At 61.1% G+C, this 57,671-nt stretch carries 41 protein-coding genes, 1 tRNA gene and 7 pseudogenes (2 of these 49 only partly in view); 23 read left to right on the forward strand and 26 right to left on the reverse strand.

The window, feature by feature from the left end; all coding sequences use genetic code 11:
• A protein-coding gene (locus NWI_RS10760) for a TrmH family RNA methyltransferase (protein WP_011315299.1) crosses the window boundary here: on the forward strand, positions 1 to 816 show its 3' portion. 36 nt of this gene lie to the left of the window's left edge; only the last 816 of its 852 coding nucleotides appear in the window; its start codon lies off the left edge, out of view; it ends in the stop codon at positions 814 to 816.
• Between the two features lie 58 nt (positions 817 to 874).
• On the opposite strand, the gene NWI_RS10765 is transcribed toward NWI_RS10760, so the two are convergent.
• Both NWI_RS10765 and NWI_RS10770 read right to left on the reverse strand, forming a co-directional pair.
• Positions 875 to 1,435 (reverse strand): hypothetical protein, encoded by a 561-nt coding sequence (locus NWI_RS10765; protein ID WP_011315300.1) that lies wholly within the window; start codon positions 1,433 to 1,435, stop codon positions 875 to 877.
• A gap of 43 nt (positions 1,436 to 1,478) precedes the next feature.
• Positions 1,479 to 1,925, reverse strand: a complete 447-nt coding sequence (locus tag NWI_RS10770; protein ID WP_011315301.1) for a hypothetical protein — start codon at positions 1,923 to 1,925, stop codon at positions 1,479 to 1,481.
• A gap of 535 nt (positions 1,926 to 2,460) precedes the next feature.
• Between NWI_RS10770 and NWI_RS10780 the strand changes: the two genes are divergently transcribed.
• A tRNA-Thr gene (locus NWI_RS10780) sits at positions 2,461 to 2,535 on the forward strand.
• Between the two features lie 533 nt (positions 2,536 to 3,068).
• Here NWI_RS10780 and NWI_RS10785 read toward each other — a convergent pair.
• The 3 genes and pseudogenes from NWI_RS10785 to NWI_RS17660 all read right to left on the reverse strand — a co-directional run bounded on the left by NWI_RS10785 (position 3,069) and on the right by NWI_RS17660 (position 5,164).
• Positions 3,069 to 4,814 carry a SulP family inorganic anion transporter gene (locus tag NWI_RS10785; protein WP_049750579.1) on the reverse strand — a complete coding sequence of 582 codons (1,746 nt, stop codon included), beginning with the start codon at positions 4,812 to 4,814 and terminating at the stop codon, positions 3,069 to 3,071.
• A gap of 78 nt (positions 4,815 to 4,892) precedes the next feature.
• Positions 4,893 to 4,961 (reverse strand): annotated as a pseudogene (locus tag NWI_RS18265) (helix-turn-helix domain-containing protein); the annotation flags it as partial.
• 23 nt (positions 4,962 to 4,984) lie between these two features.
• On the reverse strand, positions 4,985 to 5,164 hold the full coding sequence (locus NWI_RS17660) for a hypothetical protein (RefSeq protein WP_148203835.1): 180 nt from the start codon (positions 5,162 to 5,164) through the stop codon (positions 4,985 to 4,987).
• 604 nt (positions 5,165 to 5,768) lie between these two features.
• On the opposite strand from NWI_RS17660, the gene NWI_RS10795 reads away from it, so the two are divergent.
• Positions 5,769 to 7,139 carry a PQQ-dependent sugar dehydrogenase gene (locus NWI_RS10795; RefSeq protein WP_011315304.1) on the forward strand — a complete coding sequence of 457 codons (1,371 nt, stop codon included), beginning with the start codon at positions 5,769 to 5,771 and terminating at the stop codon, positions 7,137 to 7,139.
• Between the two features lie 481 nt (positions 7,140 to 7,620).
• On the opposite strand, the gene NWI_RS10800 is transcribed toward NWI_RS10795, so the two are convergent.
• Positions 7,621 to 11,265 (reverse strand): nitrate reductase subunit alpha, encoded by a 3,645-nt coding sequence (locus NWI_RS10800; RefSeq protein WP_011315305.1) that lies wholly within the window; start codon positions 11,263 to 11,265, stop codon positions 7,621 to 7,623.
• A gap of 1,055 nt (positions 11,266 to 12,320) precedes the next feature.
• Here NWI_RS10800 and NWI_RS10805 point away from each other — a divergent pair.
• From NWI_RS10805 to NWI_RS10820, 4 genes are all read left to right on the forward strand, one after another.
• Positions 12,321 to 15,434, forward strand: coding sequence for a DUF2309 domain-containing protein (locus NWI_RS10805; protein ID WP_011315306.1), 3,114 nt, complete (start codon positions 12,321 to 12,323; stop codon positions 15,432 to 15,434).
• Between the two features lie 384 nt (positions 15,435 to 15,818).
• On the forward strand, positions 15,819 to 16,064 hold the full coding sequence (locus tag NWI_RS10810) for a hypothetical protein (protein ID WP_041345589.1): 246 nt from the start codon (positions 15,819 to 15,821) through the stop codon (positions 16,062 to 16,064).
• Between the two features lie 65 nt (positions 16,065 to 16,129).
• Positions 16,130 to 16,372 carry a hypothetical protein gene (locus tag NWI_RS10815; RefSeq protein ID WP_041345019.1) on the forward strand — a complete coding sequence of 81 codons (243 nt, stop codon included), beginning with the start codon at positions 16,130 to 16,132 and terminating at the stop codon, positions 16,370 to 16,372.
• A 397-nt stretch (positions 16,373 to 16,769) separates the two neighbouring features.
• Positions 16,770 to 17,852: an LLM class flavin-dependent oxidoreductase gene (locus NWI_RS10820; RefSeq protein WP_011315308.1), complete on the forward strand. Its 1,083-nt coding sequence runs from the start codon at positions 16,770 to 16,772 to the stop codon at positions 17,850 to 17,852.
• 62 nt (positions 17,853 to 17,914) lie between these two features.
• Here the strand turns inward: NWI_RS10820 and NWI_RS10825 are convergent, their stop codons facing one another.
• Positions 17,915 to 20,275, reverse strand: coding sequence for a TonB-dependent receptor (locus tag NWI_RS10825; protein WP_011315309.1), 2,361 nt, complete (start codon positions 20,273 to 20,275; stop codon positions 17,915 to 17,917).
• A 383-nt stretch (positions 20,276 to 20,658) separates the two neighbouring features.
• Between NWI_RS10825 and NWI_RS10830 the strand changes: the two genes are divergently transcribed.
• A complete protein-coding gene (locus tag NWI_RS10830; RefSeq protein ID WP_244374900.1) occupies positions 20,659 to 21,636 on the forward strand; it encodes an ABC transporter substrate-binding protein in 978 nt (325 codons plus the stop codon).
• Positions 21,637 to 21,642: 6 nt separating this feature from the next.
• Here NWI_RS10830 and NWI_RS10835 read toward each other — a convergent pair whose 3' ends face one another.
• From NWI_RS10835 to NWI_RS10845, 3 genes are all read right to left on the reverse strand, one after another.
• Entirely contained in the window at positions 21,643 to 22,473 is an 831-nt protein-coding gene (locus NWI_RS10835; RefSeq protein ID WP_011315311.1) for an ABC transporter ATP-binding protein, read from the reverse strand.
• A complete protein-coding gene (locus NWI_RS10840; RefSeq protein ID WP_011315312.1) occupies positions 22,470 to 23,471 on the reverse strand; it encodes a FecCD family ABC transporter permease in 1,002 nt (333 codons plus the stop codon). Before NWI_RS10840 ends, NWI_RS10835 begins: the two co-directional genes overlap by 4 nt.
• A 391-nt stretch (positions 23,472 to 23,862) precedes the next feature.
• Positions 23,863 to 25,464 (reverse strand): TonB-dependent siderophore receptor, encoded by a 1,602-nt coding sequence (locus tag NWI_RS10845; RefSeq protein ID WP_011315313.1) that lies wholly within the window; start codon positions 25,462 to 25,464, stop codon positions 23,863 to 23,865.
• Positions 25,465 to 25,572: 108 nt separating this feature from the next.
• Between NWI_RS10845 and istA the strand changes: the two are divergent.
• The 4 genes and pseudogenes from istA to NWI_RS10860 form a co-directional block, all read left to right on the forward strand.
• Positions 25,573 to 26,208 (forward strand): annotated as a pseudogene (gene istA, locus NWI_RS17975) (IS21 family transposase); the annotation flags it as partial.
• A pseudogene (locus NWI_RS17980) lies at positions 26,203 to 26,643 on the forward strand (ATP-binding protein); the annotation flags it as partial. The pseudogenes istA and NWI_RS17980, both read left to right, overlap by 6 nt.
• Positions 26,644 to 27,273: 630 nt before the next feature.
• Positions 27,274 to 27,654, forward strand: a complete 381-nt coding sequence (locus NWI_RS10855; protein WP_011315315.1) for a helix-turn-helix domain-containing protein — start codon at positions 27,274 to 27,276, stop codon at positions 27,652 to 27,654.
• A complete protein-coding gene (locus NWI_RS10860; RefSeq protein ID WP_011315316.1) occupies positions 27,654 to 28,886 on the forward strand; it encodes a type II toxin-antitoxin system HipA family toxin in 1,233 nt (410 codons plus the stop codon). Before NWI_RS10855 ends, NWI_RS10860 begins: the two co-directional genes overlap by 1 nt.
• A gap of 173 nt (positions 28,887 to 29,059) precedes the next feature.
• Here NWI_RS10860 and NWI_RS10865 read toward each other — a convergent pair whose 3' ends face one another.
• Positions 29,060 to 29,545 carry an IS630 family transposase gene (locus tag NWI_RS10865; protein WP_041345020.1) on the reverse strand — a complete coding sequence of 162 codons (486 nt, stop codon included), beginning with the start codon at positions 29,543 to 29,545 and terminating at the stop codon, positions 29,060 to 29,062.
• A gap of 149 nt (positions 29,546 to 29,694) precedes the next feature.
• Here NWI_RS10865 and NWI_RS10875 point away from each other — a divergent pair.
• The 6 genes from NWI_RS10875 to NWI_RS10900 all read left to right on the forward strand — a co-directional run bounded on the left by NWI_RS10875 (position 29,695) and on the right by NWI_RS10900 (position 34,152).
• Positions 29,695 to 31,046 (forward strand): IS3 family transposase gene (locus tag NWI_RS10875; RefSeq protein ID WP_148203836.1). Its coding sequence is split into 2 segments (ribosomal slippage): positions 29,695 to 30,031 and positions 30,031 to 31,046, totalling 1,353 coding nucleotides; the frame shifts between segments, so codons are not numbered across the junction.
• Positions 31,047 to 31,161: 115 nt separating this feature from the next.
• Positions 31,162 to 31,812: a DUF5677 domain-containing protein gene (locus NWI_RS10880; protein WP_347335905.1), complete on the forward strand. Its 651-nt coding sequence runs from the start codon at positions 31,162 to 31,164 to the stop codon at positions 31,810 to 31,812.
• A 103-nt stretch (positions 31,813 to 31,915) separates the two neighbouring features.
• Positions 31,916 to 32,323, forward strand: a complete 408-nt coding sequence (locus NWI_RS10885) for an AlbA family DNA-binding domain-containing protein (protein ID WP_011315319.1) — start codon at positions 31,916 to 31,918, stop codon at positions 32,321 to 32,323.
• A 132-nt stretch (positions 32,324 to 32,455) separates the two neighbouring features.
• On the forward strand, positions 32,456 to 33,334 hold the full coding sequence (locus tag NWI_RS10890; protein WP_148203837.1) for a hypothetical protein: 879 nt from the start codon (positions 32,456 to 32,458) through the stop codon (positions 33,332 to 33,334).
• Entirely contained in the window at positions 33,327 to 33,581 is a 255-nt protein-coding gene (locus NWI_RS10895; RefSeq protein ID WP_011315321.1) for a hypothetical protein, read from the forward strand. Before NWI_RS10890 ends, NWI_RS10895 begins: the two co-directional genes overlap by 8 nt.
• A gap of 79 nt (positions 33,582 to 33,660) precedes the next feature.
• A complete protein-coding gene (locus NWI_RS10900) occupies positions 33,661 to 34,152 on the forward strand; it encodes a hypothetical protein (RefSeq protein WP_041345022.1) in 492 nt (163 codons plus the stop codon).
• On the opposite strand, the gene NWI_RS10905 is transcribed toward NWI_RS10900, so the two are convergent.
• Positions 34,145 to 35,803, reverse strand: a complete 1,659-nt coding sequence (locus NWI_RS10905) for a S8 family peptidase (protein ID WP_244374902.1) — start codon at positions 35,801 to 35,803, stop codon at positions 34,145 to 34,147. The two genes, NWI_RS10900 and NWI_RS10905, sit on opposite strands and share 8 nt — an antisense overlap.
• Here NWI_RS10905 and NWI_RS18270 point away from each other — a divergent pair.
• A complete protein-coding gene (locus tag NWI_RS18270) occupies positions 35,789 to 36,124 on the forward strand; it encodes a hypothetical protein (protein WP_244374903.1) in 336 nt (111 codons plus the stop codon). The two genes, NWI_RS10905 and NWI_RS18270, sit on opposite strands and share 15 nt — an antisense overlap.
• 616 nt (positions 36,125 to 36,740) lie before the next feature.
• Here NWI_RS18270 and NWI_RS10910 read toward each other — a convergent pair.
• The 11 genes and pseudogenes from NWI_RS10910 to NWI_RS10965 form a co-directional block, all read right to left on the reverse strand.
• The gene (locus tag NWI_RS10910) at positions 36,741 to 37,751 is read right to left on the reverse strand and encodes an AAA family ATPase (RefSeq protein ID WP_011315324.1); all 1,011 of its coding nucleotides are present in this window, start codon (positions 37,749 to 37,751) and stop codon (positions 36,741 to 36,743) included.
• A gap of 205 nt (positions 37,752 to 37,956) precedes the next feature.
• Positions 37,957 to 38,193: a DUF2274 domain-containing protein gene (locus NWI_RS10915; protein WP_011315325.1), complete on the reverse strand. Its 237-nt coding sequence runs from the start codon at positions 38,191 to 38,193 to the stop codon at positions 37,957 to 37,959.
• Positions 38,190 to 39,398 carry a TrbI/VirB10 family protein gene (locus tag NWI_RS10920; RefSeq protein WP_011315326.1) on the reverse strand — a complete coding sequence of 403 codons (1,209 nt, stop codon included), beginning with the start codon at positions 39,396 to 39,398 and terminating at the stop codon, positions 38,190 to 38,192. The genes NWI_RS10915 and NWI_RS10920 overlap by 4 nt, the downstream gene beginning before the upstream one ends.
• On the reverse strand, positions 39,398 to 40,417 hold the full coding sequence (gene trbG / locus NWI_RS10925) for a P-type conjugative transfer protein TrbG (RefSeq protein ID WP_011315327.1): 1,020 nt from the start codon (positions 40,415 to 40,417) through the stop codon (positions 39,398 to 39,400). The genes NWI_RS10920 and trbG overlap by 1 nt, the downstream gene beginning before the upstream one ends.
• A complete protein-coding gene (trbF, locus tag NWI_RS10930; protein WP_011315328.1) occupies positions 40,417 to 41,103 on the reverse strand; it encodes a conjugal transfer protein TrbF in 687 nt (228 codons plus the stop codon). The genes trbG and trbF overlap by 1 nt, the downstream gene beginning before the upstream one ends.
• Positions 41,100 to 42,416 (reverse strand): annotated as a pseudogene (gene trbL / locus NWI_RS10935) (P-type conjugative transfer protein TrbL). The gene trbF and the pseudogene trbL overlap by 4 nt, the downstream one beginning before the upstream one ends.
• Positions 42,413 to 42,679: a putative entry exclusion protein TrbK-alt gene (gene trbK-alt, locus NWI_RS10940; RefSeq protein WP_011315330.1), complete on the reverse strand. Its 267-nt coding sequence runs from the start codon at positions 42,677 to 42,679 to the stop codon at positions 42,413 to 42,415. Before trbK-alt ends, trbL begins: the two are co-directional and overlap by 4 nt.
• A gap of 10 nt (positions 42,680 to 42,689) precedes the next feature.
• Entirely contained in the window at positions 42,690 to 43,439 is a 750-nt protein-coding gene (gene trbJ / locus NWI_RS10945) for a P-type conjugative transfer protein TrbJ (RefSeq protein WP_011315331.1), read from the reverse strand.
• Positions 43,436 to 45,225, reverse strand: a pseudogene (gene trbE, locus NWI_RS10950) (conjugal transfer protein TrbE); the annotation flags it as partial. The pseudogene trbE and the gene trbJ, both read right to left, overlap by 4 nt.
• 68 nt (positions 45,226 to 45,293) lie before the next feature.
• A protein-coding gene (locus NWI_RS10955) for an IS3 family transposase (RefSeq protein WP_148203836.1) occupies positions 45,294 to 46,645 on the reverse strand; the annotation gives its coding sequence in 2 pieces (ribosomal slippage) (positions 45,294 to 46,309 and positions 46,309 to 46,645; 1,353 coding nt in all).
• On the reverse strand, positions 46,557 to 48,608 hold the full coding sequence (locus tag NWI_RS10965; protein WP_081431732.1) for a ParB/RepB/Spo0J family partition protein: 2,052 nt from the start codon (positions 48,606 to 48,608) through the stop codon (positions 46,557 to 46,559). The genes NWI_RS10955 and NWI_RS10965 overlap by 89 nt, the downstream gene beginning before the upstream one ends.
• Before the next feature lie 553 nt (positions 48,609 to 49,161).
• On the opposite strand from NWI_RS10965, the pseudogene NWI_RS10970 reads away from it, so the two are divergent.
• Positions 49,162 to 49,275, forward strand: a pseudogene (locus NWI_RS10970) (helix-turn-helix transcriptional regulator); the annotation flags it as partial.
• A 92-nt stretch (positions 49,276 to 49,367) separates the two neighbouring features.
• Positions 49,368 to 50,311, forward strand: a protein-coding gene (locus NWI_RS17020; protein ID WP_187147962.1) for an IS630 family transposase whose coding sequence is annotated in 2 segments (ribosomal slippage) — positions 49,368 to 49,703 and positions 49,706 to 50,311 — 942 coding nt in all. Because the reading frame shifts where the segments join, the coding sequence is not laid out codon by codon here.
• Positions 50,312 to 50,460: 149 nt separating this feature from the next.
• On the opposite strand, the pseudogene NWI_RS10990 reads toward NWI_RS17020, so the two are convergent.
• A pseudogene (locus tag NWI_RS10990) lies at positions 50,461 to 51,721 on the reverse strand (tyrosine-type recombinase/integrase).
• 110 nt (positions 51,722 to 51,831) lie between these two features.
• On the opposite strand from NWI_RS10990, the gene NWI_RS11000 reads away from it, so the two are divergent.
• A protein-coding gene (locus NWI_RS11000) for an IS630 family transposase (RefSeq protein ID WP_187147967.1) occupies positions 51,832 to 52,817 on the forward strand; the annotation gives its coding sequence in 2 pieces (ribosomal slippage) (positions 51,832 to 52,167 and positions 52,170 to 52,817; 984 coding nt in all).
• A gap of 641 nt (positions 52,818 to 53,458) precedes the next feature.
• Positions 53,459 to 54,601, forward strand: a complete 1,143-nt coding sequence (locus tag NWI_RS11005) for a Fic family protein (protein WP_244374904.1) — start codon at positions 53,459 to 53,461, stop codon at positions 54,599 to 54,601.
• A 501-nt stretch (positions 54,602 to 55,102) separates the two neighbouring features.
• On the opposite strand, the gene NWI_RS11015 is transcribed toward NWI_RS11005, so the two are convergent.
• Entirely contained in the window at positions 55,103 to 57,328 is a 2,226-nt protein-coding gene (locus NWI_RS11015) for an amylo-alpha-1,6-glucosidase (protein WP_011315339.1), read from the reverse strand.
• An 11-nt stretch (positions 57,329 to 57,339) separates the two neighbouring features.
• A protein-coding gene (locus NWI_RS11020; RefSeq protein WP_011315340.1) for a glycosyltransferase family 4 protein crosses the window boundary here: on the reverse strand, positions 57,340 to 57,671 show its 3' portion. Its footprint extends 766 nt past the window's final position; 332 of the gene's 1,098 nt are visible here — the last part of the coding sequence; the start codon falls outside the window, past its right edge — the gene reads right to left on this strand; the stop codon is at positions 57,340 to 57,342.

The following is a 57,671-nucleotide window of genomic DNA, read 5'->3' on the forward strand; positions in this document are numbered from 1 at the left end:
GCTTCACGCCCGCGGAGCGACATTCACACCAAGGAGGCCGGAGGCCGGAACCATCAGCCAAAGCGTGGCTCGGCGCGGAAGGCTCGCGAGACCAGCCCCGATGGTCCGGCGGTGCTCTACGGCTGGCATACGGTGACAGCCGCGCTGGCCAATCCTCGCCGCCGCATCCGAAAACTGCTCGTCACGGAAAACGCCGCGCGACGGCTCACGCATGAGAATATCGACACCCCGATCACGCCCGAGATCGTCCGGCCGAGTGCGATCGACCAGCGCCTCGGCCCCGACGCGGTGCATCAGGGACTGCTCGCCGAAGCTGATCCCCTGCCCTCGCCCGATATCGAGACGCTGACGCAGGAAGGCATCGTGCTGGTGCTCGACCAGATTACGGATCCGCACAATGTCGGCGCGATCATGCGATCGGCCGCGGCTTTTTCGGTGAAGGCGATCGTCACCACAGCACGCCACAGTCCCGAGGCCACCGGCGTGCTCGCGAAGTCCGCCTCCGGCGCGCTGGAGATCGTGCCGCTGGTGCTGGTGCAGAATCTGGCGCGAGCGCTGGCCGGGCTGAACGACCGCGGCTTCATGACGGTCGGCCTCGACAGCGCCGGCAGCGAAAATCTCGCCGCCGTCCCGTTGCGGGAGCCATTGGCTCTGGTGCTGGGCGCCGAAGGCAAAGGTCTACGGCAATTGACGCGCGACACATGCAGCGCGGTTGCGCGCCTCGACATGCCCGGCCACATCAAGAGCCTGAACGTCTCGAACGCCGCGGTGCTGGCGCTTTATATCGGCGCCAGCCGTCTCGGCCTCATGCACTGACGGCGCGACGCCAGATCACATCGGACATCGCAAGCGTTTCATTCATCGGGCGCGCCGGTCAGTCGTGGCGATACTGCACGGCATGACGGTAGCCATGATGATGATCCGATCCGTAGATCACACGCGGAAGGGCGGCGCGATGGCCATCGCGTGAAGCATGGCCGTAACGCAGATGACGGCGACTATGCGGGTGGACGCCCTGCCGGTTCCGATTCCAGCGATAGCTATATATGACCGGTCCGGCCGCCGGCGCGCCATCATAATAGTGGTGCATGGCGTGGGCGTAACGGCCGCCGTCATAGGGATAGTAATAGGGACGGCTGTAGGCGTTCCATCCGGCGACGGCGCTTTCCTGATAGGTCGGCACCGGCGCGAAGTTGCCGGGACCACTGAAGGCCGGCCCCTGATTGACATAGTAGTATTGCGTCGGAGAAGGCAGGTGCTCATAGCTGGCGAAGCCGGCGCCGTAATAGCCGGGACCATAACCCCATGCGCAGGAGCCATACGAGAGACATGAAGCGCATCCGCCCGTGTACCACCCTCCGCATGCCATCGCGGGCGCGACGCTTGCGGCCACCATGGCCGCAGCCGCGACCAGTCCGGAAACCATCTGACGCATGACTCTCTCCTGCTGTTTTTCTGTTCTGTTTTTGCCGTGGATCTCAACGAACGCCGGGAGGTAAACCCGACGGCCCGATCCGGGGCGCGAGGATCACCGGAGGCGGCATCTGCGGGATGTCGGATTGCGCAGGCGTCGGGTTGGAACGGGCCGACCACGACTGATGAAAACTTTCGGCGCGCCGCGGCGGTTTGCGATTGGGCGGCGGCTCGATTTCGAGGCGGCCATAGCCGGGCGAGCGGCCAAGGCTCGGATAGTAATGACCGACATACGGGTCGTCATCGACGTAGCGTCCGCCATACACCGTGGGCCGCGGTTGCATCCTCCTGCCAAGCCCCCAGTCGCCCTCGACCACGGCATAGGATGCGTCGACACCGTTGATGATGACGGGAACGCCGGGACGTCCGGGAATTACAATCACCGGACCGCTGCCGGCCACCGCCGTCAACGAGGTTCCGATCAGAACAGCCAGCACTAATCCGATGCGCATCACTGGATTCCCGGGTTACGGCAAATCCTAATCGAACCGACGCCGGCAAGAGTTAAGGCTGCCACCGAAACTTGCAGTAAGCCTAACGTGACGTGATGCGCGGGGGTTCAAATGCGAACGAACCTGCTGTCGAACCGTTAACGCGGGGTCCCGCGAGCCCCAGGCATTGACGATACCGACATGCCGCCATAAGCAGGCTTCGTGTACCCAGAGGCGCCAGTGATCCCGGGGCCCGCGCCGCTGTTGTCCACCCGTGTTTTGGTTTATCGTCTTGTCGCGGAGCGTTTCGAGCGAAGCATGTCCTCGGGCTTGAACCCTAAGGATAGATACCGGTTCGCCACAAGAAAATGCGGTCCGAAAACAATTTCGGGAGCATGGTTCGATTCAACATGATCGGATCATGTTCAAGAGCGGAGTGGAATGAGGAAAAGTGTGGCGCGGTCTTCCGCCCGCACCCCAGTTCTCTCAGAATATTGATATGATCACGTTCATGATCGATTTTGGATCGATTCGATCCAAAATCATCATGATCCAGGCCGGCGTAGCACAGCGGTAGTGCAGCGGTTTTGTAAACCGAAGGTCGGGAGTTCGATCCTCTCCGCCGGCACCATTTCCCCTCTCGCCGCGCCTCGCATGAGCGCGATCAGAGAACAGCATGTCTTCCACGGGGTCTCCGCCACCGGGCCGCAAGTCCAGAGCTTCCCTCTCCCGATACACCCGACCAGGATGAGGGGTGATGGCGTGAGCGAGGCGCTAGGTCGTTGCCGCCGCCGATATCAGGGTCGCCCAATGTCCCGTATGGATGGCAGCCTCGGCCGAAGCAGCGAATGTCATGCGGCTGGTCGATTATCGGGACCGGCTGTTGCCTGGAGCATGTTCGCTTCTGATTGAATCAGAAGCGAAGCTCTCAATTGTTTTGACGCGTTTCCTTCACGCGAACCGGTACCCACGTCGCTCGAAAACGCTATAGAAGCGAGCCACACAATGATTCCGCCGGATGCAACGCCTTCCAGCGAGAAGGATAATGACGACGCATGAGGCTAGAGCCGCCCGCCCTCTCGCAACCGGGGCAGCGCGGCCGTCCTGCTCTTTACCATGTCCGAACGAACATGCGCCGCTCCAGCGGTTGTGGCCGGAGGCGGCTCACGCCGCCGCCACCTCCTCTTCCTCGGCGCCGCGCCGCCTGCCATGCGCCGTCCTGTTATGCGCGGCTCCCACGGCTTCAGTCAGATCGTTGCGGAATCTCACGTAAGGCGGCTTTACGCCGTGAACCAACAACGTACGCCGGATCGCGGGGCGTGCTCCGACAATATAGACGGGCGCTTTCCGGCGATGGGCCTTGTGCATGACACCCTCGATCGTCGCGGCTCCGGAAGAGTCGATCATCGACACCTCCGAGAAATCGATGACATAGGCTTTGGCGTGCTCATCAAGACGGTCGAGTTCCTCGCCGACATTCGCCGCTGCCCCGAAAAAGAACGCCCCGGAAATCCGGTGAACGGCCACGGCGGGATCAGCGTCAAGATCAACATCATATGACTTGCGGCCGTTACCATCGACGGTGTCCGACTTGTCATCGTCGATCGGTGAACGTGCATTCTCGACTTTCACCGACTGCGCCATGCGATGCAGGAACAAGAGCGCGCCGATACCGAATCCGACGAGAATGCCCTCGATGAGATCGCGGAAGATCACCAGCAGGAACGTCGTCATCAGTATCACCGCGTCGCTGCGCGAAGCGCGCAGCAGCATCGCGAATGCGTGCCTTTCAGCCATGTTCCACGCCACCACGGCCAGCACCGCTCCAAGCGCGGCCAGCGGGATGAACGAAGCCAATGGCGCGGCGATCAGCATGAACAGCAGCAAAAACACCGCATGCAGCATGCCCGCGATCGGACCGTGTGCACCAGAGCGTATATTCGTCGCCGTGCGGGCGATGGTACCGGTTACGCAGAAGCCGCCAAACAGCGGAGCGGCAATGTTGGCGAAACCCTGCGCCATAAGCTCGCAGTTGGAACGGTGGCGGTGCCCGCTCATGGAGTCGGCGACCACCGCCGATAACAGGCTTTCGATCGATCCCAGCAACGCGAAGGACAGAGCCGCGGGCAGCACCTCCGTGATTTTCTCCAGCGAGATTACGGGGAGCGCGGGTGTCGGCAACGTTTGAGGAATGCCACCGAAACGAGTGCCGATCGTCTCGACCGGCAGGCCGAGCGCCCAGACCGCAACCGAGGCAATACCGACCGCAATCAGCATCGCGGGGTAGCGGGGACGGAAACGGCGTATCGCGACGATTACCGCGATAGACAGCAGGGAGACCCCCACCGCAGCGGTGCTGATGGTCGGCAGCGCCTCACCAATCGCCATCAGCTTGGGAATCAATTCCCCCGGCTCTTTTTGCGCAAGAGTGAGACCCAGCAATTCGGTGAGTTGGCTGGCAAAGATGATCACGGAAATGCCCGCCGTGAATCCAATCGTCACGGGAAACGGAATATACTTAATGTAGGTCCCGAACCTGAGCAGCCCGATCGCGAGTTGGATGAAACCCGAAAGCAGGGTGGCAAGAATCAGCCCTTCCACCCCGTGAAGCGCGACGGTCACGGACACAAGGACGATAAACGCGCCCGCGGGGCCTCCGATCTGATATCGGCTGCCGCTAAGAAGCGAGACGACGAACCCGCCGACGACCGCGGTGTACAAGCCGCGGTCCGGGCTCACTCCGGAAGCGATGGCGATCGCCATCGAGAGCGGTATCGCCACGATGGCGACGGTCAGCCCGGCCAGAACATCCGCACGGAAATTCTTGAACCCATAACCTTCTCGAAGTACCGTAATGAGTTTTGGGGTGAATTGTTCAACAAAGGTCGGTTCAACCGGAGCCATACGCATCCCTTCTTATGCCGTTGAACGGCGGGATCATCGGCCGGGGCCGGTAGGTCGCCGTCGCGCTGCGAAACCCCGGACATCCTCGGCCAATTGCTTCTGGTCGATGCCGAACAAGGCGCGTGCAGCACGCATTTGCGCGGAGGTGATCAAGGCTCGCCGTCACCTAATGTATCCTACTTTACATTCGCGATATCAAGTAGGGCAAATAACCGCAGCTTGCCCATGAAGGGTCGTGCTCCCTCGCCGGCCTTTGTCCACGCGCGCCAACTGCGGCGTTCTTCATCGGTCTTCCTCCTGAAAACCAAAGGGAAAATAATGGAACGCGGCACCGGCACGAAGCCGTCGACCGTCACGGATAAATGGCCGTCATGACGCCGGCATTACCGGTTCATGGCCCGACAAGACCAAAGCGCGCGCCCCGGTCGTCCCCGGCGACCCGCGCGAAGCGGTGACAGAGGATCCCATCTGGTCTTTGAATGGTACGGACGCCCGCCTGACCGAGCCGATCCAAGACTCGTCGATGTCTTCGAAGGAGAAATAGACCCGCCAGCCGAGCCGCCCATTCGGCACCTCGCCCGTGATTGCTCCACGCAGGTTGGGCCGGCATCCCGCCCTCCCCGCGCAGACGAGAAGCGCGCCGCGCCAGGTGATGAACTTCGTGCCCGATTGGAATGCCCCGTTGCTGGCGATCGTCAGGCATCCGCCTCGTTGATAACCTTGAAGCCACCGAAGATCATGGGCCGGTTGTCCCTGGAGCGACTCCCGTCCACGACCGGCAGGAAATAAAGTTGATATCAACACAGCCGCGTTGATAAACATAGCTGCGCTATGCCCAGCGGAGCGCCGGAAACCACGAAGTGGCTTTCAACGGTTTTCCGCCGATGCCTTTCGGTGACAGAGCGGCAACGGAACGGCTGACGATGGCGGGCGTTGAGCCTCGAAAGAGGACACCCTGACGTGAAGAAATTGCTTATCTCTTTGCTTGCCATCGCATTCGTTGCCGCCATCGCGGGAGTGGGCGTGATCCTGTTCTCGAAGGAACAGGCGACCGTTGCGCTCGAGGAGCAGTACGGTTCTGATCCGAAACTTCCTCCGCCGGACCCGCGCATTCTGCCGACCGTGAACCAGGCCAGGGCCGAGCCGTGGAAGCGAGGCGAAACGCCGACCGCCGCTCAAGGCTATGCGGTGTCCCAGTTCGCCGATGGACTTGATCATCCGCGCTGGCTGCATGTGCTGCCGAACGGTGACGTGCTTGTCGCGGAAAGCAACAAGCCGCCCCAGGATGAAAGCAGCATGGGCATCCGCCGCTGGGTGGCGAAGCTCGTGATGAGCAGCGCAGGCGCCAGCACGCCCAGCGCGAATCGCATCTCCATCCTGCGCGACGCGGACGGCGACGGCGTAGCGGAGTTAAGGCAGCCCTTCATCACCGGACTGTTCTCACCTTTCGGCATGGCGCTGCTCGATGGCAAGCTCTATGTCGCCAACGCCAACTGCATCGTGGCCTTTCCTTATCAGGAAGGCGCAACGGAAATCACCGCGAAGCCGGAAACAATTACCGAGCTGCCCGCCGGGCTGAATCACCATTGGACAAAGGACGTCATCGCATCCCCAGACGGAACGAAGCTCTATGTCACCGTCGGCTCCAACAGCAATGTCGGCGAGAACGGCATGGAGGCGGAGGAAGGCCGCGCGGCCGTCCATGAAATCGACCTGGCCACAAAGCAGAAGCGCCTGTTTGCCACGGGGCTGCGCAATCCTAACGGGCTCTCCTGGCAACCCGACAGCGGCGAACTGTGGGTGGTGGTCAACGAGCGCGACGAGATCGGCAGCGATCTCGTGCCGGACTACATGACCTCAGTGAAGGAGGGTGCATTCTATGGCTGGCCATACAGCTATTTCGGACAGCACGTCGACGATCGCATAGAACCGCGTCGACCTGACCTGGTCGCGAAGGCCATCAAGCCGGACTATGCACTCGGCTCCCATACGGCCGCGCTTGGCCTCACCTTCAATAGCGGAAGCCTGTTCGGGCCTGAAATGAAGAACGGCGCGTTCATCGGCCAGCATGGATCATGGAATCGTATGCCGCGCAGCGGTTACAAGGTGATCTTCGTGCCGTTCAGCGACGGCAAGCCCGCCGGACCTCCGCGGGATATCCTGACCGGATTCCTGCGTCTTGATGAGAGCGCGGCAGGCCGCCCCGTTGGCGTTGCTGTCGCCCGCGATGGGGCGCTGCTGGTGGCGGACGATGTCGGCAACAGTATCTGGCGGGTGACGCCGAGCCAATCCGGCCAGACAAACCCCGGAAGCGTCGGGTCGGAACCATAGTGATCGCTTCGCGCAATAACTGCTGCGAGCCCGGTCACGCGTCAACTCACGATGAGAACATTATGATGTCTGAGATGTTGAGGATCAGCCGACCCGCGACGCGAACCGGAGCGCGACAATTTCAGGAATTGCAGAACCTGAAAAACGGGAAGCTGCGGAGCTTCACTGGTCAGCTCCCACTTTAACTGAAGCGCCCGTCCTCGCGGACGGGCGCTTACCTTATCTAACCTTCGAATCTGACCCATGACAAGAGCAAGCAAACCCTGCTTGCTCAACGATCTCCTGACCACGGGATATATAGCTCGGCGTTGGCAACGAGCGCCTTGACCAGAGCTATATCAACTCCGACGGATGGAGGCCGGCAGCAGATTACTCCGCTGAGCAGATGCTTGCGCTTGCGCTTGCGCTTGCGCTTGCGCTTGCCCGGCCCCATGTGACTACACGTCAAGTCCTTCCGTCAATCAAGACATCGTAGCATCACCTACCATTCCACCTTCTCCATCTTGCGCACGACGACATGGGTGTCGCGTGTGAAGATGCCGGTCGGTCCCCAGTAATTCCATCCATAGGTGAACTGGGCATAGCCGCCTGCCAGGAACAACGGATTGATACGAATACGCGTCAGACTGTTGTGCCCTCCGCCACGCCACTTCCGTTCCTGGGACTTCGGAATGTACACCGTGCGCTCGACCGCGTGGTAATACATGCAGGTGCCAGGCTGGATTCGACGGCTGACGTTGGCTCGGGTCACGACCACGCCGTTGTCGTTGTAGACTTCGACCCAGTCGTTATCCTCGATACCGACCTTTTCCGCATCCCGGTCATTGATCCACACCGGATCCATGCCGCGAGACAGCATCAGCAGCCGATGGTTGTCTTTATAGGTGGAGTGAATGTTCCACTTGCCATGCGGCGTGATGTAGTTCAGCACCAGCGAGCGGTCATCCACCCGGCTCTTCACGATGTCGCCGGTCTTGCGCGGGTTGAGGCGCGGCTTGTAGGTCGGGATGTGCTCGCCGAAGTCCAGATACCACTGATGATCAAGATACAGCGACTGCCGGCCCGTCAGCGTACGCCACGGCACCAGGCGTTCAATATTCATACACCAGGCGGAATATGCACGACCGTCGTTGACCAGGCCCGTCCAGCAGGGGCTCGTCAGGATCCGGCGCGGTTGACGCGTCAGATCGTAGAATGTCGACGAGACGCCTCGCGTCGGTTCGGCAATATCGGCAAGCGGAAGTCCGACATGCTGCTCCTCGTTGACGAAGCCCTGATAGCTGACCTCACCATTCGCCACAGGCGCACACAACAGAACAACGTTGCACGCGTCGAGAACATCCTCGAGGCTCGGGTAACGCTTGCCGCCCCACTCCACACACCGCATATGCCTCGAATCCGGCATCGGCATGATCGGATTTTCCAGCATCTGGTCGTACTGCTTCTTGATCGGAATGTTCACGCCGACCGCTGAGATGCCGTCTTCACGCGCCTTTGGTCCGAACGAAATGAACTTGTTATACAAGTTCGCATAGTCGCGTTCGACCACCCGCACATGCGGGAAGGACTTGCCCGGCACCAGCTTGCACTCGCCTTCGGCCCAGTCAAGAATCTCGGGCTGAGCGAGTTCGTCAGGGGTGTCGTGCATCAGCGGCTGAAGCACTATGTCACGCACCGGCTTGGAGAACGCCAGCGGAGACAGCTCGCTGACCTTCTTCGCGATCAGCTTGAAGATCTCCCAGTCCGTCTTGGACTCCCAAACCGGCGGAACCGCCTGCCCCAGCACGTGCAGGAACGAGTGCAGATCCGTCGTGTTGAGATCGTTCTTCTCGTACCAGAACGCGGTCGGCAGGATGATGTCGGAGTACAGCCCTGTCGTGTTCATGCGGAAGTTGATGTCCACAACGAGGTCATACTTCCCCTGAGGAGCCGTGTCTCGATACTTGACCGTCGTCGTCTTGCCTTTGGCACGCTCCTCAGCGATGACATTGTCATGTGCGCCGAGGTAATGGCGCAGGAAGAACTCATGACCCTTGGCGCTCGACTGGATCGCGTTTGCGCGCCAGATAAACCACACACGCGGCCAGTTCTCCTCGGCATCGGGATCATTGATCGCCAGATCCAGTTTTTTGCTTGCGACCTGATCCGCGACGTAGGTCGCAATATCGGCGGTCGACTTCGCGCCGGCACGTTCGGCCTCAGCCACGACCTCGATCGGGTTACGATGGAAGTTTGGCGTAAACGGCATCCAGCCACAACGAACCGACTTCGCCTCGAGATCGATCGCATGACCCTTGGCCCACCGCGGGTTCGGAGCCGTCAGGCCATACTCGGTGAACTCCTGCTCGTAGCGCCACTGACAGCTATGGGCATAGTGCCAGGTCGACGACTGCACGACGCGCGGCGGCTTGTTCCAGTCCAGAGCCATTGCAACCGTGGACCATGGCGCAACCGGCGCCAGCTTTTCCTGGCCGACATAGTGGTTGATGCCGCCGCCGTTGACGCCACAGCAGCCGCACAGGATCAGGGCGACCGTCGCCGACCGGTAGCAGAGGTTGTTGTAGTACCAGTGGTTGGCGCTGGCGCCCACGATCACCATCGACTTGCCGTTGGTGAGCTCGGCGTTGGTCGCGAATTCACGCGCGAACCTGATCGCGGTCTCACGGCCGATGCCGGTGTGACGCTCCTGCCATGCCGGCGTGTAGGGCGCGTCCTCATCGTCATAGCTGGTCGCGAACGAGCCTTCCAGGCCGCGGCTGTGACCGAACTGGGACATCATGATGTCGAAGCCGGTCGTGACCAGAACCTCGCCCTTGTCGGTCGCGATGCGCTTCACCGGAACGCCGCGCGAAACGACGCTGCCGTTCACGAAGTCGTCGAACCCGACCTGCACCACGCCGTCCGACTGATCGATGAAGCTCAGCACCGGATCGATCGGGCTGTTGTCGAGCGTGTCTTCCGCCGACAGATTCCACTTGCCGTGCGTGGAGCCCCAGCGATCGCCGACCTGGCCCTTGAACGCGCGCGGCTCGCCGGTGGCGGTGTCGAGCACCAACATCTTCCACTCACCGTTCTCGACGTCCTTGTAACGCGCGACGCGATTGGACCGCAGCAGCCGGCCGGTCTTGTAGGTGTTGCCGTTGGGCTCGAGCTCGACAAGGAACGGAAGGTCGGTATAGCGCTTCACATAGTCGATGAAGTACGGCACCTGACGATCGATGTAGTACTCCTTGAGAATGACGTGGTTGGCCGCCATCCACAGAGCCGTGTCCTGACCCGCCTGGATCGGAATCCACTCGTCGCAGTACTTCGCGATCTGGCTGAAGTCCGGCGAGAGAACCACGAACTTGGTGCCCTCGGTGCGCGCTTCCGAGATGAAGTGCACGTCGGGCGTGCGCGTCATGTTCATGTTCGACGCCATCGAGACGATGAACTTCGAATTGTACCAGTCGGCGCTTTCGCACACGTCGGTCTGGTCGCCCCAGATCTCCGGGAACGACGTCGGCAGGTCGGCGTACCAGTCGTAGAAGCTCATCAAGCCGCCGCCGAAGAGCGACAGAAAGCGTGTACCAGCCGCGAATGACAGCATCGACATCGCCGGAATGGGAGAGAAGCCCATCACCCGGTCCGGTCCGTGCTTGCGCGCAGTATATAAACAGGACGCCGCGATCAGTTCGATCAGCTCTTCCCACTTGGCACGGCGGAAGCCACCTTTGCCGCGCGCCTTCTGGATACGATTCCGCTTCTCTTCATCTTCGACCAGCGACGCCCAGGCCTGCACGGGATCGGGATACGACGCCTTGGCTTCATGCCAGAGGTCGGCGAGAGGACCACGAATGTACGGATACTTCACGCGGATCGGGCTGTAGACGTACCACGAAGCGGAGATGCCTCGCTGGCAGCCACGCGGCTCATAGGGCGGCAGGCTGCGCTCAAGCAGCGGATAGTCGGTCTGCTGCATCTCCCATGTGATGATGCCGTCCTTGACGTAGATCGCCCAGGAGCAACCGCCGGTGCAGTTCACGCCGTGCGTACTGCGGAAGACGTTATCGTGGGACCAGCGATTACGGTAGAACTCTTCCCACTTGCGCTCCCGGGGATTAACGAGGTCAAGTATCCAGCTCATCAGTGTCTCCTCAGTGCCTTCGACCGGCCGCGAGGCCTGTCGTCACTCACATCACCTTCTTCAATCTTCTTCTTCGAACCGCTCCGCGGAGTCAGCCGCCGGTTCTGTCAATGAATTCGATCGCAGGTTTTCGTGTAACCATATCGATACCGCTCATCATGCCTTTCCTTTTGCAAAGAGCTCCCCTTCGCCGGAGGGTGCTATTCCCTCCGTCGTTTGTTATGCGCAGGATTAATCGCGTCGAGAGTCCGCCCGCTCGTTCGCAGGCAAACAGAAATCCGCCAACCTGATTGGTTCGGGGTACGTGCTCCCACCGCGATCTATACCGCAGTGAGAGTCATTGCCTTAACGGCAGCTTGGAGGACTCAATCCTAGATGACGTTCCAACATAGGCTTGAGCTTTTCGTTTTTGCAATAATCCAATCCATGCGCGATGCGACGACCTCCTCTGTTGTAATCGCGATGGTCGACGAACTACACGACGTTGAGTAAGCATCCCTGATGCCGATTTTGATTGCGTCAGCAAGACATTCCGACATCTTCTCAATCGCTGGTCATTCTTTTTGAAGGCAAGTGATCGCTGTCGGCAGATCCGCAATGCAGGAATGCAGAACAGGAAATGCAGAATCCTCTTAACTGACGCAGGCTTTATGAATTCCGCAACTTAAAGCGCGACCGTCGTTCCGACGCATGAATGACGGAGTTGCTATGTCAACAGCCGTACATTGCGAGAGGCGCCTGGCTCCGCCTCATACGCTCTCTCATAGGACTCGTGGTCTTCGCGATCGCCTCGACGATCGACGATGTTTCATCAGCTTGCCTTAGGCATGGAATAAACAGATCGAATTTCTACTTTGTCGGCACGTCACCTAAGATGTGCATGTGGGGCTAGTCGCCTCAACTAAACACCACCAACCTCCTGGCCGCTGTTGCGTCGTACCGATCCCTGTGTATCTGGCGACGCGCGTATGTCGGCCGTCGGACTTTTACCGTTTGGCGGTGTTCATCGACGTTAGCGTCACTGTCGCAATACCGGCTTCGATCGGAGGATGGTCATGGTGGATGCATTGAACCTCGGCCGGCGTCTGCGGGTGCGCTCGACCGCCTATGTGGCAAGTGAGTTGGTGCCGTTCTTCTGGCCGATGCGCAACTTCATCAGCCGCAATCCGCTGCGTAGACTGGAGAGCATGCCGTTCGAGCAGGCGGTGCGGCGCGGCGCGGCGCTGTTTCACGCCCGCATGTTCCTGCCGCGCGGCGACTATCAGCGCTGGCGGCGCGAGGGCAAGGTGCGGCCGGAGACCCTCGACGAGGAGATCGGGCGACGCTCGCAGGACCTGCCTCCGGTGCCGGGCGTCGACTGGCCGCGCTGGCTGCATGCGCTGATGCAGACGCCGCACGACCGCGATGCGGTGGTGCGCGGCGTGCGGGCGAAGGACGTCCACGCCGCGCTGCGCGGCCATCCGCCTTCCGCGCAGGCCGTCGACGTCGCCGCGCTGCTGCCGGAGCTTGAACAGCGCCTGCACGCGCGCACGCTGCCCGAGGCGGTCGATGCCCTGTGGGGCACGGGACTCGCCGACGAGCTCGATGACCTGGTGATCAAAAGCTACCTTGATTTCTTCGACGAAGACCAGTCCGCCTGGCGGATGCCGGGGCGCGAGCGCGGCCTGTTCTCCGCCTGGAGCGAGGTCACGCGGCGCAACGCGCGCATGGTCCTGCGCCGGCTGCATGTGCGGCACATCCTCGACCACGTGCAGGACGCCGAGAGCGCGGTGGTGTACGTCATGGAGGAGATGGGCATCGGCGCCGAGGCCTGGCCGACCTACTTCACCCGCGTGCTCACCCGGCTGCACGGCTGGACCGGCTTCGTGCGCTGGCGGGCGTCGGCCAAACATTACTATTGGGCGCAGCAGTACCCGGCCGATATCGTCGATCTGCTGGCGATCCGGCTGGTCATGGGGCTGGCGCTGCTGCAGGAAAGCGCGCGCCATCGCGGCACGCCGATGCGGCGTGACGATCTTGGCGCCGTGGTGCGCGAACGCGGCGCGGAATGCGTGCTGCGGTACGCGCTGCACAGCGGCGAGGTGCTGCCCGACTGGGCGCAGCGGATCGACGACACGCTGTCGCGCGGCAACGGCGCCCGCTGCCATGATCTCCTGCAACGCTACTGGCCGCTGTGGCAGGCCCGACTCGGGCAGCAACAGGCCGCCGCGCTGCGCGAGCTGGCCGCCGCGGCGAACGCCACCGCCGCGCTCGATGCGCTGGCGCCGGAGGACGTCGAGGGCCTGTTGCAGGGGCTGCGGGACTTCGCGCCGCAGGAAGGCATGGTGTGGACGCTGGCGATGGAGGGGCAGGCCATCGACAAGCTGCTCACCCAGGTGCAGGCGCCGCAGGATCCGCCGCCCGACAAGCGGCCCTTCGCGCAAGCTCTGTTCTGCATCGACGTGCGCGCCGAACCCATCCGCCGCCACCTGGAGCGCGTGGGCAATTACCAGACCTTCGGCATCGCCGGCTTCTTCGGCGTGCCGGTGGGCTTCCTCGGCTACGGCAAGGGCAGCGAAAGCCACTACTGCCCGGCGGTGATCACGCCCAAGAACCTGGTGCTGGAGCTGCCCGCCGCGCTGGACCCCCACAACGAGGATTTCGTCAGCACGCTCGGCCACGTGCTGCACGATCTCAAGAAGTCGGTGCTCTCGCCCTATGTCACGGTGGAGGCGGTGGGCATGCTGTTCGGGCTGGACCTGTTCGGCAAAACCCTGGCGCCCCTGGGCTACAGCCGCTGGCGCCGCCGCATCGACACCGAAAAACCGGTGACCCGCCTGCTGGTCGACAAGCTCAGCCGCGAGCAGGCCGACTCCATCATCCGCACCCTGCAGCGGGCGATGATCGTCAAGGCGCTGCACACCGAACTGAAGATCGAGCGCGAGCGGGTGGATTCCGGGATAATCCGCGAGCTGCGCGAGATCGCGCTGCGCCGCCGCGACGGGCCGACGCGGCTGCGCACGACGTTCGGCGTGCCCCAGACGCAGGAGACCGAGTTCATCGACAAGCTGCGCCAGGTCTACGGCGTCGATGCCGACTACACCAATCATCAGCTCGAGCGGCTGGGGCGCATCGGCTACTCGCTCGACGAGCAGGTCAACTACGTGCACACGGCCCTGACCATGATCGGGCTGACCCAGACCTTCTCGCGCTTCGTGCTGGTGGTCGGCCACGGCGGCAAGACCGAGAACAATCCTTACGAGTCAGCTCTGGACTGCGGCGCCTGCGGCGGCGCCAGCGGCATCGTGAACGCCCGGGTGTTCGCGCAGATGGCCAACAAGGCCGCTGTACGCGAGCGGCTGGCGGCCATGGGCATCACCATCCCGGAAGACACCTGGTTCATGCCCGCGCTGCACGTCACCACCACCGACGCCATCGAACTGTTCGACCTCGACCTGCTGCCGCCGCGCCACCTGGTGTACCTGGAACGCCTACGTAACAGCCTGCGAGCAGCCTCGCGCCTGACCGCGGCCGAGCGCATGCCGAAGCTGTTGCCGGAGGCCAAGGCGCTCGAGCCGGCGGAAGCCTTGCGCCTGGCGAACCGCCTGGCGGTGGACTGGGCGCAGGTCCGCCCCGAATGGGGACTGTCGGGGAACGTCTACGGCATCGTCGGCCGCCGCGCGCTCACCGAGAACTCGGATCTGCAGGGCTCCGCCTTCCTGCTGTCCTACGACTGGCGCTGCGATCCCAGGGGCCGCCTGCTGGAGAATCTGTTGACGGGACCGGTGGTGGTGGGCCAGTGGATCAACCTCGAATACTTCTTCTCCACCGTGGACAACTCCCGTCTTGGCAGCGGCAGCAAGGTCTACCACAACGTGTCCGGGCGCTTCGGGGTGATGACCGGCAGCCTGAGCGATCTGCGCACCGGCCTGCCGATGCAGACGGTGATGCGCGAGGGACGCCCTTACCACGAGCCGATGCGCCTGATCGCGCTGATCGAGGCGCCGCTGGACTTCGCCGGCCGCGTGCTGGAGCGCGTGGTCAAGGTCAAAAGCCTGGTGCTCGGCGGCTGGATACGCGCCATCGTCATCGACCCCACCCAGGGCTACAAGCCCTTCGTCTTCAACAACGGCCAGTGGGAGGAGCGGACCCCTCTGATCGCTCCTGCCGAGAAGGAATACTCCGCATGAACGAGATCAAGCTGCATCCGGCCGTCGATCGAGGCAGGTCCTCGCCTTCTGACGCGCTTGCTCCCACGGTTGACTGAAGGCTCGCGCGCGAACGCATCATCTCCCTGCCTGCCAACGCAGATTCGCGCCGCCATTCGGCCCTCACGTCGCTGCTTTCGACTTTGTCGATCGTGTGATCGCAGATATCCATTCTGGCCAACCCATAATCCGGATACCGATTTACTTGACAGCACTTCGCTATATTCAGTACACTATATCGCACTCCACCTCATGGAGTACTCTCTGTCAGACGCGCCGTTTCTGCTTGTCGGCTTCCTGAGCCTTAGAGAACGGTGTTGATCTCAACAGGTATCGTCACTCGAGTATCCTGGGATGGATGTGCAAATGAAAGATTCAGGGCTCCTCCATGTTACGCTTACGAAGATGTGCGAGCTTCACGCCATCGACATGCCGCGCAATGGAGAATTGGCGGAGCATTTTCAACTGGCCTTTCCCTCGGCCAACTATGACGAAGAAGCTGACGAATGGCGTATGCTTTGGAAGAAGGGAACCTACGCGGAATCCAACGCACGGCTGGAAGCCTTTTTCTCGGAGAGAGGCGTAGCCTTTTCTCACGTCGACAAGTGCTGATGATTCACCGCCGCAGCCGGCAAGCTGTAGAAGTGATTCTGTAATTCAGAGGGTGGGAGACTGAAATGCATCACGCTAAGGAGGCGCACAAGTTCGCAAGGCCGCCAAGTCATGCGTTTGCTTTGCCACGAGACGGAGAGATCGCCGAGTTGCTTCAACAAGCATTTCCCGAAGCCTACTTTGATGAGAAAAATATCGAATGGCGGATTGATTGGGACGAGCGACAGTTCCCTACTCAAGGTCGCGCCTTGACGAGTTTTCAACCAGGCACAACCTTGAAATCTTCCATCGCTATTGACGTACATTAAACCCGGTCCCTCGCCTGTCGCCGGTCCTTCGTGAGTACCGGACAAGACGTTTGATGGAGCCTGATAGTTGGAATGCCGGGAGAAAGCTCGATCCTGCGTTCCGACTTGGCGCGATCATTGAAAGATTGAGACGCCGCCGGATCGCAACCGGCACGGCGATCTGATGCTTCACTTTACGTTCTGGATCCCGACCTGCCATCTACCATTGATCTTACCGCGGTAGTTTGAATGTTCTGTCGAGCGCGTCGCTCCCAGAACAATCGGACTGGGCATTTATCATGCCGCACCGCTGCCGGACATGCCGAGTTCTGCTCACGATTATCGCTATATCTGAACACAGATATCGATCGCGTCGGAACTTATTTCCTACAGTTCTTCACATACGAGACAGTTCCCGATGACCAATACCGTATACGCGCCGACCGCGAGCTCTGACGTTGAACGCTCAGGGCCTAACACCAACGACGCACCACAATCCTTCAAGCTCGGACTATCCGGTTGTGGAGGTGGCCTTGAATCGATTTCGACCTCCCACATCCTCGATCTGGCCGAGAAGATCGAGGCTTTAGGCTTCACCGGGATTTGGCTCAACGAAGAACACTTCCAGGGCAGCATCGTGGAGGTCGAGGGGCGACGATGCCATTCGCCTCTGATACTGGCCTCGGCCATACTGGCGCGCACCACGCGCCTGCGTGTTGGATTCTCCGTATTGCTGGCGGCGCTGCACAACCCGATCCGTCTTGCCGAGGAGATCGCGACGCTGGACGTTCTCTCTAATGGACGCGTCGATGTCGGCATTTCCCGCGGCAACAACCCCCGTTATCTCAATGCCTATGGCGTCAATCCCGAAGGCACCGCCGATCATTTCAAGGATATGCTGACATTCCTGCCGCGCGCCTGGTCGGTGGGCAGGCTTCCATTCGGCGATGCCGCTCACTCGATCGAGCCGAAACCGATTCAGTCGCCGCACCCGCCGATCTATGTCGGCACCAACACCAACGAAACTGCCGCCTGGGCAACGAAAAGCGGTCACAAGATCATCTGCCACGGCATTATCAGCATGCCTAACCAGCGCCGTTTGATGCGCGCATATGTCGACGCCGGCGGGAATCCAGCGGAAGTGCCGTTCGGCCGCTTCGTCTATGTCAGCGAGACCGATGCTTCGGCGCGCAAGGAGTTATGGCCGACCATCGAGAAACTGACCACACGGTTGAAGGGATTCGGTCTGTTCAGGCGCGATGGCGTGATCGACGAAGCGGGCCTGGAGCCAGATAATTTCTATCGCGAGATGGTGATCACCGGCTCGCCCGAGACCTGCGCCGAGAAGTTCATGGCGCTGCATGGCGAGCTTGGCGTAACCTACCTCAACGCCCTCTCCGCCTTCTTCGGATTCCTGCCGCTCGATCATCTCGAACGATCGCTTGACCTGATGGGGAGCGTGCTGCGACCAAAACTCGAAAGAGCGTTGGCGGCCACCTGATACAGCAGAGAGTCAGAAACGGTACGCCACACAACTCGCATGTGTCGTACCGTTCTGTGTTGTCAGAATTTCATCGACAGTGATCCGACAACCGTTCGCGGCGCTCCCAGGAAATAGGTCGCGCCCGCGCTCAGATCGATGTCGCTGGGAGAGATCTGTGAGATGTACTGACGATCAAAGATGTTCTGGATCGAGAAGCTCGCATTCAGGGATTCGACACCAAAATGGGACCCGAGATCATAGGACATCGTCAAATCCGCAACGGTGTATCCGGATACACGCTGGGTGTTGGCGGCTTCACCGAAACGCGGGCCGATGTAACGTACGATCGGCATGATCGCCAGACGGTCCACCTGGTAGGTTACTCCGCCCTTTATCATGACTTGCGGCGTGTTCGGGATCTGCTTACCCTTGGTCGCCAGCATGGCGCCGCCGCTCAGGGTTGGCGTATCGGAATCGAATGTTTCGGATGCCAGCGTCGTCGAACCGAAGACTGAGAACTGCTCGTCGAACCTATAGTTCGCTTCAAGCTCAAAGCCGTATCCGGTGCTCGATCCGGTGCCTTGAAAGTATGCGATGTTCGGGCCGATCGATGGATCGATGACCTTGACCTGCTTGTTCTGGTATTTGGCGTAGAACAGGGTTGGGATCACAGTCAGCCCGTACTGGCTAAAGCGTAGCGAAGCATCAAACTGATCAGAGATTTCCGGCCGCACCTTGTCGACCAGCGATTGCAGCGAGAACCCCCTCGCGGTGAACACCGTGCGGTTGCTGATGTAATTGCTTGCTTGCGGTCCCCAATCCGGGCGGCCGAATCTGCGTCCATAGCTGAAATTCACGCTGAGAGCCGGGTTGAGATCGTGACGAATCGCGACGTTGGGAAGCCATGCGGTATAGTCCCGTGCAGCCAGGGTGGCATCGGGATAGATCGCGGGGTTCAATGCCAGCGCCTGACCGTGAGTGCCGTCAGAAATTCCCGCAGTGTTGTAGTACAACATCTGCGGTGCCCCGAGAACCATGTAGCGCAGACCGCTGGTCACAAAGGTTGACCCAAAATTCTGCGAAACCTGAAAGTACGGACTGTTGACGCTGAAGTTGTCGATTCTCGCAAGACTCTGCCAGTGGGAGAAATCAAGTCCGCCGGCCGCATCCACGGTGAAACGCCGCTGATCCGTCGGAGGTGGCGGCGGCTTCATCGATTGCCACCAGTATCCGACAACGACGTCGGTTCCCCAGGGAAACTGCCCGGCGTACTCGAAAACGCTACCGACGTTCTGGTTCTGCTGACGCCAGATCTGAACGTTACTTCCGGCCGCGTTGTATCGCGTGGTGTCGTTGTCCCAGTAGTATGGCTTGAACAGCAGATGCTGTCCTTCGGCAAAGTTATAATCAAGCTTTGCGAAAGTCGCGAACGTTTTAGCGTTCATCCGGTTAAACTTGTAGTAGTTGACGTCGGTTGCCGCGACGCCCGTCAGCGTGGTGTTGAAGTCATGACTATAGTTGTTTCTTAGATTTGTGGTCTGAGGATACGTTAGCGCTCGAAAGAAATTCTCGGCGTAGTTGTTGTAGACCGCGGTAACGTCGAGGGTGATACGGTCACCGAAATCCTGGCTCAACCCGAACGTGACGTTCTGGCGTTTCTGGTCGCCAGCGCCCGTCCACTTGTCGACACCGATATTGGACCCGGACAGAAAGGCTTTGGTTGCCGTCTCCGGATTCAGGCCGCTGTCGATTCGAACGAATGTCTTATAGAAGCTGTCGGTGCCGAAGGCTTGGCGCGCCGTGAAGCCAGCTTTATCCTGTGGTCTCAGCGTGAGCTGGTTGATCACGCCGGTCGCGTTCGACAGGCCAATGCCTTTGTCGGACGGCACGGCACCGCGATAAACGTCGATACGCCCAATGTTCTCCAGATCGAACAGATCGGAGCCGCCCACAATTCCCATTAGCGGTAAGCCGTCGATCGTGCGTGAAAGATGAAAATCTCCCTTGCCGCGAATATTAATGTTTCGCGTCGTATTCAAACCATACGGATCCGGTGTCTGAACCGAAACAGAGGGAATCAGGGCCAGCGGCTGGTAGAAGCTCGTCTGCGCCGGTCCGCCCAGAATCGCGATGCCCTGCTGTGTCACGCTGCTGGCGCCGGCTAACTGCGGCGTGGTGCTGAGGACGGAGTTTTGCGATGCCCGAACACCGCCAGATTGTTGCTGTTGCTGCGGGACAGGTTGCTGATTGCTCGGCACAGCCTGTCGCGCACGTCGCGCGGTCCGGCCCCGTGCATTCGTCGTGCTGTTCTGCCGCACATTTCTCGGCTGACCATCGCTGACAATGGTCACGGGCGGAAGATTCGTTGAATCCTGCGCTACGGCCAACGCGCCGTACGACTCGCCGCCAAGCAGCGCGCCGATGAACAATATTCTCTTCACAATCCAGTCCCCAATATTTCCACGCGACGACGCGCAACGCGCCGCTCTGCTCGCGATGTGTGTGAAAATTCGCTGTACCCTCCGGTACAATGATCTGTCGCCGAACGATCCGCGCGTTCTCAAAACAGACGCGGATCGCTTTCGATCAGGCCCGCGCGCACGGCACGCGCCCGTCGACCAAGGCAAAGAACGGTTCGAAGCATCGTGACGCGAGTGCTTCAATTCGTTATATACAGATAGATATCTCGTATAGAATGGAACTCGTGCCGTCAAGCAGCGCGGCGACCGAAAACAACGCAATCTGTACTTCGCGGTCAGGAGAACTGAACTTGATTCAACGCAGGATAGACCACTCGAGAGCCATTGCACTTTTCGCTTGCATCATGATGCTGATGTCGTCGATGACGCCCGCGCGGGCCGACCGCACGATCACGGACATGGCTGGCCGTAGGGTGATTATTGCGGATCGAGTGGCGCGCGTGGCGACCATTGGCCCCGTCCCGGTGCTTAACAGCTTCGTGTTCGCGCTTGGTGAGGCGAGATCGCTTGTCAACGGTCTGCCGCCGAACCTATCCGGGCCACGCTGGCGCATGCAGTATCTTGTCGATCCCGATATCTCCCGACGCCCTGTACTACAGGGTGGCGGCGGTGCTCCGCTGGTAGAAGGTTTGATCGAAACGAAGCCCGATATCGTCCTCACAATGGACCGGAGAAACGTCGATCTGGCGGCTCGCGCCCGCACACCCGTGGTGTTTCTCGCATGGCGACAGCCGAATGACGTGAAGGCGGTGATGCGCCTGCTCGGCCAGATCTACGGCAAGACCGAAGCGGCGGAAGCCTATTGCAGCTACTTCGATATGACCCTGGGCAACATCAGCACGCGGCTGGCGCAGCGGTCAACGCAACGGCCGCGGGTACTTTATGCCAATCTCAAGCGCATGACCCAACCACACCTGATTGCCGAGTGGTGGATCGCTCAGGCCGGCGGCCGCAGCGTCACGGACGGCGATCGGCCGACCGAGGCGCTGACCTTCTCCCGCGAGCAGCTTCTGGCATGGGACCCGGAAGTGATGATACTCAGTAACGCGGCCGAGGTCGCGGAAGCCTATGCCGATCCCCGCCTCAGCACCGTCTCGGCCATTCGCAATCGCCGCGTCGCCGCCATTCCGACGGGCGTGCACCTGTGGGGCAACCGCACCGTCGAAGAGCCTCTGACCGTGCTGTGGGCGGCGCAACTCATCCACCCTGATCTGTTCAAGGATTGGGATATCAAGAAAGAAGTCGTCGCATTCTACGCGATGTTCTTCAAGACATCGTTGGCGAAGCCGGAAGTTGAAAGAATACTGAGTGGCCGCCCGTGATCAAGTTTACGCGCGAGTTGGCTCAAGACGCGCATCCAACGCGTGTTCCATTGTCGGAACGATCACCATCTGGCCCTCGACATCCGTCAGGGTCGAGACCGCAACGCCGTAGAGTGCGCGAATGAGCGATGGGGTGATGATCTGCGCCGGCGGGCCGTCCGCCATGATCGCGCCGTCGCGCAGCACGACAATGCGGGTCGCCACCCGCACCGCATGTTCAGGATTATGCGTGCTGAACAGAATGGCATGGCCGCTGCCTGCGAGATCAACGAGATGCTTCAGCAGGCGGACCTGATAGCCATAGTCAAGACCTGTCATCGGCTCATCCAGTATCAGGATGCCGGCGCCTTGCGCCAGCGCGCGTGCGATCAGGGTCAGTTGCCGTTCGCCGCCTGAAATCTCGGTATAACGGCGCAAGGCGAGATGCGTGATCGCGAGCCGCTCCAGCACCTCATCCACGGCCCGATAATCAGCGGCTTGTGGCGCGCGGAAGATGCCTGTCTCGGCAAGACGTCCAAGCAGCACCACATCACGCACCTTATAGGGAAACGGCGCGACATGCGCCTGCGGTACGTACGCGATACGTTGCGCCAGGGCGCGGCGTGAGAATTCCGCAAGCCGGCTGTCGTTGAGTCGGAGTTCGCCCCGTTCGGGCTTCAAGAAGCCCAGCAGGATACGAAACAGCGTGCTCTTGCCAGCGCCGTTGGCTCCAAGCAACGCGACGATCTCGCCCGACTTGAGACTGATCGTAATGTCGTCAAGGATGACGCGCGTCCCGCGCCGGAAATGAACGGTGCGCGCCTCAAGGCATTCGATGTGGGGTGTGGACGTCATCATGTCCATCCTGACCGCGCTCGATGCAGCACGATGATAAAGGCCGGAATGCCCAGCAGTTCGGTGAGAATTCCGATCGGAATTTCCGAGCGCATGATGCTGCGTGACAGGCAATCGGCGCCGATCAAGAAAATCGCGCCGCAGAATGCGCTGATCGGCAGCAGGCGCGCATTGCCGGGCCCGAGCGCAAGCCGCACCACATGCGGGACCACGAGCCCTACCCATCCGATCATGCCGGCGAGCGACACCGAGAGCGCGGAGACCAGTGTCGCCGCACCGATCACGCCGTAACGCACCGGTTGCGCCGGCACGCCAAGCGCGCGCGCTTCATCGTCGCCCATGGATAGTGCATCGAGCGCGCGGCCAAACAGCGAGAGCGCGACAAGACCTCCGACGATCGGAATCATGGCCCAGCGAATCTGTGTCATGTCCACCCCGCCGAGACTGCCCATCAGCCAGTACACGATCGCCGGCAGCTCCTCGTAGGGGTCCGCGGTGTATTTGACGATCGACAGGGCAGAAGTGAACAGCGCGGCGGAAATCATGCCGCCGAGGACAAGCAAGATCATCGAAGCTTGTCCGAACATGCTCGCAATCATGAGTCCGACACTGACCGCGACCAACCCCATGATAAAAGCGGACAGTTGGACCAACGCCCAGTTGCCAAACAGCAGAATACCAAGCGCCGCGCCAAAGCTCGCGCCGCCGAGAACACCGAGAATTCCCGGCGAAACCAGCGGATTGCGAAACACCGCTTGAAAGGCGGCGCCGGACGACGCCAAAGCCGCTCCGACCAGCGCCGCGCCGAGAATCCGCGGCAGACGAATTTCCACGATGATATTATGAAGCAGTTGATAACTCTCCGGCGCCATCGGCTTCAGTCCAGCCATAGCCAGAAAAAAAGAAACGACATCGCCAATCTGAAGCGGATAGCGGCCGATCGTGAGAGCAAACAGGATTGCGCCGAGCAGCAACACGGGCGTGAACATGAGGCGTGTCATATGTGTTGCTTTTCCCTCGATCGCCTCGAACAGGTCGCGATCCCGCCGCGACCTGCGGCGGCCATCGTTATCACGTTATGAACATAACGTCGATAGCCGGATGGCGATCGAGCCGCCGCAACGGCTCAAGGTAAAGCCGGATGGCAGAATGTCCTCTCTTAGCTGAATTCAGCGAGAGCACGGCCGGACCTTAAGCGATATCGGTCGTCCGACGTTAGGGTCGTCTTACGCAAGCCATACGTGCAGCACTCCCGCCAGCACGTCATGAACGAGACTGGAAGCACCGTCGATCCGAGCAGCGGATTTACCAGCGCCGAGACGAGGCTCCAGCCAATTCGGAAGCGATCAAAATCCAGGAATCCTTCGCCGCTCCCGTCACCGAGACATACGCTCAAAACCTCGCCCGCGCGCTCAGCAGGAAATTACGTGGCGGGCCGCACCAGTTAGCGTAGTCTGCGTATCCCATCGTCTGGTAATATCTCTTGTCGAAGACATTATTGACGTTGAGCGTCGCGCTCCAGTGCTGATTGATCTTGTATTCCACATACAGATCGACCACCGCGCGGCCCGGCTCGGTAAATTCAAACGGGGCCAAAGGTCCGTCATATTCTCCGGTATTCGGGTTTAGGGTTCTCGCCTCTCCCTTCCGGTAGAATGAACTTTGCGCGGTCACGCCGCCGCCGACTTTCCACCCATCAAGCGGCCCTCGAAGCGCATAGGTCGTCCACAGCTTGAACAGGTGCTTGGGAGTCACCGTGCTGTAACGGCCGCCTGCGACTACATTCTCATTGTCGTTGAAGGTGTAGCCTGCCTGAACCCGCCACCCCTCGGCGATTTCGCCACTGACCTCGGCATCCACGCCCCGGCTGACAATGCGGCCCTGACCGAGAAAACAGCAATTACGGCCCAGGTCGCCGGTAACCGGCGGATAGGCCGGGTCCGGCACCGCCTCGCCGTTACGGTTGACATGATAAAGCGCGATGCTCGTATTCAGGCGCCCGTCGAGCAGGCTGCCTTTGACGCCGGTCTCGTAAGTGCGCCCCGTGACGGGACCGAGCGGTGTTCCGGGTAATGGTCCGCTGAGAGAATTGGCCTGCGGCTGATAGGTCTCGGCAAAGCTCGCATAAGCGGACCAATGCGTCGAGAAATCATACACCAGGCCCAGGGAAGGCGTAAAAACCTTGTTGTCATCGAACCTTGTAAGTGTCGTGCCGGTGATGTTCCCCGTATTCCTGTCAAAGGTAGTGATGGCATCGTCGTAATTATACCAGCTCAACCGTCCACCGACGATAAGCGTGAGCGGATCAGCGATTTTCGCCGCCAGCGACCCGTAAACGCCTTTTTGCGTGATTTTGGTCGCCCACTGGAAGATTCGAAAGTAAGGATCATTTAATCGAAAATCGGCTGGATCGAACTCGAATATGTTCGGAACAAATATAGTGCCGCCGTTGCGTGCATTTGTTTCTCCGCCGCTGTCATATCGGATTATATTCGCGCCCAATGTCAGCTTGTGGTCCATGCCAAGCAGATGGAATGATCCCTTCAACACGGCATCCAACGTGCTCTGGGTCTCGTTACGATAAAATTGCCTGCCGTGTCCCGTGCCGCTCCGAAGGCCGGACAGGGTGATCGGATCAATCGCACCCCAGAAGACCTGAGTTTTTTCGTCAACCTTGCTGTGCGCTCGCGACGCCTCGATTCCCAGGGTCCACTTGTCTCCGAGCTCCTGATCAAGGCGAACGAACTGCTTGGTGGTGTTCCTCAGCCAGCGGTTTTCGTCAGGCGCGAGAAACGTGCTGCGTGGCAAGCCTATATCTGCTCCGTTCGAGTAGCGCGGCAAGCCATAGCGCCAGTTCGAACCATCCTGACGCATGATGTCGCTGCCGAATGTCAGCATCGTACTGTCGGTGACGTCGGCTTCGACAATTCCATAGAGCAGGTATTTGTTGCTCTTTGCGACATTGTAGAAAAACTCCCGGTCCTCATATGTCATTCGGCCTGCGATATTGACCCTCTAAGCCGGGGGATCGGCGTCCAAAATTGACCCCCTGAAGGTTGGTCTGTTGCGCTGCCTGCTTTGTCATGAAGCAGGTGGTCGGGGATGCTGGTCGTGGAGACGATTGCGCGGATACGGCGCGAACACTTCATCAAGGGCAAGACGATCAGGGCGATCGCCCGCGACCTTAAGGTGTCCCGGAACACGGTCCGGAAGGTGCTGAGGTCGGGAGAGACCTCGTTCGAGTACGAGCGGCAGGTTCAGCCGCGGCCCAAGCTTGGACACTGGGCATCTGAGCTCGATGTGTTGCTGGCGGCGAACGCGACCAAATCCGCGCGCGAACAGCTGACCTTGATCCGGATCTTCGAAGAGTTGCGCGGCCGCGGCTATGACGGTGGTTACGATGCCGTGCGGCGTTACGCCAGGCGGTGGAACAAGGAGCGCGGGCAATCGACCGCGGCGGCCTATGTTCCGCTGAGCTTTGCGGCGGGCGAAGCCTACCAGTTCGACTGGAGCCATGAGATCGTTCTCCTCAACGGCGTGACGGCGATCGTGAAGGTCGCTCATGTCCGGCTGTGCCACAGCCGCATGCTGTTCGTGCGAGCCTATCCGCGCGAGACGCAGGAGATGGTGTTCGACGCCCATGACCGGGCGTTCGCGCTGTTCAAAGGGACCTGCAGCCGCGGCATCTACGACAACATGAAGACGGCGGTGGAGACGATCTTTGTCGGCAAGGATCGCCTCGAGATCGAGAGCCGCAACGGACGACAAGGTCGTATCGCCGAGCATTTGACCAGGATGGACTTCATCGTCCTCGACGAACTCGGTTACCTGCCGTTCGCTCAATCCGGCGGCCAGCTCCTGTTCCATCTCGTCAGCAGACTCTACGAGCGTACGTCCATCGTCGTCACAACCAATCTCGCCTTCGGCGAATGGCCAAGCGTGTTCGGCGACGCCAAGATGACAACCGCGCTGCTCGACCGGCTCACCCACCACTGCGACATTGTCGAGACCGGCAACGACAGCTGGCGATTCAAAAGCCGCGACGACGATCACGCCACCCGCGCTCGTCCCGTCTCCGCAATCCCGGCCAGCTCCGACGGGCCGAGCGCTACCCTCAAACCACGCCGCGCGAAGGGGTCAAATTTGGACGCCGATACGGGGTCAAATTTGTGAGCCGATTGACAGACATGTAGACGACGAGTGGAATTCTGATAAGGATGACGGCATTCAGAGCACAGCCGACGACTAGGGAGACGGTGAAGCGGTCTCCAAGCTGGCGAAGCGCATGCTTGTAATTTTCGAAGCCGGCCGCCTTTGATGTCCCGTCTAAGGCAAGGGCGTGCTGAATGCCGTCAGACTTCTTGAATCGCTTGGCGAACTGCTTGACGCCCTCGATTGAGGACGGACGAATGTGATCGTTCGACACGTCAGTCTTCCGGCCTTAGCGAAGCGTCGCCCGTCAGCCACCTCTCGAGCCCGACATGACATGGCGGGAACGATTTGATCAGGACAGCGCCTCAACGGCTTCGCGACGACGGGCGGCAGGCTGCTGCCAGTAGCCGAGTCATCTAACCCTGACTTTCGCGGAGGGATGCTCACCTCCCGAGCCGGGAGGTCTACGGGCGCGCGCGATCTCCCCTGAGAAGGCGGTAAAGCAAGCCGGCGTGGCCCTGCCCCACAGCCCACAGCCCAAGCTGAAGGAATCGAGACCCGACCTGGTATCCTCCATCCCCTTGCAGACTTCATCAATTAGTCATATATGATGTGTTAAATAATATTTTCTTGCATATCTGGACAATTAGGATGAGCTCGCCAAAATCAAAGACGGCCCTTGAGCGGCTTGGCCGTGACCTACGGGCGGCACGACTAAGCCGCCGCGTCGCCGTGGCCGATCTGGCGGTGCGCGCAGGCACGTCAGCCAGCACCGTCGCGCGCCTGGAAAAGGGCGATCCCGGCGTTGGCATCGGCACACTCGCAGATGTGCTCGTCGCTCTTGGCCTCATCGAAAGACTGGCCGATCTGGTCGATATCCGGAAGGACGATTTGGGTCTGGCGTTGACCTCCGAGCGCGTGCCGCAACGCGGCCGCTCCTTCGCGACCACACTGCGCAAACAGGAGCGGCAGAATGACAAGCCGAAGCGGAATGAGCCGGACACTGTCGATCCGGACGGCGTGGCCTTCTGATGACCGAATCTTCCGCCCAAGTCGTTCTCGGCGAGAGCTTGACGCCCATCGGTCAATTGCGTTTCACGCAGACTGGGCCGCGTCAGTTTTCAACCTTCTCGTACGATCCGGCGTGGATCAAGGATCCCCGCGCCTTCACCTTGCAGCCCGACATGCCGTTTGAGGGCGGACCATTTCATGCGTCGGCGCAGCCAGGCAATCCGCGTGACGCGCTCGCCGGCGCCTTCTCCGATGCGGCACCCGACAGCTGGGGCCGCAGACTTCTGGAACGCGCTTACGGCAAGGGTCTATCCGAGTTCGAGTACCTGACCCTGTCCGACGACACCTGCCGGCAGGGTGCGCTACGCTTTCTTGATGATCAGGGGAAGGTCATCACCGGCAAATCTGTCGAGGCGGTGCCGCGCTTGCTCGACCTGCAAGCGATCACCGCGATCGCCCGCGCCTACGAGCAGGGCAAGGATATTTCGGCCGAAGACATGCAAGCCCTCGCCGGCGCGGGCGGCTCGGGTGGAGGCCGGCCCAAAGCCAATGTCCGTGACGAACATGTGCTCTGGTTGGCGAAATTCACCTCCATCCACGATCAGCACCCGATCGAGCAGATCGAGGTCGCCACTCTCACCCTCGCCAAGGCGTGCGGCATTCGGACGCCCGAAGTCAGGTTGGAGCTTGCCGATACGCCCTTCCCTGTCGCGCTCATCCAGCGCTTCGACCGACGCGGCAGCGCGCGCATCCCCTATATCTCGGCACGAACGGCGCTTGGGAAGACCGGCACCGAACTCGGCTCGTATACGGAGATCGTCGACTTCATGCGGACAGCCGCGTCCGATCCGAAAGCGGATTTCCAGGAGCTCTATCGGCGTCTGATCTTCACCATCCTCGTCTCGAATAAGGATGATCACCTGAAGAACCATGGATTTCTCTATGTCGGTTCTGGCCGCTGGCGTCTTTCGCCGGTCTTCGATGTGAACCCGGCTCCCGATCGCAACCCGCATTTGGAGACAGCGATCATGGAAGGCGGCAGCCACGATCGATCGATCAAGCTGGCTTTGGACGCTTGTGAATTCTTCGAGATTCCCGAGGCTGACGCGCGGCGAACGATCCGGACCGCCGCCCAACGGATATCCGACGGGTGGCGGGATGCCTTCAGACAAGTCGGCGTGACCGGAGCGCGCGTCCGTGATTACGAGCCGGCCTTTATCAACGAACAGACGGACATCGGACTCGCCCTTTAACAATCAGATTTGGCAAATTCAATGACTTTATTGGTCATATATGACCAGTAATTAAATCCGCGCCAGGGGAACTCCCGCCCGATCTCGCGTTGCACAGGCAGTGCTGAACCCAGCAGCTATTTTCGCGGCGGCAGGCCAAAGCGCACTGGCCTTCCCTCTAGATCGTTTCGCATTTAGGTTGACTTATACCCGGCATTTTCGACGTAGTTCCTGCACTCTGTTGGGGTGACGGTGTCGAGGACGTTTGCGATGGCGTTGTGAACGGTTTCGACGCTTCGCTGGGCTGCTCGTCGCATCCAGTGCTTCAGTTTGGCGAAGAGCTGCTCGATGGGATTGAGGTCGGGGCTATAGGGTGGCAGGAAGAAGAGCCTGGCTCCTGCGGCTCTGACAATGTCGCGCACCATCGCGCCTTTGTGCGAGCCGAGATTGTCGAGAACGACGATATCGCCCGGCTTCAAGGTTTTGACGAGTTGGGTTTCGACGTAGGCCTGGAAAGCCTCGCCGTTGATCGGCCCGTTGAGAACCCATGGCGCCTCGACGCGATCGTGCCGCAGGGCGGCAATGAAGGTCATGGTCTTCCAGTGGCCGTAGGGCGTGTGGGCGACAAGCCGTTTTCCGCGCGTGCTCCAGCCACAATGCGCGTCTGGTAGCGGATCCACTGTTCGCGCCGGCGCCTGAGCTTTGGCCGCAACTGCTCGGCGGGCAGAACCGTTTTTTTTGAAGTGTCCGCCGTCAGGGCTCTTGAGACAGTTTAGGGGTTTTCGGGAAGGGAGGATTTCTGGATCATCGCAGCCAATTTGGAGCGCAGATGAGACAGAAATCCGGGCCGGAGAAAGCACCGGCAGAGCAGGTCGTGAAGGACATCCGCCGGGCAACGCGCCGGCAGTTCTCGGCTGAAGAGAAGATCCGCATCGTGCTGGAAGGCGTGCGCGGCGAGGAGAGCATCGCCGAGCTGTGTCGGCGCGAGGGGATCGCCTCGTCGATGTATTACGGCTGGTCGAAGGAGTTCCTCGACGCCGGCAAGCGCCGTCTCGCTGGTGACACGGCCCGCGCCGCGACGTCGGACGAGGTGAAAGAGCTGCGCCGTGAGGCGCAGGCCCTGAAGGAGGCCGTGGCCGATCTCACCCTGGAAAACCGCCTGCTGAAAAAAAGCATGCTCGCGGATGGGGAGGACGACACATGAGGTATCCTGCATCCGAAAAGGCCGAGATCATTCGCCTGGTCGAGGCCTCGCATCTGCCGGCACGGCGAACCCTGGACAAGCTCGGCATCCCGCGCGCCACGTTCTATCGCTGGTACGATCGCTATCTCACCGGTGGGATCGAGGCTCTGGCCGATCATCGCTCGCGGCCGGATCGTGTCTGGAACCGGATTCCTGACCCAATCCGGGCCGAGCTCGTCGAGCTGGCGCTGCGCGAAACGGAGCTGAGCCCGCGCGAGCTGGCGGTGCGCTTCACCGACGAGAAGCGCTACTTTGTCTCGGAGGCGTCGGTATATCGGCTGCTGAAGGCTCATGATCTCATCACCAGCCCAGCCTATATCGTCATCAAGGCGGCGTCTGAGTTCAAGGACAAGACGACAGCGCCCAACCAGCTCTGGCAAACCGACTTCACCTACCTGAAGATCACGGGTTGGGGCTGGTATTATCTCTCGACCGTGCTCGACGACTTCTCCCGCTTCATCGTCGCCTGGAAGCTCTGCGCCACGATGCGGGCGGATGACGTCACCGCCACGCTCGATCTGGCTCTGGCGGCATCGGGGCTCGACCAGATCACGGTCGCGCATCGGCCGAGGCTGTTGAGCGACAACGGCGCCTCATACATCTCGGCCGAACTCGCTACCTGGCTCGACGGCAAGGGCATGAAACACGTTCGCGGCGCGCCGTATCATCCCCAGACGCAGGGCAAGATCGAGCGCTGGCATCAGACCCTGAAGAACCGCATCCTGCTGGAAAACTACTATCTGCCCGGCGACCTTGAACGGCAGGTCGCGGCCTTCGTCGAGCACTACAATCACGGCCGCTATCACGAGAGCATCGATAATCTCACGCCCGCTGACGTCTACTTCGGCCGCGGGCAGACCATCCTCACCGAACGCGAAAGGATCAAACGCCAGACCATCCACCAAAGACGCTTGCAGCATCACCTGCAGGCCGCCTAACCTCAAACCCAGATGAGCCAGAACCTCCGTTCCCGTGACCCCGGAACAGTCTCAATTCATCTGACGACGGACAAAAGAAGACCCTGTACCTGTTTCGAATGAGGAGGAAAGAGAGCTGGTCGCTCTCAAGGCGGCCCTCTACGCAAGGGCTTTAACGCTCTTCGAAGGCGCTCTGCTCCTGATCGAAAATGACCGTCAGCTTGATTTTCGGATTCAATCACGCGGCGTCATCGAAGCCGTCATGTATCTCATCGCGCTCGATCGCAATCCAGCTTTCGTCAGCAAGATGAAGGATGACGACTACAAGAGCCGCCTAGCGCGCGCGAGCCTTCATCTGAATGCACCCGATCTCAACGTGACTGCCGACGTCCGTCGGATGCTCGAGGACTTTGTAGCGCAGGGCTCTCAAGGCGCGAAAGCTATTCAAGTAGCAACCCTACTTGAGGGCAGTCAGTTCGACCGCCTCTATCGAACCTATCGCGACATTTCGGGCGACGCTGCCCACGTCAGCGTAACCTCGCTGAATCGGCATTATATCGAGAACCCAAAGGATCAAGATGCGATCTTGGTCATCCATCCGGCTCTTGATGACCTCGATTTGCATATGACCATGACGGAGCTCGGCATCTCCATGACGATCGCCACATTGATCCTCATGAAGATCAAGGAAAAAACGGATCTTTGGGATGAGTTTCAATCGCTCCTCCATCGATACCGAGAACTGAGCAAAACTAATCAAGAGGGTGCCGGCGCGCATGTCGGCTAGGCGCTTTGACCGTGGCGCTCTATACCTCGTGTATATGATATAATGCGACGTTTTTCGGCGCGACAGTTGTCCGGCGCAGCCCCCTTTCCTTTCGAGAACACTAATGGCTTCCGTTGACCTATCTGATCTTTTGGCGGGGACAAGCGAGAACCTTGGCATTGAGTTCAAGGCGTGGATGGACACCTCGAACGGCGAAGTTCGTGCAAAGCTTGCTCGTCACATAGCAGCGCTGGCCAATCATGGCGGCGGCTATCTGATTTTTGGTGTGGATGACAAGACGCGAAAGCCTCTTGGAAAGACTGAGTTTAACCTCGACCTGTTCAGCCAGGATGCGATCACGGGGATCATCAAGAAATATCTCGATCCGAGGATACAGGTCCTCGTCGAACACGTCGTGCTTGAAGGGACTACCTATCCAGTGGTTGTCATTCCACCACATGGCGCACGTCCGGTCTTTGCGATCGCTGATGGACCGCAGGATGATCGCAATCGACCGGTCGGCGTAACTTAAGGAACGATCTATATCCGCGCGCCGGGGCCAGAGAGCGCACCCATCCGCACCCCGGACGACTGGAATGCGCTACTCGATCGCTGTCTATCTCATCGCAGTGATCTTCTCGGCAACGTGCTGCGGCAGTCGCTCGTGCGACAATCCAAGCCGGGCGAACAGGCGATTGGGCTCTTGCGGGCGGCGCTCGACGACACGGCTCAGGATTTCACCGCGCAGACACGACTTCTGGCAGAGAATGTTGATCCAAAATACCGGGATGACATTCTGCGAGCTGGCACCAACTACTCGAGCCTCGGGTACGCGCTTGTCGGGGGCGATGGGACTCTCATCGAAATCCCGAATGCGCGCGCGCTTAACGAGCGTGTTGCGATCGAAATGCACCGCTATGCAAACTATGGATGGGGCTCGTTCCTACCTTTGAATGTGCCGGAACGCGCACCCCAGGTACGCACATCGACACTTGCGGGCGAGGAAGTGACGTATCTGGAGGGAATGCGCGTCGAGAATACCAGCCTGATTTCGAGCGCGTTCGACTACTGGCGAATCTACGAACGCGGAATCTGCGTGAGCGTTGAGTCCTACAGGGACGATTGGCGACGGGAGGGCGACGCGGCACCGCCGCATCTGACGCCTATGTGGATTCTGATCACGATACATTCGCTGCTTGCTCACGCTCGCCTCGCGGGGCAAGAGCTTTTGGGGGTGACTCAGGTCGTGATCCGCATGGATTGGCACGGATTAAAGGGCCGAATGCTGGCATGGGATCATTTTCGGCATGTTGCTGGCGGTGGGACTTTGGCTGACGATCATTTCGCAAAGAACATCGTCTTCGACTGGGCGTTGCTGCGCGACAACTATTTCGAAACGCTGCGCCGCGTCGCGCTGCCTTTCCTTCAGGTTTTCGGCAACGCCGGCTGGTTCAATCCCGACGACTGGCTAACGCGTGAGGCGGTAGAGAGGGAGTTTTCCCGGACTGGCGCGAACACAGTCAAGCTGCTTGAAGATGACTGACGAAGGGGCAGGCTCCATGTATTTTTCTGACGACGCCTTGAAGCAGCTTGCCGATGGCTACGCCGCTTTCGGTGGCAAGCTAAACACCCTTCTTGAAAAGTATATCCTGCTAGATTTGAGAAATCCACGCGCGCGGGAATTCGCCCAACAAGGATTTCCGCGACGTTTAAAAGTCATGGCTCGGTGTATCAGCAATGTTTTCGAGGCGATCCCGCCAGAGAGAAACCGGACTGCCCTCGCGCGATGAGCTGACTGACGCGACGATAAATATTCAAAGCTTCATTTTCAACGTGTTTGGGGCAATCGATAATCTTGCATGGATTTGGATGGCGGAGAACGGACAGAAGCGTGCCGACGGTACGCCAATTCGAGACGGTTACGTTGGTTTGGGGCCTGACAATACGGCAGTCCGCGGCACGCTCTCACAGGAATTGCAGGACTATCTCAAGACGCTTGATGATTGGTTCCGTTATCTCGCAGGATTGAGGCACGCCCTCGCTCATCGAATTCCGCTCTACATCCCGCCGTACGTGATCGAAGCAAAAGACGAAGCCGCTTACCGCGACTTCGAGGCAAGAATGGTCGAAGCGGGAAAGAAGGGTGACTTCACGGAGTACGATCGGTTATCCGGTGAACAGCTTCGGCTCGGTCGCTTTCGGCCGTGGATACAGCATTCCTTTCAAGAGAATGCCAAGCCAGTTGTTTTCCACGCCCAGATGTTGGCGGACTTCAATACAGTTGACGAATTGGCGCGAAAGATGCTCGGCGAATATACCTCTTTGGCGGATAGCGGAGTCGCCCAAGTAAAGCTTAACTAATGGAAACTTCGAGTTCCTTCACTTCGACCAAGGCTGCAATTTCCGAATAGAGGTCCACGGCTTGACCGGGCGCCGAAATCGAGATGACCAAAGAGTAGCGCGCCTTGTCCGCCACTCGTCTTTGACCGACGTGCGATTTCCACCAGCCTCCTACGGGAAAGACGGCAATCGCATCGTGACTGGCAAGCTCGATCGCTGGGCCACGCCAGAGATCGCAGTGGAGCGAGCCCGCTTGGATGGCCTTGGGGCCGAGCAACCAGTAGCTTTTCTCACCTTCTGGCTCGGTCCCGTCCTTTGCCTGGCTGGCAGAGATGCGGCTTCTAAAACGCGCGTCGGTTTCCGTTCGATTTTTCATGGCGAAACGAAGTCCGAACGAACGGTAGGTATCGGGCCGTGTGGCCGCCTTGCCGGTCAGGTTCGGCTCGATGAAATATGAGAGCGTCACCTTCATCATGACGCTCTCGTTCTCAATTCGCTCCAGCACCGTTCGCGGCCAGGGAAGGTCGTAGAAGTGCATCTCATTGAAAACGCCGCTCCGCCCATCCGCGCTAAACGCGAAGGGTTGAATCTCGGCTTCGGCGATGAGGGTGACGTCGTTGCTCGCCGAAAGGATGGCACGCTCGATGTCTGGAACGCCGAAACCCACCTCGCGCAGGATTTGCTGCTTCTCGGCCTTTGATCCGGTCTTCCAGCTCGCGCCTCGCCCGATGAGTTTTCTCCGGATCGGTTGTGGCCATTGCGCTGAGTCCACCGTGAGAGCTCGATGGGTCTCCGGCCAACGTGTCGGCAGCGCGGCCTGCAGCCTGCCTATGAAATTGCCGGCCATTCCGACGGCGGCGCTCGTCGCCCAGAACGGCACCAGTGGCTCCGCCACGACGTCCGATCCCGGCGCCAGCAGTGAGACGGACGGTCCCCAGTCGCATGAGCCCGAAGCGTCGGAGAGCATGTTGCCAGCCTCGAACAGCACCTCCGGCTTGATTGGTGTCAGATCGTCGGGAAGCGTTTGCGATCCGCGGCTGAAGGGACTGCGATGGTTGGCAGGCACGACGGGCTCGAGAGCCGGCGGCGGTGCAGGAGGTTGTTCTTTGCGCGTGAAGCCGCCGATGGTCAGGGTGTTCCAGCTCTGCGCGGGATCTTCGAGCGGCTGCGACGGCACCACATCCACCATCATCCCGCCTAAGACATTGCCAGTGGCCGTCAGCATCAAACGCTTTGGACGCTGCGATGCAGGCACGCCATCGGCAGAATCACCAGGCATCGATCCGGCCGCGACCTGATCGAGCGCTCCGCTCCAGGTCGACGGGCGATCGGGCGGAAAATCAGTGGCACTGATAGCAATGCAGAAGCTACGGCGCACATTCGGGCGTGCGATCTCGACCGAGACAACGGCACCTTGCGTCACGACGCCGTAGCTTGGTGGCTTCGTCGGCGGAAAGCCATTTGGCGGAAGCAGCTTCATGGATTCGACGGCATGCGTGAGCGCCACGGGCTGCGCGTCGTTCATCAGCGGCTCGAGATCGCCGTAGAGCGCGAGGCCGGCCAGCGGCGTTCCGTGGCCGCCATCCGGATGATGGTCGTCCGCGTTCCACGCCGCGTCGTAGGCCCAGGCACCCGCCAGGCCAGGTGCGATCAACGGATGAGCCGCATTCACGCCGGTATCGAGGGCGCATATCGCCGGTATGTCCCCGGCCGGCGGCGTCACGCGACCCGCAAGCTCCGTGACCCAATCGTGTTGCCCCAACCCGGTCGCACCGCGGTCGAGGAACGGCTCGATGGTGCCCGTCGCGCGTCTAATCTCGGTGAGCGCGCCGGGTACGCGCGCCGCGAAGGCAACGAGCGCGGCGGCCGCGGCATGGACGAACAGCACTGTCGTATCGGGAAAGACAAGGCGGTCGGCATGAACATCGAGATTGGCGCCGCGGGCCAATTCAGCAAGCCGATCTGCGATCACAATCGGTTGGCGAACCCATAGCTCCCACCACACGACATCGGGCATAGCCACATCGACATCTGCGCTGAAGAGCGAACGGGCTTCGGTCATACGGACAGTTTCGACGGCCTCGAAGCGATCGACGTGTGGCCTGCGCTGATTGCCCGGGTCGCGGCCGTAGTCCGTGATCCGTGTTCGCAGAAACTCACGCGCGTCATCCGGCACGAACAGGAGCGCGCTTTCCGTCCTGTCGTCGTTCCGCTCGGAGCGCAACACGACAACATCCTGCGTTGGAAACTCAAGAGTGGACGGCACCTTGATCGCTTTCGTTCGCGATCCCTCCGCCGGCGGAACTGTCGTCACTTCAACGATCGTGCCGCGCCTTAAGCCAGGAACGGCAAGCCGCGTATCGGCATTCGGTGGTGGCAGGTTGCCTAGAGCGACAGCAAGCTGATCGAGAATCGTTGCAGCATGCGCGGCATAGTCCTCGCGCAGCGGCTTGCGTTCCTGATTGCGGACCGGGAACGTGTAAGCTGCCGTTTCGCGAAAGGCGTTGATTGAAATGTGTGCGCGGTTTCTTGCGCCGTAATCGTCTGGCTCCGCCATGAGACCCTACTTGTAGATGAGTGGTTCCTTTCCCTCCGGTCAGTGAACCTCCCTAACGACCGGACTGGCGGCGGAACTTTCCCTTGAGGGTCTGGCGGTTGTGGAGCGCTTCGCGCAACGCCTCGGCCGACACCTTCGTTGCGCCTTCGAGAATTGCATCTTTGACCACCGCGTGGGCCGCTCGCACCAGTTCGCCCTGGCTAAGTCCTTCGAGGGCAGGCTCTAGTGTCGCCCATGACTTCAAGGCAATCTTGAATTTACCGAGTCGGCCCTCCATGATCGCGCGCGCCGCTGCGACATCTGGCAGCGTGTATTCGATCACTTCATCGAACCGCCGCGCCAGCGCCTGATCGAGGATCTCGACATGGTTGGTGGCGGCCAAGACAAGACTGTCCGTCGAGTTCGGCTCCTCCATGAAAGCCAGCACGGAATTGAGCACGCGACGGATTTCGCCGACATCGTTAGGCTCTCCGCGTCGAGCGCCGATCGCGTCGAACTCGTCCAGCAGATACACACCGCGTGTCTGCGCGATCTGGTCGAAGAGTAGCCGCAGCTTGCCAGCCGTCTCGCCGAAGAAGCGACTGAATAGCGACTCAAGTCGAACGGTGAACAACGGAAGCCGCAGTTCGCCCGCGAGTGCGGAGGCGGTCATCGTCTTGCCGGTGCCCGGCGGACCAACCAGAAGCATGTGGGTGGATGGCGCCTGGCCGTGCTCGCGCAGGGTGGCGCGCTCCTGCTGCTGACGGACCACACGGTTCAGACGGGCGCGAACATCATCGGCCAGGACCATGCTCGCCAGCGTGACCTTCGGATAGGCGCTTTCGACCAGCCCTTGCAATTCGCCTCTGGGCCGAGCCAGTGGAATCGGGGTCTGTCCGCCAGCCGGTCTGCCGGCCCGCTGTTGATCGCGGGCCTTCTGAACGAGACGCTTCAGTTTCTCCGCCTCTTCCCCTCGACCTTGACGGGCCTCTTGGGCGGCGAGTTGGAGTGCGATGGAAAGGAATTGGTCCTCGTCGCCCTCAATGTGCGAATTAAGGAGCGCGAGAAGGTGCTTGGTCGACATGCTCGCCTCCTTTCGTCAGTGGGCTGGGAATCAAGATGACGTATAGGAGCCTAAAATGGCGTAAAGGCGAACAAAACACTAACGGATTGCGGCCCGGAATGCCATATTTTGTCCCAAGAAGGCTGCGCAATTGGTGCCACTCCCAGACCAATCCGGCCCTGGACCAAGCGGCTGTGGGCGTGACCGCTGGAGATTGCCGTCCCCTTCAGGGCCTGGACGAAGGCAATTGCGCCCTCGCCTTCCGGAATGCCTTGTCGGTTGCCATGAAGCGCTGAAGCATCGGTGCAACCAGTTTGGCCGGATCAGGTGGTACGGCGTCCCCGCTGGTCCGGGCCAGAATCTCGGCATAGGCAACGAGATCACGGTGGACGGCCGCCGGCAGTTCGACGGTCATCTTGACCGCCTTGTCATCGGGTAACGCCGAGAGCCTGAGCTTGGTCATGACGGCTCCTTCGTCGCCCCGTAGGGCTGCAATATCAGGTCGCGATTGACGATCACGCGGACGGGGAAGCCCGGCCGGATGGTGAGCGTCGACTGAATGTTGAGCTGGCGGCGGATGATCTGGCGGCCGACATCGGAAGCGGTGTCCTGGCTGCTCTGGCGGATCGCGCGGGCGATCTCGTTCTCATTGTTGCTGGCGCCGATCTCGGTGCCGACGCCGAGCAACGTCGAGAGGATCGCAGCGCGGAAAAGCTGACCCCAGTGATAGTCGACGTCGTCCTCGAGGCCGGAATAGCCTTCGGCGTCGGCACCCGGCTGCCGTTCCAGCACGATCGACGTCCCGTTCGGCATGATGATGCGATTCCAGACCAGCAGCACGCGCGACTGCCCGAATGCGACCTGGCTGTCGTACTGGCCGATCAATCGTGCGCCCTGTGGGATCAGGAGCTGCTTGCCGGACGGGGTGTCGTAAACCTGCTCCGTCACTTGCGCCGTAATCGTTCCGGGCAGATCGGATTTGATGCCGGTAATCAGCGCTGCCGGGATGACGGTGCCGGCCTGCACGACGTAAGGCGACGCCTTCTCCTGCACGCGGTCGGGGGTTACGGTGCGGCGATCGACGGCGGCGTTGACGAAGGCGAGCTTGCGATCCTGCATATTCTGCGCGGCGCCGGCATCGAGCGGCGGCGTCTCGGTCGGCAGCGTGAGGCCGGTGTTGGGATCGACGCGGCCAATCGCCGGCGCAGATGCAACCGTCGCCTGCACGCCACGGCTGTCGGTGAACACTTTGGCGACACGCGCGGCTTCGATCTCGGCAAGACGGCGCTGTTCGGCCGGATCGGCGCGCGGTGTGCGGATATCCGGCGCGACGACAGGTTTGCCTTCATCCTGCGCACTCAGGATCGGCCGGCCCAGGTCGCCCGGCAGCGCCGGGCCGAGCTTGGGAATGCGGGCGTAGTCTTTCGGCAAGCCGGCGAGTCCGTCCGCCGGCGTGCGGTTCTCGGTGTTGTAGAGTTCGTTGGGCGACTGACTGGCGCGCCGGTTGGCATCGAGCGCCCAGAGCAGCGCGGCCATGATGGCGACGGCGCTGACGCCGCCGAGTGTGATGAGCACTTTGCGGGACAGGCGCGTGACGCGCGGCTGCTCGGGGCGCAAGCGCAGTTCGGCGCGGATATCGCCGGGAGGTGGTGTCGATGCGTCGGTCATCAGAACAACCTCAGCCCGCGCCCAGGACGGCCGTCGGTGCGCACGATGCGCACGCGCTTCTCGCTGTCCTTATCGCCCAGCCTGAGTTCGGCGGCGGCAAAGAGACGATCGACGACGTAGTAATTCTCGCGGGCGCGATAGTTGACCAGCTCGGAGTTTCCGGACGGTCCGATGACGAACAGCGGCGGCATCTCGCCCTGGCCGATCCCCGACGGAAACTCGATATAGACCTTGTTGCCGTCATCGAAGGCGCGCAGTGGTCGCCACGGCGCATCGTCGCCCTCGATCTGATAACGGAAGTTCAGCTTCGAGATGTCGACGCCGGACGCGACCGGCTGCGTCAGCGCGGCCTGTTGGTTCTGCCGGCGCAGTGCAATCAACTGGTCCTGCGGATACTGCCACGACACCGAGGCCATGTAGGTCTTTTCGGTCGAGCGCAGCTCCATGTGATAGGTGCGCAGGTTGGTGTTGATGACGAGGTTGGTCTGAAGGTCTGGCCGCGTCGGCTTGACGAGGATGTGGACCTGCGCGGTCTGCCCGGAGCCGCTGAGCGTATCGCCGACGATCCAGCGCACGGTGTCGCCGGCGGCGACGGGACCGGCGCCGACAAGCTGTTCGCCCGGCTGAAGCGCGATGTCCGTGACCTGACCGGGGGCGGCATAGACCTGATAGAGCGCGCCGACGACGAACGGATAGACCTGCACGGCGTTGATGAAACCGTTGCGCACCGGCTGCATGCGCGCCGCTTCATTGGCCTGCGCGACACGCTTCTTTGGATCGGCGGGCTCGGGCTTGGTCTTCGCGGCATTGACGGGTTTCAACTGACCCGGCAACGGCAGCGGCTTCGGCAGTTCGACGACCTTGACCGGCCCGACCGGATCGGCGCTGAGCACGGCGGGCGCGGCGTCGTCATAATTGATATCCGGCGGAATGAACTTGTTGGCACAGCCGGCGAGCGCCGTCGTCGTCAGCATCATGGCGATCAGCGCCGGCACAGCATTATTTCTCTTGTCCCCCATCACCCCATCTCCTTCGACCAGTTGATTGCGTTGACGAACACACCGAGCGGATTGGCGCGCAGCTTGTCGGCGGTGCGCGGCGCCTGGATCACGACGGTCAGGATGGCGGTCCAACGCTCGGTGCCAGAGAGCTGGCCGTTCTCGTAGCGGCGCTCCAGCCAGGCGATCCGGAACGAATCCGGCGAAGCGCGAATGACGCTCGAAATCTCGACGGAGATCTGCTGCTTGCCGACCTTGGTGAAGGGATCGTTGGCGCGCGCGTAGTCATTCAGTGCGATGGCGCCGCGATCGGTCGTGTAGTCGTAGGCGCGCAGCCAGTTCTGCCGCACGATGACCGGATCGGCCGGAATGCTGCGTACCTGTTCGATGAAGCGCGCCAGATGCCATGCGATCTGCGGATCGGTCGGCCGATAGTCGGAAACGGCAGACGCCACCGCCTGCGCTTCGCCGAACTTGTCGACCTGCACCACCCAGGGAACGACGGTGCCTTGCGTCGATTGCCAGACCAACGCAGCCGCGAAGCTGCCGGCGAGCGCCAGCGAGCCGAAAGCCATCAAGCGCCAGTTCTTGGCCTGCACGCGCGCAGAGCCGATGCGCTCGTCCCAGACTTGCGCGGCTTTGAGATACGGGGTTTCGGGTTCGGGCGTGCGCGCGTAGCGCACCGAAGGTCGGCGAAAAAGATTCATTTGTAGCCGCCGCCGTGATCGCCGGAGCGCACGGCATGGGCGGCGGCGGTGGCCCCGTGGCTCATGGTCTAGCTGCGTTTCATCCGCGTGGCCCAGGCTGGCGGTGCGCCAGATGCTGACGGGGATTGAGAGGCCGAAGCGCCTGCGCCTGTTGGCGAGGTTTGTCCGCCCGTGGTGGCGGCGCGGCCGGCGGCGTAAGTGGATTTAAGGGAAGCTGCCGCACGCGACGCGGCCTGCCGCACGGGCTGGATCGCGGCGGATGCGCCTGCCTTGGCGACGCCGCCGAGACCGCCTGCCACGGCGCCCATGCCGGCATGGCCTGATGCGCCACCGCTATACGCGCCCGATGTCGCGCCGGCGAGATGCGCGCCGCCGCGCGCCGCTGCGGCCGTCATGTGTCCGGCCGCTCCGATTGCGGCGGCGCCTCCACCCAAGGCCGCGCCCGCTCCCATGACACCGGCCGCGCCGATGCCCGCGGCGGCAAGTCCGGTGCCGACGGCCGCCCCTGCCCCGAGTTGCGGCGCGCCGGAAACGAGGCCGGTGGCGATACCGGGGCCGAAGATCGACAGTCCCATCAGCGAGAGCGCTCCGAGCACGAGCGCCAGCGCGTCGGTGATCGTCGGCGTGCCCGAGAAACCGGAGGTGAACTCGCTGAACAGGCCGGAACCGATGCCGACAATGACCGAGAGCACAAGAATCTTGACGCCGGAGGCAACGATGTTGCCGAGGACTTTTTCGGCGAGGAACGCGGTCTTGTTGAACAACGCGAACGGGATCAGCACGAAGCCCGCGAGCGTGGTCAATTTGAACTCGATCAGCGTGACGAAGATCTGGACCGCGAGAATGAAGAAGGCGATGAGCACGATCGCCCAGGCGATCATGAGCACCATGATCTGCACGAAGTTCTCGAAGAAGGAGATGTAGCCCATCAGGTCGCCAGCGGCCTTGAGGATGGGATTGCCGGCGTCGATGCCGACCTGCGCGACGCGACCGGGCTGAAGCAAGGTCTCGGCTGTGAGCGACGATCCGCCGGCCTTCAAGCCGAGACCGCTGAAGGACTGGAACACGATGCCGGCGAGCTTGTTGAAATTGCCGATGATGAAGGCGAAGACGCCGATATAGAGCGTCTTCTTGATGAGACGCGCAATCACGTCTTCATCGGCGCCCCAGGCCCAGAACAAGCCGGCCAGCGTAATGTCGATGACGATCAGCGTCGATGTGAGGAATCCGATCTCGCCGCCGAGCAGGCCGAAGCCTGAGTCGATGTAGCGGGTAAAGGTCTCCAGAAAGCGGTCGATGACGCCGGTGTTCATGGGCGTGCGCGTCCTGAATTGCCTTCCAGGAAATGACGACGGCCCTCGGCCCATGCCTTCTTGCACCCGGCGTCGTCGAGCGCGGCCGCGCCAATCTCACGGCAGCGGAGCAATTCGCTCGATGCGGGCTCCCCGCTCTGCGGCTGAACCGTTGGTGCGGGCGCCTCCTCTGTCGCATCGGGACGCAGCGCGATCGCGCACGCCACCATGACGACGGCGACGGCAAGAACGGCAACGACCCTGGCGGCGAGCTTCCAATCCATGTTCGCGCCCTCAGTCGTGGAACATGCGAACGGTGGTGGGCGTGTAGCTGCTGCCCGTCAGGAAGCGGCCGAATTGCTCGCGCGCCTGCTCCTGCGCGGCGGCCTGACGCGACTTTTCCAGAGCGTTGGCCCGTCCCTGCGCCGCCAACATCGGAGTGAGATCGGCGAGCTGGCTGGTCTGGACGCCGAGAAGCTGATTGCCGGCCTGCGTCGCCTGAAGGACGCCGACCGCCGATTGGCTGGTGTTGACCAACGTGCTGGTTTGCGTGCGCGTGCTGTCGAGATTCTGCACGGCGGTCGCGCCCGCCTTCAGCGAGTGCTCGTAAGCTGAAAGCGATTGCTGCCAGCGCTCGCGTGCGGAGGCGATGAGCTGGGCGTCGGACTTGCCGACCGCGAAGTTCTGGAAGGTCGACGAGAACTGCGATTCGATATTGCTGACGTTGTAGGCAAGCCTCTCGGCCTCGCCCATCAGCCGCTTCATCTCCGTGAAGTTGCCTTCGATCTGGGAGAGAACCGAGGTCGGCAGGCTGGCGATTTGCTTCGCCTGGTTCATCAGCATCTGCGCCTGATTGGCGAGCGAGGTGATCTGGTTGTTGATCTGCTGCAAAGCGCGCGCGGCGGTCAGGACGTTCTGCGCATAGTTCGACGGGTCGAACACGATCTGCGCTGAGGCCGGAGCGCTGCTCAACGCAATGCCGATCGCCAACGCGCCTGCGGCAATCGAGCTGAGATAGCGCGAGCGGGATACTGATAGGATCATGAGGGTGTCTCCTGTTCTTTGGGGTCGATGGAAACCGGCCGGTCCGCCGTTGCGGACGAGTCGATGACATTGGTGAGGTTGGGAACGAGGTCGCCGGCCCAGGCGAGGTCGTTGGCGTAGAGCCAGGCTTCGAGGAAATACGGCCGGGCGCCATCGCGGAGCAGTTCGTCGATCAGCGCGTGCGCGGCCTTGTCGGATGATGCGCACAGCGCCAGCGCGACCGATCCAAGGCCAAGCTCGAAGAGCCGGTTGCCGCGCCGCGACTGACAGTAGTAATCGCGCTTCAGAGTCGCCCGCGCGATGATCTCGATCTGGCGGGCATTGAGCCCGAACCGCTCATAGACGGCTGTGATCTGGGGTTCGATCGCGCGTTCGTTGGCGAGGAAGATGCGTGTCGGGCAGCTCTCGACCAGAACCGGCGCGATCGGTGAGGCTTCGATGTCGGCCAGCGACTGCGAAGAGAACACGACGCTGACATTCTTCTTGCGCAGCGTCTTCAGCCACTCCTTGATCTTGTCGGCGAAGCCGCCGTCATCGAGCGCGCGCCAGCCCTCGTCGATGATGAGCAGGCTCGGCGCCCGTCGAAGCGAGCCTCGATGCGGTGAAACAGGTAAGAGAGAACGGCGGGCGCCGCCTTGGTGCCGACCAATCCTTCGGTTTCGAAGGCTTGAACATTCGCCGTGCCGAGATATTCATGCTCGGCGTCGAGCAGCCGACCATGCGCGCCGCCGATGCAATACGGCCGCAGAGCCTGCTTCAGCGCCGAGGATTGCAACAACACGGTCAGGCCGGTGATCGTGCGTTCCTCGACCGGGGCCGACGCGAGCGAGGTCAGCGCGGCCCAAATATATTCCTTCACGTCCGGCGTGACGGTGACGCCCTCGCGGAGAAGAATGTCGACCAGCCAGTCGGCAGCCCAGGCCCGTTCGAGGACATGATGGATGAATGCGAGCGGCTGGAGCGAGACGGACGTGGATTCTGCGTCGTCGGTGAGCGTGCCGCCGAGGTCCTGCCAATCACCGCCCATCGCCAGCGTCGCGGCGCGAATGCTGCCGCCGAAGTCGAAGACGAAGACTTGCGAGTTGCGATAGCGGCGGAACTGGAGCGCCATGAGCGCGAGCAGCACCGACTTGCCGGCCCCGGTCGGCCCGACGATCATGGTGTGGCCGACGTCGCCAACATGGAGCGCGAAGCGGAACGGCGTCGCCCCCTCGGTCTTGGCGTAGAACAGAGGCGGCGCGCCGAGGTGTTCGTCCCGCGCCGGTCCAGCCCAGACCGCCGACAGCGGCATCATGTGCGCAAGGTTCAACGTCGAGATCGGCGGCTGACGGACATTGGCGTAGGTCTGACCGGGGATGGAGCCGAGCCAGGCTTCGATGGCGTTGACGCCTTCGACGATGCAGGTGAAGTCGCGCGACTGGATGACCTTCTCGACCAGGCGCAGCCTTTCGTCGGCGATGGTGCGGTCGGCGCTCCACACCATGACGGTCGCGGTCACATAGACCTCGCCGACCTGATCGGAGCCGAGATCCTGCAAGGCCGCGTCGGCATCGGCCGCCTTGTTGGCAGCGTCGGTGTCCAGCAGCACCGACTGCTCATTCGTCATCACTTCTTTCAGGATGGCGGCGACGCTCTTGCGCTTGGCGAACCACTGCCGACGAATTTTTGTGACGAGCCGCGTCGCGTCGGTCTTGTCCAGCATGATGGCGCGCGTCGACCAGCGATAGACGAAGGCGAGCCGATTGAGGTCGTCGAGGATTCCGGGGAACGTCGTGGTCGGGTGTCCGTCGTCAGATGAATTGAGACTGTTCCGGGGTCACGGGAACGGAGGTTCTGGCTCATCTGGGTTTGAGGTTAGGCGGCCTGCAGGTGATGCTGCAAGCGTCTTTGGTGGATGGTCTGGCGTTTGATCCTTTCGCGTTCGGTGAGGATGGTCTGCCCGCGGCCGAAGTAGACGTCAGCGGGCGTGAGATTATCGATGCTCTCGTGATAGCGGCCGTGATTGTAGTGCTCGACGAAGGCCGCGACCTGCCGTTCAAGGTCGCCGGGCAGATAGTAGTTTTCCAGCAGGATGCGGTTCTTCAGGGTCTGATGCCAGCGCTCGATCTTGCCCTGCGTCTGGGGATGATACGGCGCGCCGCGAACGTGTTTCATGCCCTTGCCGTCGAGCCAGGTAGCGAGTTCGGCCGAGATGTATGAGGCGCCGTTGTCGCTCAACAGCCTCGGCCGATGCGCGACCGTGATCTGGTCGAGCCCCGATGCCGCCAGAGCCAGATCGAGCGTGGCGGTGACGTCATCCGCCCGCATCGTGGCGCAGAGCTTCCAGGCGACGATGAAGCGGGAGAAGTCGTCGAGCACGGTCGAGAGATAATACCAGCCCCAACCCGTGATCTTCAGGTAGGTGAAGTCGGTTTGCCAGAGCTGGTTGGGCGCTGTCGTCTTGTCCTTGAACTCAGACGCCGCCTTGATGACGATATAGGCTGGGCTGGTGATGAGATCATGAGCCTTCAGCAGCCGATATACCGACGCCTCCGAGACAAAGTAGCGCTTCTCGTCGGTGAAGCGCACCGCCAGCTCGCGCGGGCTCAGCTCCGTTTCGCGCAGCGCCAGCTCGACGAGCTCGGCCCGGATTGGGTCAGGAATCCGGTTCCAGACACGATCCGGCCGCGAGCGATGATCGGCCAGAGCCTCGATCCCACCGGTGAGATAGCGATCGTACCAGCGATAGAACGTGGCGCGCGGGATGCCGAGCTTGTCCAGGGTTCGCCGTGCCGGCAGATGCGAGGCCTCGACCAGGCGAATGATCTCGGCCTTTTCGGATGCAGGATACCTCATGTGTCGTCCTCCCCATCCGCGAGCATGCTTTTTTTCAGCAGGCGGTTTTCCAGGGTGAGATCGGCCACGGCCTCCTTCAGGGCCTGCGCCTCACGGCGCAGCTCTTTCACCTCGTCCGACGTCGCGGCGCGGGCCGTGTCACCAGCGAGACGGCGCTTGCCGGCGTCGAGGAACTCCTTCGACCAGCCGTAATACATCGACGAGGCGATCCCCTCGCGCCGACACAGCTCGGCGATGCTCTCCTCGCCGCGCACGCCTTCCAGCACGATGCGGATCTTCTCTTCAGCCGAGAACTGCCGGCGCGTTGCCCGGCGGATGTCCTTCACGACCTGCTCTGCCGGTGCTTTCTCCGGCCCGGATTTCTGTCTCATCTGCGCTCCAAATTGGCTGCGATGATCCAGAAATCCTCCCTTCCCGAAAACCCCTAAACTGTCTCAAGAGCCCTGACGGCGGACAATAAGTCCGCACCGTGGGCGTCCAGTTCGCCGTCATGTCGAGCGTGAGCGCGCTCGCCAGCCTGTCAGCCGTCGCATGCGCGCGCGGCTTGCGCTCCCAGGGCAGTTTCACCGCGTTGACGGTCTGCGAGGCGCAATGCGCGAACAGCGCCATCACGCTCGCATGGTCCAGCCCGGCGACGAAACCCCACAGGTCCGCCACGTCGCGCGGCATGTCCGCCGCCCATCCGGCATGACGATCCGCCAGCGCCTTCGCCGCCGCCGTGTCCTCGATGCCGTCCGCATGGCTCGCAAGGTGCGCGCTGTTCGGACGGATATCGAGGCAATGCGCGTCCCCGGCGTGATAGAAGGTCTGCGCGGCGAGCGCATGGGTGACGGCGATCAACGCCATATCCGGCTGCTCGCCAAGGGCAAGCCGCAGGCCAAGCGTGCGATGTGCCGTCAGGTCGCGGATGAGAAGGTCGGACAACGACTTGCCGTCTTCCTCCGCATCCTCGTCGTCGGCCTCAAGTTCGGCAGCATGGTCGGCGTCCTTGCCATCCTCGATGACCTCGCCATCATCATTGACGCGCACGCCGTCGATGACGGTTTCGCCATCCCCGGATTCCTCGGGCTTCTCGTCCTCGGCGCGGATGAACCCGCGCTCGATGCGGGCTTCTCCGTCCGGGGACAGAACGACAAACACGCCACCGCGCGCGATCTCGTCGGGATCGTAAGCGTGGCGCAAGGCGTCGATGCGCTCAATCTCGGCTTCAAGCTCCCCGAAACGCTGGTCCACATCGTCGGGAAGTTCTTCCGCGTCTTCGTACTCCGACGACAGGCGATCATATTCCTCCTGCGCAGCGGCGCAGACGGCTTCGTCCTCTGCGGACAACTCCACCGGATGCGGGTAGGTGCGGCGCAGGCCGTGCGCGTGGGGATAATCGATATGAGCCGAAACCCACTTCCAACCTTCCGCCTGCTGAATGTTCCCGGCGATCCATTCCAGCTTGCCGATGACAAGCCGGTCCAGCAAGGCGGCGTCCTCGTAGAAGCCGCCACGATCCTCCGTGAACAGGTCGCGGATGATCGTGCCGCCGTTTTCAACGTAATCCTCCGCACCGATGAAGATCGCTCGCCGATCCGTTGCCGGAATATTCGCCTTCATGAGGTCACGGCGGATGAAGGACGGATCGCGGTTATAGGAGAGGCTTTCATAAACCTGCTCCTGCCGCGCATGGTCCTCGGAGATCGCGAAGGCCATCAACTGGTCCAGCGTCAAGCTGCCGTCGCGATAGACCTGCATCAACTTGGGGCTGACAGCGCCAAGCCGAAGCCGCTGCTTCACCACATGCGCGGTGACGCCGAAGCGGGCCGCGATTTCCTCGGCTCCCCATCCCCGCGTTTCCGCAAGCTCGCGGAACGCCTCGAACTGGTCAGCGGGGTGCATGGCGGTACGCGTGACGTTCTCGTCAAGGCTGATCTCGAAGGGATCGTTCGCCGTGTCGATGACGCAGCGGATCGGTTCAGTCTTCTTGATCTGCTTGCGCTTTGCGCGCAGCAACTGCGCCAGCCTGCGGCCTTCCCCGATGGTCACGAAATAGAAGCCGGTCGGCTTCCCCTCCGCATCAAGCTCGGGCTCGACCACAAGATTTTGCAGAATGCCCTTGGCGGCGATGCTGGCCGCATAGGCTTCGATGTCCGCCTCGCTGTGCGGGGTCTTGCGCACATTGCGCGGCGACTTCTTCAATTTGTTGAGCGGAATGAGAACCGTCTCGCCGCTCGCCGCAACCGACGCAACCGCATCCGTTTCTCCGACGCTGCGCACGTCCACGTCCGCCGCCGCTTCCGCGACCATCGCAACCGGGACGGCCTTCGTCTTCTTCGATGTCCTTGCCATTATTCCAATCCTTTCTCTGTTCATGCCGGAGGCATGGCCCCCGCCATGCCTCCCGGGGGCGCGTGAGCGCTCGGCAGAGAGGGGGGCGGCTATCGGCGAGCATGGCCGGGCTGCGCGACAAGCGAGGCGGATTGGAAGGATCGGAAGAATGACTACGATGCGCTGCCTTGCGCGTGCGCGGCCCTGCCATCGCGCAGGCGGTAGTCGCGGGGGGGGGGGGAGATGGCCGAGACCATCTCTCCCCACCAACGATCGGCAAGGCGCCAGCCGCTGCCGATCATGACAAAGCGCGCGAAGCGCTCCGTCCGAGTGTGCGGGCGGTGGCAATGATTGCGGCTCGATGAAAAACTCAGAGCTGCTGGGGGTTTACGGGAGAGAGGGACGTGACAACTACGCCGCCTCCGAAATGTTTGCGCGTATTCAAGGATTATTGCGATGCCCTACGATCTGCTACGCTCATGTTCGCTCACGAAGGCATCGCGATCTTTTCCCAGGGACAGCGATCTGTTTGTATCATTCCATGAGCAAAGATACGAACGCCACACGTCGTACCATGACGATCGCCACGAAGAAGGCGATTCGACGCGCTGAGTTGCGGCGGATCGTACCCTTGGCAGACACGACCATCTACGAGCTTGAGCAGCGCGGCGAGTTCCCCCGCCGCTTCTAGAGCGGGATGGGTTTATTTTGAATCGATTGAGATTCCCAAATCAGAATTCATCTGATTCAACATGCTGACTGGGAAGGAGGCCAGCATGGATGGGACGAGCCTATTCGAACGACCTTCGTGAGCGGGTAGTGCGTGCTGTCGTTAAAGGCGGCCTGTCGCGGCATCAGGCTGCGGCCCAGTTTGGGGTGGGCATCAGCACGGCGATCAACTGGGTACAACGCTTCCACGAGACCGGCAGCGTCGCGCCAAGCCAGATCGGCGGCTATAGGCCAAAGAAGATTGCGGGGCCGCACCGCGAATGGCTGCTGCAACGGTGCCGAAAGGACTTTACCGTGCGCGGGCTGGTGGCCGAACTTGCCGAGCGTGGCCTTAAGGTCGATTACCGCACGATGTGGGAGTTCGTTCACGCTGTGAAGCTCAGTTACAAAAAAAGACGCTGATTGCTGCAGAGCAGGATCGTCCCGATGTCGCCCGTCGGCGAGCGCAATGGACCAAGTATCGAGATCGGATTGATCCCACTCGGCTGGTGTTCATCGATGAGACCTGGACCAAAACCAATATGGCGCCGCTGCGGGGCTGGGCGCCGCGCGGTCAACGCATCAGAGCCAAGGTGCCGCATGGCCGCTGGCAGACCATGACCTTTATGGCCGCTCTGCGCCACGATCGCATCACCGCGCCGTGGTTCATCGAGGGGCCGATCAACGGCGAAGCCTTCCTTCTCTACATCGAGAAGGTTCTGGTCCCGACCCTGCGGCACGGCGACATCGTCATTATGGACAACCTCGGCTCGCACAAGGCCAGCGCCGTGCGTCGCGTCATCCGTGCCGCCGGTGCCCGGCTCTTCTACCTGCCGAAATACTCGCCTGATCTGAACCCGATCGAGCAGTTCTTTGCCAAGTTCAAACACTGGCTACGCAAAGCCGCGCAGCGGACCACCGAGGCCGTCTACAATGCTATCGCTCCGATCCTCGAAACCGTTGCACCGGCTGAATGCGCCAACTACTTCGTCAATGCAGGATACAACCAAATCTAAACTCATCATGCTCTATCTCACGGCGCGATGCGTCGTGTGGGATCTGACAGAAGTTGAAGAATGGATCGATCAACGGCGGCGCGCGTCAGAGGCGTCGCTGATTAAGCGGGCGCCCCTGCCCGATGTCCGCCAGCGGAAGACGCGCCCGGTCAGGCGGTAGCCGCCATAACGCCAGGAAACTGCATTGCAGGCGGATAGAGCACTGGCGTGTGATTTCGATCTTGCTCCCAAGCGTCCACCAAATCCGCCCACTCTTGCAGCATGTGACGACGCTGGTGTTCGTACTCGGCCTTGTTGTAGACACCGCGCGAGCTGCGGCCGTCTTCGTGCGCCAGACACTTTTCAATCCAGTCGCTATTGAAGCCGATCTCATTCAGCAGCGTTGACCCGGTTCGCCGCAGATCATGGACCGTGAATGGCTCCAGGGCCAATCCGAGCTTCTTGGCGCGATCAGCAACTGCCGTCGTGATGCGGTTGAATGTTGCGCGCGACATTGGAGCATCCGCGTCGTATCGGGACGGCAAAAGATAGCGGGAATTTCCTGCGCATGTCTTAAGCGCGATCATGATGTCGAGTGATTGCCGCGACAGATTAGACATTGTGCGGCTTGCGGCGCTTCATTCGTTCCTTGGGAATGCTCCAGACGGCGTTCTCAAAGTCCACTTCGCTCCAGACGGCGTCAAGCAATTCGCTCTTCCGCACCATCGTGAGCAGAATGAGCCGAAGACCAAGCCGAATGGTGGGCAACGTCGGGACGTGCCTCAGTTGCTCGAACATGATCCGTATTTCGGTTGGCGAGAGCGACCTGTCCTTCGGGGCAAAGGTCGCAATGGAAGCAGGGCCAACCTCCTCCGCCGGATTTAGGACCTTCTCGCCATTCAATATCGCGTAGGCGTAAATCTGCTTGACGATGTCGCGAACATGAATCGCGGTCGCCGGCGCTCCACGATCCTTCACCTTGATGCACTGGGCCCGTAGGTCGTCGGGTGTGATCTCGGTAACCAGGCGATTTTTCCAGACAGGCAGTATGTCCCGATCAAAAATCGCCTTGCGCATAGCGCGGGTGCTGTCCGCCATCGGTGCCGACTTGATCCAGCGCTGACCAACGGCGCCGAACGTCTCGCCGAGGGCAACGCGCCGCTTTGCGCGCTGCTTTTCCTGAGCTGGCGAGCGCCCCTCCGCGACATCTTTCTTCGCAGCGAGACAGCGATCACGCGCCTCGGCGAGCGACAAACCGCCAGGGCCATAGCGACCAATGGTCAGCGTCTCGCGCCGGCCATTCAGCCGGTAGTCCATTCGGAAGGTTTTCGCACCTGATGGAATGACAAGGACGTACATACCGTCACGGTCCGTCACCTTGTAGTTTTTTGCCCTTGGTTTCAGGCTCTTAAGCTCGGTGTCGGTCAGCATTCTCAGCCTCGCAAAGGCTAGAGCGGGATGGGTTTATTTTGAATCGATTGAGATTCCCAAATCAGAATTCATCTGATTCAACATGCTGACTGGGAAGGAGGCCAGCATGGATGGGACGAGCCTATTCGAACGACCTTCGTGAGCGGGTAGTGCGTGCTGTCGTTAAAGGCGGCCTATCGCGGCATCAGGCTGCGGCCCAGTTTGGGGTGGGCATCAGCACGGCGATCAACTGGGTACAACGCTTCCACGAGACCGGCAGCGTCGCGCCAAGCCAGATCGGCGGCTATAGGCCAAAGAAGATTGCGGGGCCGCACCGCGAATGGCTGCTGCAACGGTGCCGAAAGGACTTTACCGTGCGCGGGCTGGTGGCCGAACTTGCCGAGCGTGGCCTTAAGGTCGATTACCGCACGATGTGGGAGTTCGTTCACGCTGTGAAGCTCAGTTACAAAAAAAGACGCTGATTGCTGCAGAGCAGGATCGTCCCGATGTCGCCCGTCGGCGAGCGCAATGGACCAAGTATCGAGATCGGATTGATCCCACTCGGCTGGTGTTCATCGATGAGACCTGGACCAAAACCAATATGGCGCCGCTGCGGGGCTGGGCGCCGCGCGGTCAACGCATCAGAGCCAAGGTGCCGCATGGCCGCTGGCAGACCATGACCTTTATGGCCGCTCTGCGCCACGATCGCATCACCGCGCCGTGGTTCATCGAGGGGCCGATCAACGGCGAAGCCTTCCTTCTCTACATCGAGAAGGTTCTGGTCCCGACCCTGCGGCACGGCGACATCGTCATTATGGACAACCTCGGCTCGCACAAGGCCAGCGCCGTGCGTCGCGTCATCCGTGCCGCCGGTGCCCGGCTCTTCTACCTGCCGAAATACTCGCCTGATCTGAACCCGATCGAGCAGTTCTTTGCCAAGTTCAAACACTGGCTACGCAAAGCCGCGCAGCGGACCACCGAGGCCGTCTACAATGCTATCGCTCCGATCCTCGAAACCGTTGCACCGGCTGAATGCGCCAACTACTTCGTCAATGCAGCCCACTCATCCATTTTCAGTTATCGTAACGCGTTGAATTTCCAACACAACTTTTTTTGATCGCACGTCGCGATCCGAACTGCGAACCGACAAAAATTCTTGGTGCTGATTTTCGAGGAGGAATCGCGCGATTCCGATTCAATGACGTTTCAGGGACTATCGACAACGATCCGTCGATTTCTCGCCTCGTCGACCACGCGACGCATTGCGCGCCAGCGCGAGAAATACCGTCACCGCTCATAGCACGACGTATCCGCGCTTGCGACCCTCAGACTCTACCCTTGCGCAAGATCGACTTCCTCCTTGATGGAAATGGACGCGAGAGTAAACGCCATTGGCTGCGGCGGTGTGGAAGGACACACGGCCAGCAAAAGGCCCGAGATGGTGGCCAGAAGGCAGCGGCGTAATGGCTCGGTGCGCTAAGCCCATCCACTAGCCGGTTTCGAGTCCGGCCCGCGGCACCGTCTAGGGTCCAGCCATTCGATCGGCCAACGATTGACCCCAAGAGCGAATTCTTGGCAAGTCATCGGGGGAAAACACTAAGAACGATCTCTTGACTAACGGTCTCGACTAGTAAAGAGTCCGTTCTTAGTTATGCTGACAGGGAACGTGGGCGTTCCTTGTATGCGGCCCTTGGAACGACGACGTCCCTGAGTCAGCCACCGGATATGCCGAAGCGCACAACAGGCCGATATGAAAGTGTGACCGCCGGCGGCGAAAAGGTCGATGCCTTCGTTCCTTTCGATCTGCCGCCCGCGCGGCCGTCGCTCGCCATCGACGCCAAATTTGAACGCCGCCTCGGGCAAGCCGAGCAGGCGCTTGTCCGGCTCGATCTGGCGAGCGAGATGGTGCCTTCGCTCGATTGGTTCATCTACGCATTCGTGCGCAAAGAGGCGGTTATCACGTCTCAGATCGAGGGTACACAGGCATCGCTCGTGGACCTTCTGGCCTTCGAAGCCGAGGAGCAGCCCTCACCCAACGCAGATGTCGAGGAGGTCACGAACTACCTCGACGCCCTCACCTACGCGCGAACCCAACTCGGGTCGAAGCGCGGTCTGCCAATCTCGCTGCGGCTCTTGAACGAAGCCCACAAGCGGCTGATGCGCGGTGGGCGCGGAGCAAGCAAGCAACCTGGAGAAATCCGCCGCAGCCAGAACTGGATTGGCGGGAGCCGCCCGGGGAACGCAGTCTACGTTCCCCCGCCCTCCGACAAGCTTCCAAAGCTCCTCGGCGCATTCGAGAAATACATTCATGCCGAGGACCGGCTGCCGAAACTCGTGCGGACTGCTCTTCTGCATGCTCAGTTCGAATCCATTCACCCCTATCTTGATGGCAACGGGCGGATCGGGCGCCTGATGATCGCCCTGCTGCTGGAGCACTGGGGCTTATTGAAGCAGCCGCTTCTCTATCTCAGCCTTTTCTTTAAACGCCATCGCGAAGAGTATTACCGGCGCCTCAACCTTGTGCGTCTGGAAGGCGACTGGGAAGGTTGGACCGATTTCTTTCTCGATGGCGTCGCCACGATCGCCGACGAAGCCGTTGCATCGGCGCGCGAATTGTTCAACCTCGTGAGCACGGATCGCACGCGGCTGCTTGGTGTTGAATCAGCATCGGTCTCTGCCTTCCGATTGTTCGAGCTACTTCCCCGTCATCCGATCGTGAGCGTCGCATCGGCCATGAGGCTGCTCGGCACCAGCAAGCCGACTGCTACCCGTGCAATCGAGGTGCTGACCGAGATCGGCATCCTCGTAGAAACGACAGGAAAGAAGCGCGACCGCAGCTTTGCTTATCGCGCCTATATGGAGCGCCTGCGAACCGGAACTGAGCTCGACCTTAGCCGCTGAGCGCTGCGGTTCTGCATTAACATGCGTTAAAAATTGCCAGTTCAGAGCCGCGGCCCCGCAACCAGGGCGCTGGCCAATATCGGAAACAACCCACAATACCTGTTTGCGCGTCCAATCGCGATAATCCTTACCGGGCTATGCTGGCGGATGCCCAGCGCGCTTCCCGGGCCGGCCTGAAGGTCGCCAGGCTCGCGGTCCACGCGCGCCGCGCTGACCTCATCTGCCAAACCGCCGCCGTCTCAACCGGGCTGATCGTAACAAGAAGGGTCACGAAGCTCGATAGAATGAGGGTGCGACTGCATGATGGACTTCGAATTCAGGTCGTCGGCACTAATGCCTCTAACCAGCAGCAACTGATCGGCGAGAATGCACGTGACGAGAGGGATCGGAGTCCAATGGCCAGCGTCACCCAGGTTCCGAGGCGCGCCCGCATTGCGCCAGGTTGTCGCCAACGTTCAAACCCTCGATGAACCGTGGGAGCTCCATAATTGCGTCAGAGGCTCAGTTGGTCGTCAGCACTCGCACTGGCCCTCGTCGCGCGAGGACGTCGACGACGACCTGCTGACCGGATCGCCGTACCGCGACATCGGCTGTGTCATCGCCAATCGACAGATTGCGGAGGAGGACCTCATTCAGAAAGGCCGGCATCATCGGCTCTTCGAAGGTGATCCGCCTTTCACCAGGGTCGAAGCCGAGCCCAAGACAGATCTGCAGCATATAAAGGGGCGCCGCAGCCGCCCAGGCTTGCGGCGTGCAGGCCACGGGATAAAAGGTTGGACCTCGAGTGCGCTGACGCGGAAATCCGCAGAACAATTCGGGAAGCCGTCTCAGGTCGATATAGCTGGAGGCCGCGAACAAGCCTTCGAAGATTCGGGCTGCTTCTCGCCGAAACCCATAGCGCGCAAATCCCGCTGCGAGCAGCGCATTGTCATGTGGCCAGACCGAGCCATTATGATAACTCATCGGATTGTAACGGGCTTCCGTCGACGCAACCGTGCGCACACCCCAGCCACAGAACGAGGATCCCCCCATCAGGCTCCGCACGACCGGTCCTGCCCGTTCCGGTAATGCGACGCTGGTCCACAGCGCGTGACCTGCATTGGACGTGCGCACGCGACATCGGCGCTTGTCGCCATCAAGCGCCAGCGCATAAGTGCCAAGCTCTTCATCGAAGAAGTGGGCATCATATGCCTCGCGCAGCCTGTTCGCCCGCGCCTCGCACTCCGTCTCACGCAGGACGTATCCCAATTGCTCCGCAATCTTGGCAGCGGCGCACCATGCGCCGTAGACATAGGCTTGCACCTCGACAAGGGCGATGGGGCCCTTCGCAAACGTGCCATCGGCGTGAAAAACTGAATCGTAACTGTCCTTCCAACCTTGGTTGATCAACCCCTCGGACGTCTGTCTGTGATATTCTACAAAGCCGTCGCCGTCGCGATCACCGTATTGCTCAATCCACGTGAGGGCTGCCTCGATGTGTGGCCATAGGCGACGAATAGTAACGACGTCGCCCGTTCGGTCCAGATAGGCGCCGGCCAGCACGACAAAGAGCGGCGTTGAATCGACGCTGCCGTAATATCGTCGGAACGGCACCTCGCCGAGTTCGGCCATCTCCCCGACTCGCACCTCATGTAGAATCTTGCCCGGTTCGGCATCGGCCAGTGGGTCGGTGCTGGTCGCCTGATGGGCCGCGAGATGCAACAGCACACCGCGCGCTAGCGCGGGATCAAGCCAGAGCGTTTGCAAGGCAGTGATCAGGGCGTCGCGGCCAAAGACCGTCGAAAACCAGGGAATACCGGCATATGGACAAGGTCCCTCGGGCGTATCCGTTGCCAGCATGTAAAGATCGGAGACGCTGCGCCGCACAGCCTCATTGAAGATCTCGTTGGATGTCGCGATCGATGCGGCCCGCGAGGAGGAACTCCGTAGTGCGCGGCGCGCGTCACGCAGAGCGCTGAAAAATGCGCGGCGTGGGGCATGCTGGGTCATTCCTTCGGAGCCGCAGTGGATTTCCAGAAAGAGCGAACGGGATTCTCGCGGCGCGATTGCGACCGTGAAGAGCGCACTCCTTCCGGTCAGCCGGGTTGGAGCTGGATCGAACGACAACGTGGTGGATCGATGCCGATGATCGAGTCCCATGTAGTTCAAAGTCACGCGGCTCGGGGAGACTTCCGGAGACTGGATGAGGCCCCGACGCTCACGGCGCGTGCCACGCACCTCGAAGATGTCCGCGAAATCGGCGTCGAAGGCAATCTCGATGGTGAGGCGCCGCGGACGCTCGTCGAAATTGCGCACGACCAATCGCTCGAAGCAGGTCGCGTTCCACAACAACCGCGACCGACGAATATGGACGAGATCGTGCGAAAAGCTCAGGCGCCCATTGCTGTCATAGATGTCCGGATTGGTCAGGTCACATGTAAGCGTTGCATTGTCGTCGCGAAGCGTCGACGACAACAGCATCGGCCGCGTTCCTTCGATGGTCAGATAAAGGTGCGACAGATGTCGCGTGTCGCGGTGAAAGAGCCCCTCGGGACTCCCGGGTCCCGACAGGGCATCGCCATTGTGGTCAAACACGGCGAAGGTGTCGCCGTGTTTGAGCGTGCGGGGCCGGCGCTCCTGCAGCGAGGCGGTCGCCGGAATGAAGAATTGCGCTAACGGCGCGGCGCCAGCTCCCGCCAACGGCGCAGTGTGTACCACCGTGCCGGCGCCCCCCGATGACGTCGTCATCGTAAGCTCCGTCAGGCGACTGCTTGCAGTCCGACTTCGTCGCCTTGCAGGCGACGAATGCGCGCGGCCTCGGTCCGCACACCCGGCAGGCCACGGTAGATGGCGAGATAGTCCTGCGCCATGCGTTCGACCGTGAAGCGCTTCTCGAACGTGTCGCGCACTTTCTGCCGGTCTAAGGTCTCCAATTTTGCGAGCGCCGCGACCGCCTCCTCCAGCGTCCTGACAATGAAGCCCGATTTGCCCGCGTTGACGACCTCCGGCACCGAGCCGCAGCGGAACGCGACGACTGGCGTGCCGCAGGCCATCGCCTCGATCATCACGAGGCCAAATGGCTCAGGCCAGT

The sequence above is a fragment of the Nitrobacter winogradskyi Nb-255 genome, assembly GCF_000012725.1.
In the GTDB taxonomy this organism is placed as follows: Bacteria; Pseudomonadota; Alphaproteobacteria; order Rhizobiales; family Xanthobacteraceae; genus Nitrobacter; species Nitrobacter winogradskyi.

Bases quoted from the DNA above. Each gene is read 5' to 3' on its own strand.
- NWI_RS10785 (WP_049750579.1), bottom strand. From the start codon at position 4,814: ATGCGTATGGCTCCGGTTGAACCGACCTTTGTTGAACAATTCACCCCA.
- NWI_RS10810 (WP_041345589.1), top strand. From the start codon at position 15,819: ATGAAAGATTCAGGGCTCCTCCATGTTACGCTTACGAAGATGTGCGAG.
- NWI_RS11015 (WP_011315339.1), bottom strand. From the start codon at position 57,328: ATGACGACGTCATCGGGGGGCGCCGGCACGGTGGTACACACTGCGCCG.
- NWI_RS10910 (WP_011315324.1), bottom strand. From the start codon at position 37,751: ATGTCGACCAAGCACCTTCTCGCGCTCCTTAATTCGCACATTGAGGGC.
- NWI_RS10815 (WP_041345019.1), top strand. From the start codon at position 16,130: ATGCATCACGCTAAGGAGGCGCACAAGTTCGCAAGGCCGCCAAGTCAT.
- trbK-alt (WP_011315330.1), bottom strand. From the start codon at position 42,679: ATGGATTGGAAGCTCGCCGCCAGGGTCGTTGCCGTTCTTGCCGTCGCC.
- NWI_RS10920 (WP_011315326.1), bottom strand. From the start codon at position 39,398: ATGACCGACGCATCGACACCACCTCCCGGCGATATCCGCGCCGAACTG.
- NWI_RS10770 (WP_011315301.1), bottom strand. From the start codon at position 1,925: ATGCGCATCGGATTAGTGCTGGCTGTTCTGATCGGAACCTCGTTGACG.
- NWI_RS10900 (WP_041345022.1), top strand. From the start codon at position 33,661: ATGGCGGAGAACGGACAGAAGCGTGCCGACGGTACGCCAATTCGAGAC.
- NWI_RS10820 (WP_011315308.1), top strand. From the start codon at position 16,770: ATGACCAATACCGTATACGCGCCGACCGCGAGCTCTGACGTTGAACGC.
- NWI_RS10965 (WP_081431732.1), bottom strand. From the start codon at position 48,608: ATGGCAAGGACATCGAAGAAGACGAAGGCCGTCCCGGTTGCGATGGTC.
- NWI_RS10835 (WP_011315311.1), bottom strand. From the start codon at position 22,473: ATGATGACGTCCACACCCCACATCGAATGCCTTGAGGCGCGCACCGTT.
- NWI_RS10845 (WP_011315313.1), bottom strand. From the start codon at position 25,464: ATGACATATGAGGACCGGGAGTTTTTCTACAATGTCGCAAAGAGCAAC.
- NWI_RS10765 (WP_011315300.1), bottom strand. From the start codon at position 1,435: ATGCGTCAGATGGTTTCCGGACTGGTCGCGGCTGCGGCCATGGTGGCC.
- NWI_RS10895 (WP_011315321.1), top strand. From the start codon at position 33,327: ATGACTGACGAAGGGGCAGGCTCCATGTATTTTTCTGACGACGCCTTG.
- trbG (WP_011315327.1), bottom strand. From the start codon at position 40,417: ATGGGGGACAAGAGAAATAATGCTGTGCCGGCGCTGATCGCCATGATG.
- NWI_RS10885 (WP_011315319.1), top strand. From the start codon at position 31,916: ATGGCTTCCGTTGACCTATCTGATCTTTTGGCGGGGACAAGCGAGAAC.
- NWI_RS10830 (WP_244374900.1), top strand. From the start codon at position 20,659: ATGATGCTGATGTCGTCGATGACGCCCGCGCGGGCCGACCGCACGATC.
- NWI_RS10805 (WP_011315306.1), top strand. From the start codon at position 12,321: ATGGTGGATGCATTGAACCTCGGCCGGCGTCTGCGGGTGCGCTCGACC.
- trbF (WP_011315328.1), bottom strand. From the start codon at position 41,103: ATGAATCTTTTTCGCCGACCTTCGGTGCGCTACGCGCGCACGCCCGAA.
- NWI_RS10860 (WP_011315316.1), top strand. From the start codon at position 27,654: ATGACCGAATCTTCCGCCCAAGTCGTTCTCGGCGAGAGCTTGACGCCC.
- NWI_RS18270 (WP_244374903.1), top strand. From the start codon at position 35,789: ATGAGCCGCATTCACGCCGGTATCGAGGGCGCATATCGCCGGTATGTC.
- NWI_RS10855 (WP_011315315.1), top strand. From the start codon at position 27,274: ATGAGCTCGCCAAAATCAAAGACGGCCCTTGAGCGGCTTGGCCGTGAC.
- NWI_RS10915 (WP_011315325.1), bottom strand. From the start codon at position 38,193: ATGACCAAGCTCAGGCTCTCGGCGTTACCCGATGACAAGGCGGTCAAG.
- NWI_RS10800 (WP_011315305.1), bottom strand. From the start codon at position 11,265: ATGAGCTGGATACTTGACCTCGTTAATCCCCGGGAGCGCAAGTGGGAA.
- NWI_RS10840 (WP_011315312.1), bottom strand. From the start codon at position 23,471: ATGACACGCCTCATGTTCACGCCCGTGTTGCTGCTCGGCGCAATCCTG.
- trbJ (WP_011315331.1), bottom strand. From the start codon at position 43,439: ATGATCCTATCAGTATCCCGCTCGCGCTATCTCAGCTCGATTGCCGCA.